This window comes from Streptomyces sp. NPDC046712, from assembly GCF_040645695.1.
In the GTDB taxonomy this organism is placed as follows: domain Bacteria; phylum Actinomycetota; class Actinomycetes; order Streptomycetales; family Streptomycetaceae; genus Streptomyces.
In genome coordinates this window covers 235,805-278,564 of the sequence record NZ_JBEYYW010000008.1, presented here as the reverse complement: position 1 = coordinate 278,564, position 42,760 = coordinate 235,805, and the positions used below count along the sequence as shown (strand labels likewise).

The window sequence follows — 42,760 nt, the reverse complement described above, 5'->3', positions numbered from 1 at the left end:
GCGCAAGCTCCTCGACGTGTCCCGACTGACCGGACTCGGCTGGAAGCCGGCCGTCGCGCTGTCCGACGGCATCGCCGCCACCTACGCCTGGTGGCGGGAACAGAACTGACGTCATGCGGCCGGCCCGTCAGTACGCTCCGCGGCCGTCGACGACGGCGCGGAACGTACGGGCCATGACATCGACATCACTGGTGAACGACCAGTTGTCCACATAGTGCAGATCGAGCTCCACCGTCTCGTCCCACGACAGGTCCGAACGGCCGCTGATCTGCCACAACCCCGTCATCCCGGGACGGACGGCGAGCCGGCGCAGCTCCACGTCCCCGTACCGCGCCACCTCCTCCGGCAGCGGTGGACGCGGCCCGACCAGGGACATCGAACCGAGCAACACATTGATCAGCTGCGGCAGTTCGTCCAGTGAGGTGCGGCGCAGCAGCCGGCCCACCCGGGTCACCCGCGGATCGCGGCGCATCTTGAACATCAGCCCGTCGTGCTCGTTGGCCTGCGACAGCTCCGCCTTGCGGGCATCGGCGTCGAGGTACATCGTGCGGAACTTCCACATCACGAACGGGGTCCGCCCCTGCCCGATCCGCTCCTGCTTGTAGAACACCGGCCCGGGCGAGGTGAGCCGGACCGCGGCACCTATCGCGAGGAAGACCGGTGACAGGGCGAGCAGACCGAGGGCCGCTCCGGCCCGGTCCATGACGGACTTCAGGACCTGCTGCACACCGCTGCGCACCGGCGGCGCGACCCTGAGCAGCGCCATGCCGGCCGCCGACGTGGTCTCCAGGCGCTTCACGGCGAACTCCACCAGGCCCGGAGCCAGAGCCAGTTCGGTACCGGCGTCGTGCAGCCCCCAGGAGAGCCGCCGCAGCCGTTCACCCGCCATCCGGGGGCAGGCCGCGACGAGGACGACATCGGCCTCCAGCTCACGGGCGGCGGCCAGGACGGGGGTGGTGTCCCCGTCGGCGGCCTTCGGCGTCAGGACACCGAGCCTGGCCGCCACCGGGGCTCCGGTGCGGACCGGACCGTCCCCGATCGCGACGACGCCGACCACCACGTACGGGTGCTCGGTGCGTCCGGCGAGGTGCTCGGCGACATCGCCGGCGGCCGTGGGTTCGCCGAGGACGAGCACCCGGGTGACCACCTGGGCCTCGCGACGGGCCGCCACCAGGTGTTGCCACGTCAGTTTCGAGCAGGTCAGGGTGAGCACGGGAGCCGGAATGAGCGCCGCGAGGCAGAGCAGCGCCGGATGGTGCAGATCGGCTGCGGCGCGCAGCACGGCGAGCACCCCGAGGAGGATCAGCCAGTCGTGCAGCACGGGCAGACTGCCTCGGGACTCGCCGAGTTCCCGCCGCGCGTATCTTCTCCGCAAGGCACGGACCCCGACCCAGGACAGTGCCGCGACCAGGGCGCTGAGACGGGCGTACGGCTGACGCTCGACCCCCAGGACCAGCGCCGTCGGAAGCCCCACGCCGAGGATGTCGACCGTCAGCGCGACGGCCGGGTACCAGCGCGCCTTGGCGCGCGGCTGCGGCGGTTTCGCCGCGGAACCGGCTTCTGTTCCGGCGGAGTTGGTCTCAGTTGTTCGGGCATGCCACATGTACCCCCCAGGCACGTGTCGACGTTCGTCACCCCGTTCGTCGACCCCCTGATCGATGAACAAGCGTCGCAACGCCGGAACAGTACGACAAACACCCGCACGTCCGCTGGTGTTCACGCGAACGACCTCAGAAGGTGACGGCCCATTCATCGCGCCCCATCGGGCCGGTGTGGTCACGGCCGGTCGCATGATACGTCCGCGCAACCGGAGTTGGCGCACGTGAGGCCATGGGTCGAAGGGACGGGAACGTGCCGGAGAGGTCCGAGGTCACCATGGGGGAGGAGCCCCGGTTGTGTCCGAAAGCACACCGCCCCGCACACCAAGTCAGGCCCCGGCGCGGCCGCTTGCCGGACCGTGAACAATCCGACGAGCTGTCGGCCGCGATGCGGAACCACCCCCTGGCCGACGACGTCGCCGGTCACCGCACCGACCGGCTCGGAAGCGGTACGCGAGAGGGCTCCGCGGCCCGTTCGCCACGCGTCCGAGGGTGGTTGTTCCGCCGCCCGCGATCGGTTGTACTACAGCCAGTCCGCGGGCCCGCGGCAGCTCCGACCGACCGTGAGGACAGCCATGGCGGACACGCCACCAGCCCGCACCCATCGGGCACCGGGCCGCCGCAGACTGCTCCCGGGACTCGCTCTGGGCGTGCTGCTCCTCGGCACCGTGGCCGGCATCGGAACGGCCGGAGCGCTCCGCGCCGACACCCCCGCCGAGCCGGCCTCGGCGCCCCCGGCCGCGTACAGCACGGCCCTCCCCTTCGACCTGCCCCCGACCCGAGAACTGCGCCGCTCGGGCAAACTCGTCTTTGCCCACTACTTCACCCCGTACCCGCTCTCCCTGGACAACGAGCCCGCGGACCGCGACTACTACAGCCGCAACTACCTTTCCCCGGACGGCGAGAAGGGCAAGCACCGCGCCTACGGAGGGCTGCTGCGCGACCGGCCGCTGCCCACCGCGCCCGAGCGCGGAAACTGGGAACTGGCCCATCTGCGCCAGGAGATCCGTACCGCACGGGACGCCGGACTCGACGGCTTCACGCTCGACCTCCTCTCCGAGAGCGGACGCAACCGGGACCGTGCCGAGCTGCTGCTGCGGGCCGCCCAGGAGGAGGATCCGGGCTTCCGGATCCAGCTCATGCCCGACATGACCTCGCTGAGCACCACCCCCGCCTCCCTCGCCGACACGCTCGCGCGGCTGGCCCGCCACCCCGCGGCCCACCGCCTGCCCGACGGCCGACTCGTCGTCTCCCCCTTCAAGGCCGAGGAGAAGAACCCCGACTGGTGGCGGACGATGATGCGCGAGCTGGAGACCCGGCACGGCATCCGCACCGCGCTCGTCCCCCTCTTCCTCGACTTCGCACCGGAGCACGAGCGGTACGCGGCCATCAGCCACGGCTTCTCCGAGTGGGGCGCCCGCAGCGCCAACCGGCAGGACGGAGCCGGCGCCGCCGCCGACCGCGCCCACCGGCTCGGCAAGATCTGGATGCAGCCGGTCTCCGTGCAGGACGCCCGCCCCAACCAGGGCGTGTACGACGAGGCCGGCAACACCGAGACCCTGCGCGCGAGCTGGGGAGCCGCCCTCGCCTCCGACGCCGACTGGGTCCAGCTCACCACCTGGAACGACTACTCCGAAGGCACCCACTTCGCGCCCTCGCTGCACAACGGCTACGCCTACCTGGACCTCTCCTCCTACTACCTGACCCGGTTCAAGACCGGCGCCTGGCCGAGGATCGTCCGCGACACGCTGTATCTGACCTCACGCGTCCAGTTCGTCGACGACACGCCGCCCGCCGCGCGCCAGCCGAAGGCGATAGAGCCCCGCAGGGGTACGGCGACGCCCCGGGACACCGTGGAGGTGCTCTCCTTCCTCACCGCGCCCGCCCAGGTGCGCACCACGACCGGCTCCGCCGACGGCGTGCACCAGGCACCGGCCGGGGTGCACGCGCAGCTCCTTCCGCTGCGCACCGGACACAGCTCCGCGACCGCCGTGCGGGCCGGGAAGACCACGACGACCGTCACCAGCCGGTACCCGGTGCGTCGGCCGGTCGACAGACAGGACCTGCAGTACTACGCGGTGACCAGCGGCCGCAGCCAGCGCTGAGGCCGCCGGGACAGCCCCTGGTTGTCAGTGGCGGGCCCTACGGTTTCGGGTATGACGACGAACCGGGGGACCTTCGAGGCTGCCACGGGGGACGGGCCACCGCTGCCCGAGGGGGAGGTGGAGCAGCGGTCCCGGGAGGTGCGGGCCGCCTTCGAAGGGCTGCTCCAGATCAGGCGGCTGACCAACCGGCAGGGCGGTGACCCGCGGGAGGTGCCCGCGGAGTGGGAGCGTAGACAGCCGGTCCGGGCGGTGGCCCTCGCCCTGGAGGCGGCGCGGACGAAGCCCTCGGCGGTGGACGCCACGGGCGCCCGGGTGGCGACCGGCTACCGGGTCACGGCCGGCGAGCGGCCCGGTACCGCGGTCGTGGAGTGGGTGGGGCCGCCCGGCGGCGGGGCCGCGCAGGAGGAGGAGTCCGCACTCGCCGCCTGCGTGCCCGCCCTGGAGCGGCTCGGCTGGGAGGCGCTGCTGTACCGGGGGCCGCGCCGCAGACGGTTCCTGGAGGTCGAGCCGATGGCTCGCTGAAGGGTTCGGGGCTCGGTGCTCGGGTTCGGGTCCCGGTTCGGGCCCAGGCCGGGTTCGGGCTCAGGCGATGGACGCGGAGACGATCGCCGAGACCGCGATGTTGCACGAGGCCGTCACCCAGACCGCCGGATGCGGCTGGGGGTCGACGAGGGTGGCCCCCAGCTTGCCGGGCGTGACCAGGTCCACGACCAGGAAGGCCACGGCCATCATCACGAGGCCCAGCAGGCCGAACGCGGCCGTGGAGGCAAGGCCCTTGCCGAAGTCGTCGTAGGTCGTCCAGATCGAGGTGAAGACGATCCCCCCGATGCCGAGCAGGGCGGAGCTCAGCAGGGTCGCGGCGTTCCGGTTGCGCTCCTCCCAGATCTGTCGGCCGAGCTTCCCCGGCGTCAGCAGGTCCACCAGGACGATGCCGAGGATCAGCAGCACCACGCCGAGTGCGCCGTAGGCGGTGGCCCGGCCGAGGCCGTTGACGATGTCGCTCATGGGTTGCCGGCTCCGAGAAGAGAGGGATCGTGAATGATCGCGGTCAAGGACCGGCAAAATGTAGCGCATGCGTCGAGGGCCCCGGCCGGGCGGCCGGGGCCCTGCACCCTGACCCGAGTGGAGCAGTAACGCTGAGGCCCCGGCCCCCGCGGCGGTGAGAGTGGAAGGTGTCCGACCTTCGGCCCTGCCCCAGGAGACCAGATGACCACCCTGAACCGACGCGATCTCGGGCTGCTCGTGCTCCGGGTCGGCACCGGCGCCGTCCTCGCCGCGCACGGCACCCAGAAGCTCTTCGGCTGGTTCGGCGGCGGTGGCCTGGAAGGCACCACGCACGCGATGGAGGCCATGGGCTTCTCACCGCCCCGAGAGAGCGCGATCGCCGCAGGGCTCGGCGAAGCCGGCGGCGGCGCCATGCTCGCCCTCGGCCTGGCCACCCCGGCCGCCGGCGCCGCCGCGGCCGGAGCCATGGCGGGCGCGGTCGCCGTCCACCTGCCCGCGGGCTTCTTCGCCGCCGCCGGCGGCTACGAGTACCCGGCCTTCCTCGGCTTCACGGCGGCCGCCATCGGTGTCGCCGGCGCCGGCCGCTACTCCCTCGACCACGCCACCGGACACGTCGTCGACCGGCCCTGGGTCGTGGCCACGGCCTTCGTCGTCAGCGCGCTGGCCGCGGCCGCCGTGGTCGGCCGCCGCGCACAGGCCCAGGACGACACACCCGAGCCGGCCGAGCCCGAGGCATAGCCCGGGGCCCCGGCGGCCCGGGCCGCGGCGGCGTCAGCCACCCACCGGCGCGACGGTCCCGAGCTCCGGAAGGACGAGCGCGCCCCGCCGTGAGAGCGGGGCGCACGGGGAACGTGGCAGTGCGGCGTCCGGTGTCAGCCCGTCTGCGCGGCCGAGGCGAGCGCGCGGATGGTGGCCAGGTCGGCGTACAGGTTGTTGCCGGGGCACTCGGTCGGGTAGCCGTCGCGGTGGCCCGAGATGCGGTTCAGCGTGACCTTCTGGCCCTTCTTGAACTTGCCGTTGTCGGCAGCCGCGGCGAGTTCGACGGTGCCGGCCGCGTCGTAGCCGTACAGACCGAGCTTCCAGGCGGCGACCCCGGCCACCGCGTCGAGCACGGGCTGCGAGGTGATCGCGTCGTTGTAGTTGCCGAGGACGGCGACGCCGGTGGTGTCCGTGTTGAAGCCGTAGGTCTGCGCGCCGAGGACCGGCCTGTCGATGCCGCCCGCGCGGCCCTCGAAGACGGTGCCGCACTTGTCGACGAGGAACTGGTAGCCGATGTCGTTCCAGCCCTGACCCTGCACGTGGTACAGGAAGATCGCGCGGATGATGTCCGGGGACTGCTCGCAGGTGTAGTCGTTGGTGCCGGCCGTGTGGTGGGCGAACACCACCTTCGTGTCGGTGGTGTACGTCGCCGGGTCCCTGACCAGCGACTCGTCGGCGCCCCAGCCCGAGCGCGGGGTCACGACGGGCTGCGGAGCCGTGCTCGTCGTGCTCGCGGCCGCTGCCGCGGTGACGGTGGCGTACGACGTGTCGGAGGCCGGGGCGGTCTCCGGGTTGACCAGCTCCACCCGCAGCCCGGCCGGCAGCTTCGACAGCTTGCCGTGCTGCCCGGTCACCCTGACCTGGACACCGTTGGACGGCCCGGTCCACAGCGGCTGGGTTCCGGCGCGCACCTCGCCCGCCTCGGTGGCGGCCCCCACCTCGGGCGTACGTATGTCGAGTTCGAGCTCGCGCCAGCCGGACCAGACACCGGTGACGCTGTCACGGGTACGGACCTGCGCCGTGCCGCCGAGCTCGGCGCGCGGGTCGGCCCAGGTGACGCCGAGCATGCTGAACGGTTCAGTGCCCCGGGCCGACAGCGCGCGCTGGGCGGGGTCGGAGCCGTGCAGCGCGATGCTCCGCACTCCGTCGGGGAGCTGCGCCGCCGGCGTCGCCGGGGAGGTGAGACCGAGGGTCGCGAGGGCGACGGCGGTGGTCGCCACGACCCGGGTCGTACGACGGAAGTGGTGCGGGTTCACTGGGCTCCTTCAGGTGCTGCGGACGCTTCGGGGGTGGGGAGTTCACTGCTGCACGTGGTTCGGCCGAAAGCGCCGGTGGCGGTGGCACGTTGGACGTGCTTGCCACGCACGGCCAGGGTGCAGCTGGCCGTGCCGCCCTTCTCGCCGAGGGTCACGTTGACGATCGGGGAGGCGCCGAGCGGAACGCTCACGGTCTTCCGCCACGGCAGACCGACGTTCGTGACGACGTTCGCCTTGTCGCCGTCGGCCCCTCGGTAGGAGATGTCGGCCGCGCCCTCGCCGAGCACCTCGTAGGTCACTTCGGCGGTGGGCGACGTGGCCCCCCGCTTGTCCGCCGGCTCGTCGTCGGAGTCGAGGACTCCGTACGTGACGAACGCGCCGCACGCGAGCAGCAGAGCCGCGGCGACGGCGATGCCGCCGCGGTCGATGCGGCGGTCGTCCGCGGTCGCGGAAACCTCTGTGGCGTCCGGGATCTCGGACTCGTCCGGTCCTGCCGGTTCTTCGGTCGTCGGCATGGCCGCGCTTTCTGTCGATGTGAATGCGCCTGGGTTATACACCATCGGATTCGACTGATGCCAGGTGGTGGAGAAGTCGGGCAATGCGCCCCCAATCGCCATCGACCCGGTCCGCGAAATGCCCTGATTGCGATATCGGTTGACGGACCATCAACTCCGTGTTGAAGAATCCTCCCGCCGTGATCGGCGCGCCTCTGGCGAGGTCGCTTTCCCTATGCGGGAGGTGGCCTGTTTTGGCATGCCTTGAGGTGCTCCGGTCGAGGTCAGGTCCATCGCGACCGGCGAGAAGTGCCCGCGCCGGCGCGACGGTGCGCCCTTTTCGCCCAGGGCGGGAGGGGTGCCGAAGAAGGGAATGGCGTGAAATACAGATATGGGCGGGCGATAGCCTGCCTCGTGGTTTCGGCGATAGCCGGGACCATGCTGCCACAAGTCGCTTATGCCGCACCTGTTTCGAGTGATGGCGGCGAGGGTATCGTCGATGCCTTCGCGGGCTGGCTCTCGGAGGACGAGGGCGATTCAGGCGGCCCGGAGGCGCCGTCGACCGGCGGCACTCCGGTGCTGCCGAGCCGGGAGAAGCTCCCGCCGGGCAAGCCGGCCGCGAAGGCGAAGCGCGTTGCGGAACTGACGGGCAGCCGCACGGCGAATGCCCGGTACTGGAAGCTGTCCGACGGCCGGGTGCAGGCCGAGGTGTCGGCCGTGCCGACCGGGTATCGGGCGGGGGCGTCGTGGAAGGACATCGACCCGGCGGTCACTCCGACCGCCACCAAGGGCTTCGAGTTCGCCAACACAACGAACGCTGCACGTAGTTGGTTCGGTTCGGATGCGCGGAAGTTGTTGCGGTTCGAGTCGGCGGACGGGCATGCGGTCACGTTGGGTCTGGAGGGTGCGGGCAAGCTCGCCCCGGTGGCCAAGGGTGACACCGTCACGTACAAGGACGCGGTCCGTGGTGCGGATCTGTCCTACCAGGTCGGTCCGGGCCGGGTGAAGGAGAACATCGTCCTGGCCGAGCGCCCGGACGGCCCCGTGTCCTTCACCTTCACCCTGGACGCGGGCGGGCTGACGCCGAAGTCGGGCAAGGACGGCTCGGTCCTCTTCTACGGGGAAGCCGCGGACCCGGTCCTGGTCATCCCGGCGGCGTTCATGACGGACGCGAAGAAGGACGCCCAGTCGCCGTACGGCCACGCCTACAGCGACAAGGTCAGCCAGCAGCTCTCCCGTGACGGCAAGGGCTGGAAGCTGACCGTCACGCCCGACGCCGAGTGGCTTGCCGCACCCGAGCGCCAGTACCCCGTGACGGTCGACCCGACGATCGCCATCGCGCCGACGCCGACGACGGCGCAGGACGTGATGATCTCCTCGGACGGCCCGGGGACGAACTACAACGACAACTGGCGGCTTTCGGTCGGCAACACCAGCACCGGCGCCTCCCGCGCCCTGCTGCGGTTCCCGCTGACGGGCGTACCGGCCGGCACCAAGCTGGACTCGGCCGATCTGAAGCTGTACTACGACCAGACCCACACCACGGGTGACACCGAGGTCCAGCTGGAGGCGCACCGCGCCACACAGGCGTGGACCGAGGAGCAGGCGACGTGGAACAGCGCCAACACGATCACCGGCGAGCTCTCGGGCACGGCGGTCGTGGTGGACGACGGGGACGCCGGGCGGACGGCCGCCGTCGGCGCCTGGCCGGCGTCGGGGAACACCGCGTACACGCAGTACGCGGTCAACCAGGACTACCTGTACAACAAGGACTCGGTCGCGGGTGACACGTACACCTGGCAGCCGAGCCTCCCGGAGGACGGCACGTACCAGGTCGAGACGCACTACGTCCCGGCCTCGGACCGCGCCACCAACGCCCCGTACACCGTCACCTACGACGGCGGGACGAAGGTGTACACGGTCAACCAGCAGGCCGGCACGGCCGGCGTGTGGAAGACGCTCGGCTCGCATCCGTTCAAGGCGGGTACGCTGGGCAAGATCGTCCTCGGAGACGGTCCGGCGTCGACCAGCACGTCGGTGATCGCCGACGCGGTCCGCTTCACCAAGGGCGGAGTGGTCACCAAGCAGCCGGGCGAGCTGAACACCTGGCACACCTTCCCGGTGACCAAGACCGTCCAGCAGTGGATCGACGGCACCTACACCAACAACGGCTTCGTCATCAAGGCCGGCGACGAGAGCGCGACCGGCCCCAAGGGCGGACCGCGCTACGAGGGCAGCGAGTTCGGTTACGGCGGCGAGACCGCCAACTACCCGCGCCTGGTGCTGACCTTCGGCCGTCAGGGCGTGGACCTCGCGGCCCCGACGACGATCCACGACACGGGCGCGGAGCTCAGCTGGTCCGCCTACCAGGACCAGGACCCGATCAACACCGGCGACGACATCGTCGAGTACCAGGTCCACCGCTCCATCAACCAGACCTTCACTCCGTCCGCCACCACGCTGGTCTCGCCCGTCGCGTCCACCGTGACGTCGTTCACGGACACCACGGGCGTGCCGACCAAGGCGGACGACCCCGATCCGTTCGGCCGCGCGTACTACTACATGGTCGCGGTCAAGACGAAGGACGGGCAGGTCGTCGGCGCTCCGACGCAGCTGGTACGGCTGCCGAAGGCCGGCCGTACGACGAAGGTGTTCACCGCGTCGCAGGACACCACCCTGTCCTCGGCCCGCACCACGCTCACGCACGACACCATCGACGACGGCGGCCCGAAGAACTGGCTGTCGGTCGGCAACAACTCCGCGACCTACGGCGACACCCGCGCCCTGCTGAAGTTCCCGGCCCTCGGCATCCCCGCCACGGCCCGGGTCCTGGACGCGAACGTGCGGCTGTGGAGCACGCAGACCGCGCAGGACACCACGGGGGCCGTCTACGAACTGCGGCCGCTGACGCGTGACTTCGACGAGGCCACCGCCACGTGGGTCAAGGCGAACGCGAGCACCAACTGGACCACCGCGGGCGGCGACTTCGGCGCCGTGACGGCCGACACGGGGGCGAAGACCAACGACCCGGCCCGGCACGACTGGAACGTCACCTCGCTCGCCCAGTCCTGGGTGACCACCCCGGCCTCCCAGCGGGGCGTGGTCCTCAAAATGGCGGATGAGGCCGCCTCGCAGGAGCGGACCCTGTTCCTGTCCTCCGAGGGCACCGAGCCGAGGCTCCAGCCCAGGATCGTGGTCACGTACATCGACTCCACCACCGAGTCGACGTACTACGCGCCGCAGACCCCGGCGCGGATGACCCCGAACACCGACTACACCGTCGACTTCACCCTCACCAACACCACCGCGTCGACGTGGAACGCCGCCGACCAGGTCCTCACCTACAAGTGGGCCCTGCCGGACGGCACCGACGTCACCAACGGCGGCAACCAGATCCAGACGGCCCTGCCCGGCAACGTGGCCCCCGGTGGCTCCGTGAGCCTGCAGGCGCAGGTGAAGACCCCGATCAACTCCGACTCGGGCAACAAGCGCACCGACTACGTCCTGACCTGGGACGTCTACAACAAGACGGCCGGCACGTGGGCCTCGGGCACCGCGGGCATCCCCGGCCTGAAGCAGAACGTGGCGGTGGAGGACCCCACCTCCAACCAGCTCGGCATGGAGAAGTTCTACTCCTACACGGGCAAGAACACCGGCGCCGGCTCGACCGTCATGAACAACCTGGCGTCCGGTAACAGCGTCTGGCAGTACAACGCCTTCACCAACCCGGGCCGCGGCGTCACCACCTTCGCCCGGTTCGCCTACAACAGCCAGGACACCTCGGACACGGTCTCCGGCCACGGCTGGTCCTTCCAGGCCTCCGGCCCGATCCGGCTCGGCGCGCCTCTGGAGTTCCACCCGAAGCCGAACCCGTCCGAGATCAAGCTCCCGGACGGCGACGGTACGACCCACGTCTTCCGCAAGCAGCCCGACGGCACCTGGAAGGCCCCCGCGGGCGTCCACTACAAGGTGACGGCGAAGCCGGGTCTGGACTGCACGCCGCTGAAGGACCCGACCCCGGACGCCTGGACGCTGACGCGTCCGGACGGGACGCGGTTCCTGTTCGGCTGCGACGGCTACATGACGTCGATGGTCGACAAGAACGGGAACACGCAGACGTACACGTACGAGGAGCGGAAGTCCAACAACAAGCCGACCAAGTTCCTCAAGTACATCACCGACCCGTCCGGTCGGCAGACGCTCACCGTCGAGTACTACTCCAAGGCGGACACGAGCAACCCGAAGATCATCGACCACATCAAGTCGATGACGGAGATCTCGGGCCGCAAGCTCACCTTCGAGTACTCCGACAAGGGGCTGCTCACCAAGCTGACGGACGGCGCGGGCTCGGCCCAGCCGAAGGTCTTCGGCTTCGAGTACGACGCCACCCAGGGCAACAAGAACGTCAAGCTGGTCAAGGCCACCGACCCGCGCGGCAACGCCACGCAGCTCGCGTACAACTACCCGCAGACCGGGGACGACCCGAAGTACCACTGGTGGACCAAGACGATCACCGACCGTCTCCAGGGCGCCACGGGCTTCGCCTATTCCGTGAACGCCGGGAACGCCAAGTTCATCGACACCAGGGTCACGGACGCGGAGAACCACGCCACGGACTTCGTGACGGACGACTTCGGCCGTGCGGTCCAGTCGACGAACGCCAAGGCACAGACCACGAAGATGTCGTGGGACGCGGACAACAACGTCACGTACCTCGAAGAGGCCAACGGTGCCAAGACCGCGTACTGCTACGACCAGAAGACGGGCTACCCGCTCTGGAAGCGCGACGCGGAGAACAACAAGAGCGGCATCCCGCCGCCCTCGGACTGCGCACCGGGCGTCTACCCGGCCAACTCGTCGCGGTACACGTACCAGACGCGCGCGGACGGCTACTCGGCCGACATGTTCACCAAGACCTCCCCGGAGGGCCGGAAGTGGCAGTTCGGCTACGACACCTTCGGCAACCTCACCACGGTCACCGACCCCAAGGGCGTCGCCACCACGTCCGTCGCCGGTGACTACACCACGACGTACCAGTACGACGCCTACGGTCAGCTGACCAAGGCGACCGACGCCAACGGCAACCCGACCACCAACAGCGACTTCGGGCCCACCGGCTACCCGGCGAAGATCACCGACGCTCTGGACAAGTCCACGACGTACGTGTACGACGAGCGCGGCAAGGTCAGGGAGGTCACCGACGCCCTGGGCAAGAAGACCACGCAGACGTACGACACGTTCGGACGCCCGCTGGTCAAGACCGTGCCCAAGGACCAGGCCGCAGGCGTCCTCATCACGACGCCGGCGCCGGAGTACGACGCCAACGACAACATCACGAAGTCGACGGCTCCCAATGCCGCCGTGTCGACCGCGGTCTACGACCAGACCGACCAGGTCGTCTCGGCCACGGCGCCGCAGAACAACAGCACCGCGCCGCGCAGCACGACGTACACCTACGACAAGGTCGGCAACCTCAAGACGACGACCGAGCCCAAGGGCACGGCCACCACGGCGGACGCCACCGACTACGTCACCACCAACACCTACGACGAGATCTACCAGCTGACGTCGGCCGTCGACGCCGCCCAGCACAAGATCTCGTACGTGTACGACAACGTCGGCAACGTCACCACGGTCATCGACGCGAAGAAGAACGCCACCGCCGACACCACCGACTACACGACCAAGACCGACTACGACCTCAACCACCGTCCGGTCAAGTCCACGGACGCGGCGGGCAAGTTCACCGCGCAGACGTACGACAAGGACAGCCTGACCGTCACCACGACGGACAAGGAGAACAACACCACCACCGTCGTCTACGACGAGCGAGGCAAGAAGAGCGAGATCAAGGCGCCCTACGACGGCACCAAGACGCGCTCGACGAAGTACGAGTACGACCAGGTCGGCAACGTCACCAAGGTGATCATGCCGCGCGGCACGGCCACCGCCGGCGCCGACGACTTCACCTCGCGCACCGAGTACGACAAGCTCAACCGGCCGGTCAAGCAGTACCAGCCCTACGACCCGGCCGACGGCCGGTACAACGACCCGAACGTGTACACGCGCACGGACTACGACGCCGTGGGCCGGGTCGCGAAGACCTCGCTGCCGCCGTCCGAGGGCGAGACCGTCCGCAACGACACCGTCAACGAGTACTTCGACAACGGCTGGGTGAAGAAGTCCACCGACCCGTGGTCGATCGTCACCGCGTACGAATACAACGAGCTCGGCAAGCAGGCCACGCGGACCACTTCCGCCGCCGACGGCTCGGCCAACCGCACCATGACGTGGTCGTACTACCCCGACGGCTCGCTCAAGTCCCGTGCGGACGACGGCGTCCCGGTCGGCCAGGCGGTCGTTCTCGTCGACAACTCCGACACCCAGCACACCTCTTACACCGGGGCCTGGACCAAGGGAGACTCCACCGGCCAGCAGGGCTACGACCATCACACCCACGCCGCCGGTGCCGGTACCGACGCGTACACGTGGACGCTGAACATTCCCAGGGACGGCAGCTACACGGCGTACGTGAAGTACCCGCGGGTGACCGGCGCCGCCACGACGGCGAAGTACACGCTCAGCCATGGCACCACGACCGAGCCGGCCGTCACCAAGGACCAGAACGCGAGCACCGGAACCTGGGTCAGCCTGGGCGCCTACACCCTCAAGCAGGGCGAGGACACCAAGCTCAAGCTGGACCAGAGCAGCACCGGCGTCGTCGTCGCCGACGGCGTCAAGCTGGTCCGCAACAATGCCGGCGAGACGGACACGGAGAAGCAGAACTTCGCCTACTCCTACGACCTCAACGGCAATCTGACCACGATCGACGACACCTCGTCGAACGCGAAGATCGACGCCTACACCGTCGACTACACCGGCCTCAACCAGGTCGCGAAGGTCACCGAGGCGCTCGCCGGTCAGGCCAAGAAGGTCACGTCGTACACGTACGACGCGAACGGTCAGGCGGACACCGTCAGCCATCCCGACCAGTACTCCAAGTACACCTACGACCTCAGGGAACTGGTCAAGACCGTCTCGGTCGGCAAGAGCGCCACGGACGCCGACCCGAAGGTCACCTTGTACACGTACACGGACCGCGGTCTCAAGCTGAAGGAGACCAAGGGCAACGGCAACACCGTCGACTACGCGTACTACGTCGACGGGACGCTGAGGACGAGCGCGGAGAAGAAGCCCAACGGCACTCTCGTCTCCTCGCACACCTACGCCTACGACCCGAACGGGAACAAGGCGCAGGACGTGGCGAAGAAGATGAACGCCGACAACCACGCGGCGTACCTCGACTCCACCACCGAATACACCTACGACCCCGTCGACCGCCTCGCCAAGTCGGTCAAGACCGGCAACGGCGCGGGCACCGAGACGTACGTCCACGACGACAATGCCAACGTCATCAGCCAGACGACGGCGAAGAACGTCACCACTTCGTACGAGTACGACCGCAACCGGCTGCTGAAGGCCACCACCGCCGGCTCGACAGCCTCCTACAACTATGACCCGTTCGGTCGTCAGGAGTCCGTCACCAGTGGCGGCAAGGTGATCGAGCGGAGCGTGTACGACGGCTTCGACCACGTCGTGGAGTCCCAGAAGACGGACGACACCGGCGCCCTGAAGTCGACGAAGTACACCTTCGATCCGCTGGAGCGCACCGCGACGAAGACCGCGGACGGCAAGACGACCGACTTCGCGTACCTGGGGCTCTCCCACGAGGTCCTGGACGAGAAGGTGGCCGGCGCGCTCACCAAGTCGTACCAGTACAGCCCGTCGGGCGAGCGCCTGTCGCAGGTCAAGCACAACACCGACGGCACGGCCGAGGACGGCTACTACGGCTACAACAGCCGCAGCGACGTCGAGACCGTGACCGACAAGAACGGCGACTCGAAGGCCACGTACGGCTACACCGCCTACGGCAAGGACGACGAGTCCGAGTTCACCGGCATCGACAAGCCCGATGCGGGTGACCCCACCAAGGAGGCCTACAACCCCTACCGCTTCAACGCGAAGCGCTGGGACGCCAAGTCGGGCACGTACGACATGGGCTTCCGGGACTACAACCCGGGTCTCAACCGCTTCACCTCCCGGGACATGTACACCGGCGCCCTCGCCGACATGAGTCTCGGGGCGGACCCCTACACGGGCAACCGCTACGCCTTCACCGGCGGAAATCCCGTCAGCCGCGTCGAGCTCGACGGGCACGACTGGCTGGACCCCATCAAGAACATCCTCTCGGGCGCCACGAAGGTGGCGACGAAGGCGCCGAGGGTTCCCTTCCTGGCAATCGAGGTCTTCCTCAACGGCATCGGGTGGAACACGCCCACGGCGTCCAACGGCTACGAGTCGGACCCCGGTGAGAAGCCGGACTACAACAAGGGTCTGCTCCTCAAGCCGGACTCGAAGAAGGAATGGCAGCCGGCCGACACGCTCTACCCGTTCACCCGGCAGGACTGCGCCAAGGGCAAGAGCATGACGTACTACATGCCGCTCGACAAGCAGGGCCGGGCTCAGGGCGCCTTCGCCTGCCTCACCGCCGGCGGGTTCAACTACACGGACAAGGAGGGCAACAACGTCCTGAACGGGCCGGGCACGGAGATCATGGGCAGCAGTGCGCCGTGGCCGCCGTCGACGCCCGGATTCTGGGAGAACGCTCCCCCGGGATTCCGCCTCGGGAACATCCCCACGATGAACCGCGGACATCTGCTGGCGCGTCAGCTCGGCGGCAGCGGCACCGATCGCCGAAACCTGGTGCCGTTGTACCGTGCCGCCAACTCTCCTGAAATGTCCACGCAGGAGCAGAAGATCGCGGATGCCATTGCCGCGGGGAATACGGTCTTCTACTCGTCGGTTCCCGTCTACGAGAACGAAAGCAATCCGATTCCTCTCGGTGTTACCATGACTGCCTATACCTCGACAGGGGTTCAGATTGTCAACCAGACGATTCTGAACACGCCTTGACGGGATATGTAGTCGGTTCGTAGTCGCGCAGAGGGGTGCACATGGAGTGGGTCGAACGCCTGGTGGCGGTGACCGGTTGGAACGCCGAAGCCGGCGAACCCGACTGGACCGACGCCGAAGGAACCTTGGGCACCCCTCTGCCGGCCGATTTCAAGGAACTGCGCCGACGCTTCGCCCCGTGGGGCGCCTTCAGTGACCATATTCTGGTACTGCGGGCGCAGGGGGACCAGGAGTCGGTGCTCGCCAATCACCAGACCTTGCTGAGGTCCGTGCGCGGCAATCCGGAAAATCGTCGGATCTTCGAACCGTATGGGCTCCTCGGCGCGAATGAGGAGAACAAGGGGACGGGCCTCCTCCAGTGGGGGTACTCCTTCATCGAGGAGGAGTACTACTGGCTGGCCGACGAGGCGCAGGATCCGTCGTCGTGGCCCGTCGTGGCGCGAGTGGATCCGCTGGAGCCGTTCCAGCGTTTCGACATGACCGCGTCGGAATTCCTTTACCGTGTACTCACGGAGGCCGATTTCTCGGTGTTCAGTGTCGCGGGGACGATCCCGACACCCTATTTCCGGGAGTTCTGAGTCGCGGGTCCCCAGGGGCCGGACTCCGACAGGACGGCCCGCCGGTTTCGACCGGCGGGCCGTCTGCGTCGTGTGAAGAGGAGACGGAGCCACACATGAACCATCTCGACGTCGTCCGACTGCTCGGCCTCGACGCACCGAAACGACCGGAGGACGACGCGTACGGCCGGGTCGTCCCCGAGGACTTCGAGCTCCTGGTCCAGGCAGTGCCGGCGGGAGTCTTCGCGGGCTCCGTGCTGCTCGAACGGCCCGGCAGCCTCCCCGTGCGCTCCCTGGAGGAGTTCACCCGCCCCACCTCGCTGCGCATCGGGGACATGGAGCTGTCGCTGCGCAGCCGCGAGCAGCGGCTGTGGCTGCCTCTTCACCCGGAGCCCGGCGGTATGGTCCCGTGGGGCCGCACCGCCACCGACGGCGTGCTGCTGTGGGACGCCACCGCCGCCGACACTGCGGACTGGACGACCGTCGTCACGGACGACGATTTCCAGCTGTGGCTCGACCTTCCCTTCTCCGCCTCGGAGTTCATCGCGCGGGCGCTGCTCGGACGTGCCGAGGGGATGCCCGCGTTCGAGACCATCGAGGAATACGAAGCGGGTTCCTTCTGGAGCGTCGCCGACGACATGCCAGCGACGGCCACGGTGCTGTCGAACCCGGACGTCGGCGCAGTGGAGGAGCTCGTCACCCGGATCCGGAACATCGGTGTTCCGGGCATCCGGCAGTACGCACGGGAGCTCGTCGACCGTGCCGTGGAGCGGGCGAGGGAGTCGACCCTCGTGTTCCCGGAGGACTACCTGACGGTCATGCGGGAGTTCCCCGGCGGCGTGATCGCCGGGATGCGGGTGCTCCCCGTCGCAAGGGCCGGCTGGCTGACCGAGGACACCGTGTTCCTGCAGTGGGGCGAACTGGACGGCAGGGCGTTCGGCTGGCTCGCCCTGACGGGCGACCCGCAGGAGTGGCGCGTCGGCTACGTCGAGCCGGGCGGCACGTCCCTCACGCATCTGCATGACCAGACCTTCTCCTCGTTCCTGCGCCGCCGGCTGCGGGGAGACAACTCACTGTTCTGACGGGCGTGTACGTGGAGTGGGCTGCCTGCCTGGTCACCGGTCGTCGACTCAGCCGACCCTCAAGGCCGCGAGGAAGTCCAGTCTCGTCTCGAGCCGGGCCAGGTCCCGGCCCGTGAGCTGCTCGATGCGGGCGATGCGATGACGCAACGAGTTGACGTGCAGATGGAGTTGGGCGGCGCATGCGGTCCAGGACGCGTCGCACTCGAGGAACTTCTCCAGCGTGGACAGCAGGTCGGTCTGGTGGCGGCTGTCGTGATCGCGCAGGGGGCCGAGCAGACGGGCGGCGAAGGCGCGCCGGGTCTCGGCCGGGATGAGGGGCAGCAGCGACAGGATGTGCGAGGTGAGGTCGTCGGGGCCGCGCACGGTCACTCGTTCCGGACCCTCGGCGGCGACCCGCAGCGCGGTGCGGGCCTCGCCGAGCGCTCGTCGTGCGTTCCCGGGTGCGCCGACCGGAGAGCTGACGCCGATCGACACGCTGTCCGTCGGGCCGAGCCAGCGCCCGAGTGCCGCGGCGAGCCTCCGCTGCAGGGCAGCGGCGTCGAGGGCCGGGTCGGGGAGCGCGTCCGTGGGCTCGGGCACCAGGACGAAAAGCACGGCCTGTTCGCCGTCGACGGTGGCGGCGATGTCTTCCGGCGACACCGGCACCGGGCCGTCCGGTTGGATCAGGGCCTCCTCCAGGAGTACGCGCAGGGCCGAGGCAGGGATGGGGTGGGCTCCGTGCCACTCGCCCCTGGCAACCACGAACTGGCAGCGTTGCCAGGTGTACTTCTGGCTGACGACGGCCTGCGCGGTGCTGCTCAGCCGGACGGGGATCTCGTCGGGTGGGACGCGGCTGTGCAGCAGGTCGAGGAGTTGCCGGGCCAGGTCGTTCAGCGCCAGCTTCGCCCGGTTGTGCGCGGACCGCGCGTCGGCGGCCAGTTCGACGATCCGGTCGAGGAGTTCCCCGTCTGCCGCAGGCCGGTTCGACGTGTCGGCCTCCACGACGAGCACCCAGTCGCCCAGCTCGGCGGCGTCCCCCGTCGCGCTCGACGGCGTCGACGACGCCGACGGTGTCGACGGGGCTGTGGCGTCGCGTACCGGCATGAGTGAGTAGTGCCGCTCCCCGAGCGTGACCCGATGGGGAGCGGCCTCGCCCGAGCGGCGTGCGGCGAGATACCGCCCGGCCAGTGCCGCCGCCGTCTTGGCCCGCAGGGGAGGGCGAGCCCCGGCGATCTGGCGCCCGGTCGGGGACAGGACGCGCACGTCGAGGCCGAGGCTGTGCTCCAGGAGTTCCAGTACGGAGTCCGGGGCACCCGGGTCGGTGAGGAGGCGTCGATGGCGTTCGACCATGGCGGCGAGGCCGCCGACCTGCCGGCTGTGCAGACGACGCAGGACGTGTTCGGTGATCGTCGTGAACGATATGTCTGGTGTTACGGCGACGAGTGGAAGGCCGTGGCGTCGGCAGGCGCGCACGAGGTCGTCCGGGACGAGTCCGTGTTCGGCTTCGCCGGCGGCGAGGACCGTGACACCCGCTCGGGCGAGGACGCGTACGAACGACTCGGCGTCTCCGTCCTCCTGCCACCAGGCAAGCCCGGTGAGGACGAGTTCGCCGCCGGAGAGGAAGCGACCGGGGTCGGCCAGGTCGGTGGTCAGGACGGCGCGAACGTCTCGATCCGGAGCGCTGTCGTCGGCGTCCTGGCCCACGAGCAGGAACAGCCCCAGTTCGTCCAAGAGTTCACGTAGCCGCATGATCGCCACTCTCTCACGTCCTCACCCGCTCACGCTGCTTCCTTGACGTGTATCGCCGCAGTTCACAGGCGTGATGCGGTGGAAAAGCACCGTGGTCCACAGGCGGCGGGGAGGCCGTTTCTGGGGGATCGGTGACTGCCTCGCCCCCTTGATCGCTGGGTCTACTTCTCCGTGTCCGGCCGACAGCGTGTGAACGCGTCGGTCGAGGGGCTTCGGGCCCTGGCTCGACATGAACCTGATACGAAGAAGAGAGACGCTCATGGACTTCCTTCGCCCTGCCGGTTGGGAGGAGGCGCTCGCTGCCAAGGCAGCGCACCCCGCGGCGGTGCCGATCGCGGGTGGCACCGATGTGATGGTCGAGATCAATTTCGACCACCGCCGTCCCGAGTACCTCCTGGACCTGAACCGGATCACCGAGCTCCAGGAGTGGTACGTCGGGGAAGAGACCGTCCAACTGGGCGCGTCCGTTCCGTACACCCGGATCATGGAGAACCTGCGGGCCGAGCTGCCGGGTCTGGCGCTCGCCTCGCACACCGTGGCCTCTCCGCAGATCCGCAACCGCGGTGGTGTAGGCGGCAACCTCGGTACCGCCTCGCCGGCCGGAGACGCGCACCCCGCGCTGCTCGCGGCGGGCGCCGAGGTCGAGGTCGAGTCGGTGCGCGGCAACCGCCGCATCCCGATCGACGAGTTCTACACGGGCGTGAAGCGGAATGCCCTCGAGCCGGACGAGCTCATCAAGACCGTCCACATCAAGAAGGCGGACGGCCCGCAGCAGTACTCCAAGGTCGGTACGCGCAACGCGATGGTCATCGCGGTCTGCGCCTTCGGCCTGGCGCTCCACCCGGAGACCCGCACGGTCCGCACCGGTATCGGTTCGGCCGCGCCGACGCCGATCCGGGCCGGGGCCGCCGAGGACTTTCTCAACGCCGCGCTCGAAGAAGGCGGTTTCTGGGAGAGCGGCAAGATCATCACCCCGTCGATCGCGAAGCAGTTCGCGGACCTGTGCTCGGGCGCGGCGAACCCGATCGACGACGTTCGTGGCACCGCGAGCTACCGGAGGCACGCTGTCGGCATCATGGCCCGCCGGCAGCTCGGCTGGACCTGGGAGCGGTACCGCGGCGGCAACGGCCGCACGCTTGAGGGAGCTGCATGACCATGCGCGTCAATTTCACGGTCAACGGTCGTCCGCAGGAAGCCGACGACGTCTGGGAGGGCGAGTCCCTCCTCTACATCCTGCGCGAGCGCCTCGGGCTTCCAGGCTCCAAGAACGCCTGCGAGCAGGGTGAGTGCGGTTCCTGCACCGTCCGTCTCGACGGGGTCCCGGTCTGTTCCTGCCTGGTCGCCGCCGGGCAGGTCGAGGGCCGCGAGGTCGTCACGGTCGAGGGCCTTGCCGCCTATGACGAGGAGCGTGCCGCGTACGGGGGTCGCGGCACCGACTCTGCGGGCGATGAGGGCGGCACCTTCCCGCGTGCGGCGCTCTCGCCGATCCAGCAGGCGTTCATCGATGCCGGCGCCGTCCAGTGCGGTTTCTGCACCCCGGGTCTGCTGATCGCCGCCGACGAGCTCCTCGAGGTCAACAGCGAGCCGTCCGACGCGGACATCCGCGAGGCGCTCTCCGGCAATCTCTGCCGCTGCACCGGTTACGAAAAGATTCTGGACGCGGTCCGCCTGGCCGCGGCCCGTCAGGAACGTCAAGGACTCCAGGAAGACGAGGTCTGACCATGGCCGGCACCACCACCGGTATCCCCACCAACGTCACCCAGGGTTCGCGGACGAAGGGCGGCATCGGCGAGTCGACGCTGCGCCCCGACGGCACCCTGAAGGTCACCGGCGAGTTCGCCTACTCCTCGGACATGTGGCACGAGGACATGCTGTGGGGTCAGATCCTGCGGTCCACGGTCGCGCACGCCGAGATCGTCTCCATCGACACCTCCGAGGCCCTGGCCACGTCGGGCGTCTACGCGGTGATGACGTACGACGACCTGCCGGCCGCGATGAAGTACTACGGCATGGAGTTCCAGGACACTCCCGTCCTGGCCCACGGCAAGGTCCGGCACCACGGCGAGCCGGTCGCCCTCGTGGCCGCCGACCACCCGGAGACCGCGCGCCGCGCCGCCGCGAAGATCAAGGTCGAGTACCGGGAACTGCCCGTCGTCACCGACGAGGCGTCGGCGCTCGCCCCGGAAGCGCTCCTGGTCCACGAGAACCGGGACGACCACCACTCCGGTCACGTCCCGCACCCGAACATCGTGCACCGCCAGCCGATCATCCGCGGCAACGTGGAAGAGGCCCGCAAGCGGGCCGACGTGATCGTTTCGGGGGAGTACACCTTCGGCATGCAGGACCAGGCCTTCCTCGGCCCGGAGTCGGGCCTTGCCGTCCCCGCGGAGGACGGCGGTGTCGACCTGTACTGCGCCACCCAGTGGCTGCACTCGGACCTCAAGCAGATCGCCCCGGTCCTCGGCCTGCCCGAGGAGAAGGTGCGCATGACGCTGTCCGGCGTCGGCGGCGCGTTCGGCGGTCGCGAGGACATCTCGATGCAGATCCACGCCTGCCTCCTGGCGCTGCGCACCGGCAAGCCGGTGAAGATCGTCTACAACCGCTTCGAGTCCTTCTTCGGGCACGTCCACCGCCACCCGGCGAAGCTCTGGTACGAGCACGGCGCCACCAAGGACGGCAAGATCACGCACATGAAGTGCCGGATCGTGCTCGACGGCGGCGCCTACGCTTCGTCCACGGCCTCGGTCGTCGGCAACGCCGCGTCCCTCTCGGTCGGCCCGTACGTCATCGACGACGTCGAGATCGAGGCGATCGGCCTCTACACCAACAACCCGCCCTGTGGCGCGATGCGCGGCTTCGGCGCCGTCCAGGCGTGTTTCGCCTACGAGGCGCAGATGGACAAGCTCGCGGCGAAGCTGGGCATGGACCCCGTGGAGTTCCGGCAGCTGAACGCCATGGAGCAGGGCACCATCATGCCGACCGGCCAGCCGGTCGAGTCGCCCGCGCCGGTCGCCGAACTGCTGCGCCGGATCAAGGCCCGCCCGATGCCGCCGGAGCGCCAGTGGGAGAGCTCCGAGGGCGCCGACGTCCGTGCGCTGCCGGGCGGGCTCTCCAACACCACGCACGGCGAGGGCGTCGTCCGTGGCGTCGGCTACGCCGTCGGCATCAAGAACGTCGGCTTCTCCGAGGGCTTCGACGACTACTCCACCGCCAAGGTGCGCATCGAGGTCATCAACGGTGAGCCCGTCGCGATGGTCCACACCGCCATGGCGGAGGTCGGGCAGGGCGGTGTCACCATTCACGCCCAGATCGCGCGCACGGAGCTGGGTGTCACCCAGGTGACCATCCACCCGGCCGACACGCAGGTCGGTTCGGCCGGTTCGACCTCCGCGGGCCGTCAGACGTACATGACCGGCGGAGCCATCAAGAACTCCTGCGAAATCGTCCGCGAGAAGGTCCTGGAGATCGGCCGGCGCAAGTTCGGCTCGTACCACCCGGCGTGGGCGACGGCCGAACTGCTTCTGGAGGGCGGCAAGGTCGTCACCGACGGAGGCGAGGTCCTCTCCACCCTCGTGGACGTCCTGGAGGACGAGGTCGTGGAGGTCGAGGAGGAGTGGCGGCACCGTCCCACCGAGCCCTTCGACCTGGTCACCGGCCAGGGCAACGGCCACGTGCAGTACTCCATCGCCGCGCACCGTGCGGTGGTGGAGGTGGACACCGAGCTCGGCCTGGTCAAGGTCATCGAACTGGCCTGTGCCCAGGACGTCGGCAAGGCGCTCAACCCGCTCTCCGTCGTCGGCCAGATCCAGGGTGGTACCACCCAGGGCCTGGGCGTCGCGGTGATGGAGGAGATCATCGTCGACCCGAAGACCGCGAAGGTCCGCAACCCCTCCTTCACGGACTATCTGCTCCCGACCATCCTCGACACCCCGACCATCCCGGTCGACTACCTCGAGCTGGCCGACCCGGACGCGCCGTACGGCGTCCGCGGCATCGGTGAGGCCCCGACCCTGTCGTCCACCCCGGCCGTCCTCGCGGCGATCCGGAACGCGACGGGTCTGGAGCTCAACAAGACGCCGGTCCGCCCCGAGCACCTCACCGGCACCCTGTAGAACACATCCGCCCGACCGGAACACATCCGCCCGACCGGAACAGATCCGCCCGACGGCTCGAGCCGTCGGGCGGATCCTTCTACTGTCGGTCGGGCTCGCGGCCCGGGCGCTCAGAACGGGCTGGGCACCTGGGTCCAGATGACCACCACGAGCACCAGCTGGAGGGCGCACAGCACACGCGCGGTCTTCCAGCGGAACGCCACCGCCGCCGCCCCGACGACGAACAGCGTCGACAGGAGCAGGCAGAAGAAGGCGCCGGCCGCGGTGTCGCGGTCGCTGGTCGGCGTGTTCTCGACGCCCACGGCCGGAAGGCTCAAGGCCATCATGAACACCGCGACGACGAACAGCGCCGCCGCCAGGATCCCGCGGACCCAGAGGACGACCGGCTTCTGGTTCTCAGCTATCACTTTCGTTCCGTCCTGCTTTGGCAGCCTCTGTGCGGGGGCGCCGGGTCGTCGCCCGGCACCCCCGCGAAGCCGGGACTCTAGCCGATCAGGCCCGACAGCATGGATTGGTTGCCGACGATCCGACCGCCGTATGCCTGCGAGTCGGGATCGGTCGCCCAGTACTTGGGACCGCCCTTGTACCAGGCCCCGACGTCCTGCATGTTCTTCTGGGTGAACTCGGAGGCCCCTGTCCCCGGAGCGATGGTGTCCCTGCCCACGGACAGATACCTGGCGGTCAGGAAGAGGTTCTGGACGTTGTCCTGGAGCGAACCCTTGATCTCGCTGCGCTGGTATCCGCTGAGGTTCTCCGGATCGTAGCCGAGCAGGTCCGCCGCGAGGGTGATCTGCATGCTGACGTTTCCGTACGAGGCGGTGTCGCCGTCCAGGATCTCACCGCCGACGTCGAAGAACGGCGGGTCTCCGGAGACCTCGTTGTAGGCCACACCGGCCAGCAGGGTGGCCGGGATGTCGTACTTCTCCGCGGCCGCGATGATGGTGTCACCGTACGCCGCGACGAAGTCGCTCTTGTGCTGCGCCTGGTCCTCCTCGACCCCTCCGAAGATGTGGTTCCAGATCTGGGCTCCCGCGTCCCAGTTGCTCCAGACGTCGAGGTCCTTCTCCGAACCGTAGTCGTCGGACAGCCCCATCAGCAGCAGGTGCTCGACGGTGAGCTCCTTGGTGGACGTGGAGCAGGCCGGGGGGCAGCCGGCGCCGATGGTGACCAGCGAGCCGTCCGGGGACGGCGTCGAGGGGCTCGTGTCCTTCGCCTCGACGTCCCAGCCGCCGCCGCTGTTCATGGTGCAGGTGTAGCCGGACTCGTTGCACTCGATCGGACGGTGCCCGTCGAGTTCCACCATCGACACCGGGTTGCCGCCGGTGAAGGCGTACCGGTTGCTGGTGTACGGGTCCGAACCCAGGCCCATGTCGGCCAGGGCGCCGTTGTACATGTCCCGGGTGGTGAAGCGGTTGAGACCCGGGTTGTAGTTGCGGAAGCCCATGTCGTACGTGCCGGACTGGGCGTCCCAGCGCTTGGAGTTGAAGCGGTAGGCGTTGTACGCCTCCTTGGTGGGGTCTCCGGCCTCGGGCTTGTCGATGCCGGTGAACTCGGACTCGTCGTCCTTGCCGTAGGCGGTGTAGCCGTAGGTCGCCTCGGTGTCACCGGTGGTGCCGGTGACGGTCTCGACGTCCGTGTGGCCGTTGTAGCTGTAGAAGCCGTCCTCGGTCGTCCCGTCGGTGTTGTGCTTGACCTGGGACAGACGCTCGCCCCACGGGCTGTACTGGTACGACTTCGTCAGCTCGCCCGCGACCTCTTCGTTCAGCACCTCGCCGGACAGGCCGAGGTAGGTGAAGTCCGTGGTCTTGCCGTCGGCCGTCTTGGACGTGGTGCGGTCCAGCGGGTCGAAGGTGTACTTCGTCGACTTCAGGGCGCCGGTGTCGTCCATCTTCTGGGACTCCACGACGTGGTCGAAGCCGTCGTAGACGGTCCGCTCGATGACCTGGCCGTCGCCGGTGACGGACTCCTGACGACCGTACGGGTCGTAGTTGTAGCTGGCCGTGTTCCCGGCCGACGTCGCGGTCAGCAGCCGGTTCCGGTCGTAGTTGAACGTGGTCGACACGTCCTTGACCGTCTGGCTGATGACGTTGGCGTTGGCGTCGTGGACGTAGGTGTCCGTGCTCGCGCCGTTGCCCGACTTCACCGACTTGGAGAGCCGGTTCACGGGGTCGTAGCTGAAGTCCGTGGTGGACTCGAGGTACGCCGCGTTGTTGTCGGCGTTCATCTTCTTCGCGATGTCCTGCGCCTTGTTGCCGTTGGCGTCGTAGGCGTAGGTGTGCGAGGTGACGAGGGTGCCGTTCGGCTTCTTCTCCGTCGAGGTCTGGAGGGAAGCGTTGTGGTAGTAGGTGTAGTCGACGGTGTTCCCGTTGGCCTTGGTCTCCCTCAGCTTCTGGGCGCGGTCGGTGTACGTGTACGAGCTGACCTTCGGTGACGTGTCCGTCGCCGACTTGCCCACCGACACCGTCTTGACCAGGTCACGCAGGTCGTAGGTGTACTTCGCGAACTGGTCGGGGTGCGAGACCGTGTCCTGCAGGCCGTTCGCGTCGTAGGTGAAGCTGGTGGACTTCTTCTCCTGCCCGGCCAGCGCCTCGGTCACCTTCTGGACCTGGTTGAGGCCCGTGTACGCGACCGTGTAGGCGTCGACCTTCGCGCCGGCGGACGTGTCGTCGATCGACGTCAGGTTGCCGTTGGCGTCGTAGGAGTAGACGAAGTTCCGCTTCTCCGCGTCGACGGGCTCGCCCGTCGTGTCACGGACCAGCTTGACACCGTCGGCGACGACCTTGCCGCCGCTGTTCTGGAACAGCTGCAGCTTGGCGCCGTTGCCCTGCTTGAAGGAGTACGAGCCCAGCGACACCCACGTGCCGGTGGACGCGTTCTGGTCCTTCGTCACGTCAGCGGTGCCGGTGCCGTGGGTCACGGTGTACTTGGCCGCGGTCGCCGCGCCCGTCACCGCCGGGTACTTCACGTACGCGGTGTACGTGCCGTCCTTCGGGATGTTGAGCGTCCAGGTGAACGCGTCGGTGCCCGTACCGGCCGCGTGGGTGCGGTGGTCGTAGCCCTGCTGCCCGGTGGTGTTCCCGTGGGCCCACGTTCCGGTGGCGGAGATGTTCTGGCTGTCGCTGTTGTCGGCCAGGACCACGTCCTTGCCCACCGGCACACCGTCGTCCGTACGGGACTTCAGCGAACCGTCGGGGTAGTACGTCCAGCCCATGGTGCGTTCGGACGAACCGCCCGCGGAGAGCAGGGTGCGGCTGGTCTGCTGCCCCAGGTCGTTGTACTCGTACTTCGTGGTGATGTCCCACGGGTCCGTGGACGACCGCGCCCAGCCGTTGTCGAAGTAGCTGTACGTGGTGTCGTTGCGGACCGTCTGGCCGTCGGACGGCGGCAGCGAGGACTTCGCCACCCGGCCCACGGCGTCGTAGGAGGTCTCGGTGTAGACGTTCGGGTCGTTGTAGCGGGCGTCCGCCGGGTCGTAGGGCTGGAACTTCTTGACCGGACGGTTCATCGCGTCGTACTCGGTGCGCGCGGCGAAGTCGTCGGCGTTGGCCGTCGCCGTACCGCGCGGGGTGACCACCTTGGTCGTGTTTCCGACCTGGTCGTACTCGTACTTCGTGGTCCGGTACGTGATCGAGGACGTGCCCGTGTACGGGACCTTGACCTCGGTCTGCTTGGCCCGCTCGTCGTACGTGAGGTACGTGGTCCTGTTCTCGGCGTCCGTCGCCTCGACGACCAGGCCGTCCTTGTCGTACTTCTTGGACACGGACTTGCCAGCGGCGTCGGTGGACGTCGTGACCCGGTGGTTCAGGTCGTACGCCGTCTTGCCGGTGTAGTCGTCCGGGTCGGCGGTCGCGTTCTTCTTCGGATCGACGACCGTGGTGACGTTTCCGACGTTGTCGTAGACGTAACTGATCGTGTCACCGGCCGAGTTGACCACGGAGGTGAGCTGATAGATCGAGTCGTAGTGGTTGGTGGTGGTGAACGAACCGGCCGCCGCGCCCGCGAGGTTGCCCTTGGGCTCGGTCGTCGACTTCAGATGGCCGACCTTGTCGTAGACGTAGGTCGACTTCCGCGGCGCGGTGCCGTTGTTCGCCGGAGCCGTGGCCTCCTTGAGCTGGTCCGCGGCGTCGTACACGGCGGTCGAGACCGCGCCGTTGGGCGACGTCGACCTAGTGACGTTGTCATTGGCGTCGTAGTCCGGCGCCGGCGTCGTGATCAGCACGCCCGCCGCCTGGTCCTTCGGCACCTTGGAGACCAGCGGGCGACCGAACGTGTCGTACGTCTGCGTGGTCTTCTTGCCCAGGGCGTCGGTGACCTCGGTGACCTGACCGCGCTCGTCGTAGACGAACGCCGTCGACTTGTTCAGCGCGTCCGTGATCGTCGCCGGGTAACCGGTCGGGCTGAACTCGCTGTTGGTGGTCGGGTTGCCGTTGGCGTCGGTCGCCTTGGTCAGCTGACCGTAGGCGTTGTACTCGTACTTCGTGGTGTAGTCACCGGCCGTGCCGGTCGTCGCCACGCCCTTCGGGTCGGTGACCGTGGTGAGATTGCCGAAGGTGTCGTAACCGAACTGCCACTTCCGGCCCTCCGGGGAGGTCTTGGTGAACAGGTCGGCAGAGAAGCCGTCGGCACGCGTCTGGTAGGCGTACCGGACGGAGTTCGCCGGGTACGTGTTCGGCGCGCACTCGCTCTGCGCGGGGATGCCGCTCTTGTTGTTCTCCGCGTCACGCTGCCAGAGCGGGAAACCCGTCTTCTGGTCGTAGCAGTACGCGGTCTTGGCGCCGTTGGCCTCCTCCAGGTACGTGACGTTGTTGTCCGCGTCCCACGACATCTTCGTGGACTGCGACTTCGCGTTCGTGGTCTGCACCGGGCGGCCGAAGTCGTCCGTCACATAAACGGTGGAGTGGTTCTCGGCGTCCTTCACCGTGGTGTCGGTGAACTTCGTGTTCGCCGCGTCGACCGCGTACGTGAACCCGGTGGCACCCTGCAGACGGTCGGTGATCGTCTTGGTCCACCAGTGGTACTTCGGGTCGTCCCCGGCCTGCGGGTAGTTGTACGCGAGCTGCGTGGCGTTGCCGCGCGGGTCGGTGGCCTTGACCAGCTTGACGTTCTTGTTGCCCTGGGTGGCGTCGTACTCGAAGCCGAAGACCTTCGGCTGGGCCGAGCCCGCGCCGTCCGTGAGCTTCGTCAGCAGGCCCTTGTCGGAGTACTCGAAGGTGAGCTTGCGGCCCGAGATCTCGGTCATCGACTTGACGTGGTCGATGATCTTCGGGTTGCTGGTCTCACCCTTGGAGTAGTACTCGACGGTCAGCGACTGCCGGCCTGCCGGGTCGGTGATGTATTTGAGGAACTTGGTCGGCTTGTTGTTGGACTTCCGCTCCTCGTACGTGTACGTCTGCGTGTTCCCGTTCTTGTCGACCATCGACGTCATGTAGCCGTCGCAGCCGAACAGGAACCGCGTCCCGTCCGGACGCGTCAGCGTCCAGGCGTCCGGGGTCGGGTCCTTCAGCGGCGTGCAGTCCAGACCCGGCTTCGCCGTGACCTTGTAGTGGACACCGGCCGGCGCCTTCCACGTGCCGTCGCCCTGCTTGCTGAAGACGTGCGTCGTTCCGTCGCCGTCCGGGAGCTTGATCTCCGTCGGGTTCGGCTTCGGGTGGAACTCCAGGGGCGCGCCCAGCCGCGTGGGGCCGGAGAGCTGTGCCGACCAGCCGTGGCCGAGGACGGTGTCCGAGGTGTCGAGCGAGTTGTACGCGAACCGGCCGAAGGTGTTGATGCCGCGGCCGGGGTTGGTGAACGCGTTGTACTGCCAGACGCTGTTGCCCGACGCGGTGTTGTTCATGAGCGTCGAGCCGGCGCCGGTGTTCTTGCCCGTGTAGGAGTAGAACTTCTCCAGTCCGAGCTGGTTGGAGGTCGGATCCTCCACCGCGACGTTCTGCGCCAGGCCAGGGATTCCGGCCGTGCCCGAGGCCCAGGTACCGGCCGTCTTGTTGTAGACGTCCCAGGTCAGGACGTAGTCGGTGCGCTTGTTCCCCGAGTCGGAATTGATCGGGGTCTTCACCTGCGCCTGCAGACTGACGCTGTCGCCCGGTGCGACATCGTTCGGCAGGACGGTCTCGATCTGGTTGCCGCCGTTGGTGACGTCGGTCCCGTCCGGCAGGGCCCACTTGTAGGTGAGGACCTGCTCGGAGGCCTTCCAGACGGAGGCGGTTGTGTTGGTGAGGCTGAAGTCCACCGTGTAGGTGGTGTTCGGGGTCATCCGCGCCGGGGTCTGCGGCGCGTAGTACGTCGACTCGGTGGTGGAGTCGATGTACGTGACCACGATCTTCGGGTGGAGCCGGGCCTCGGACGCCTCGGTGGAGAGGAACAGCGTCCGCTCCTGCGAGGCGGCCTCGTTCGCCGTCTTGATGAGGACACCCTGCTGGGAGGCCGGGGTCGTCACCCAGGACTGGGCCAGGGAGGTGACGTTCCAGTCGTGCCGGGCCGGGTCGTTGGACATGGCGCCGACGGTCGCGGCCACGGTGGAGCCGTGGTCGCCGCCCGCGGTGGTCCAGTTGGTGCTCGCGTTCGCCTTGACCCACGTGGCGGTGGCCTCGTCGAAGTCACGCGCCAGCGGGCGGAGTTCGTAGCTTGCACCCGACGCGGAGAAGGTCGTCTGGGTTCCCCACATCCGCACATTGGCGTCGAGGACGCGCGCGGTCGCGGGGATGCCGAGCGGCGGGAACTTCAGCAGCGTGCGGGTCTTGCCGTACGTCGCGGAGTTGTTGCCGACGGTCACCCAGTTCTGCGGCAGGCCGTCGGTGACGGTGTCGTGCGGCAGGGTCGACTCGGTCGAGGACAGGGTGGTGTCCTGCGCGGCCTCGATGACCTTCGTGGTCCGGCCGGCCTTCGGCAGCCGCACCAGCTGGGTCGGGGCCGGGACGAGCTGCCCGTCCTTCGTCTTGACCGCGACCATGTAGTAGTAGGCGCGTCCGAACGGATCGGGGTCGTCGGCCTTGGTCGGCGCCGCTGTCGTGTCCGTGAACGCCGTCGTCCCGGAGGCGACCGGCGAGACCAGCGTCGACGCCGACGGGGTGAAGGTCTGGCTGATCGAACGGTGGACCTGGTACTCGACGAGGTCGTCGCTCGTGGCGACCGGGTCCTGGTCCTGGTAGGCGGACCAGTTCAGCTCCGCGCCCGTGTCGTGGATCGTCGTCGGGGCCGCGAGGTCCACGCCCTGACGGCCGAAGGTCAGCACCAGCTTGGGGTAGTTGACCGTCTCACCGCCGTACCCGAACTCGGACGCCTCGTAGCGCGGTCCGCCCTTGGGGGCGCCGGCGGCCTCGTTGACGGCCTTGATCACGAAGCCGTTGTTGGCGTTCGTGCCGTCCAGCCAGCCCTGCACGGTGTCCTTGACCGAGAAGGAGTGCCACTTGTTGTAGGTGGCGTACGGCATGGAGACCGTGCCGGCCTTGGTGAGCCGGACCGCGTCGGCGATCACCGCCGTGCTCGTGGAGGCGGGGCCGTCACCGAGGACGACCTTGCCGGCCGTGCCCGCCTTGAACGGGTGGGCGCCGAGCGGCTTCCAGATGCCGCCGGTGCCGGTCTTCTGGTCGACGGTGTACGCCTTGGTCCCGCCGTCGTAGGTGACGGTGTACGGGACGGCCGTGGAGCGGTCGTCGGCCGGGATCACATGGGCGTCGACCTGGTAGGTGCCGTCCTCCGGCAGCTTCGGCTGGTAGGTGTACGTGTCACCCGCGACCGAGTCCTTGTTGTAGAGGTAGTCCTGGTTGACCGCGTACTGCGTGAACGCCGCATTGCCGGAGGCAGGCCATGAACCGACCGCCGCAGTCCGGCCCGCGTCGCCGTCGTCGACGACGGTCGAGGAGCCGGACAGCTCACCGACCAGTCCGTTGGCGCTGTTCCAGGTCGCCGACTCGTCCCACGGCTGGGTCGCGCGGTAGGCGCCCAGGGTCACCGGGGCGCCGTTGGCGACACCCGTGTGGGTCTGGTCGTAGTACAGCTGGAGCCGGGCGTCGTCGAGCTTCGTGCCGGCGGGGACGCCGGACAGACCGAACTTGATCAGCGAGCGCGCGGCCGCACCGGACGCGTCGAGACCGGCGGAGAGCCGCCAGTCGGCGAAGTTGGTGCTGCCCGCCGAGGACAGGATCATCGTGTCCAGGGCGGCGTTGGGGGTGGGAGCGATGGCGATCGTCGGGTCGACCGTCACGGGGTACTGGCGCTCGGGTGCGGCAAGCCACTTGGCGTCGGGCGTGACGGTCAGCTTCCAGCCCTTGCCGTCACGGGAGAGCTGCTGGCTGACCTTGTCGCTGTAGGCGTGGCCGTACGGCGACTGGGCGTCCTTCTTCGCGTCCGTCATGAACGCCGCCGGGATGACCAGGACCGGGTCCTTGGCCTCACCGTAGAAGAGGACCGAGCCGTCCTTGCCCGACTTCGGCGTCAGTCCACCGGCGTCCAGGGTGAAGGTGAAGGACACGGGGCCGTCCGGGCGCTCGGCCAGGACGATGTTCTCCTTCACCCGGCCCGGACCGACCTGGTAGGACAGATCCGCACCACGGACCGCGTCCTTGTACGTGACGGTGTCACCCTTGGCCACCGGGGCGAGCTTGCCCGCACCCTCCAGACCCAACGTGACCGCATGCCCGTCCGCCGACTCGAACCGCAACAGCTGCCGCGCGTCCGAACCGAACCAACTCCGAGCGGCGTTCGTCGTGTTGGCGAACTCGAAGCCCTTGCGGTCCGACGCCGTGACGCCGAGATCGACGTCCTTCCAGGACTTCCCCGACCGGTACGCCGTCGGCGCGGCCGAGACCTCGGCCTGCACACGTCCGTCGGACAGCTGCCAGTACCGCGCGTTCGCCGTCCGCCGGCCGGTCAGCTCGCCGACCCGCTTCGGCTGCGCCGCGGCCTTGCCCTGCGGCAGCTTGTCCCGGCTCGGCAGGACCGCGGTCCCGCCGGTCCGCGGAGTCTCGGGCCTGTTCCCGTCCTCGGCGGAATCCGAGAACCAGCCGTCGAAGACGCTGCTTATGCCCTCGCCGTCATCATTCGGAACTGATGCCGCATAAGCGACGTGTGGCAGCATGGTGCTCGCCAAAGCGGACACCGCGAGGCAGGAGACGAATCTCCCGTATCTCACTTTCAAGCCCATCCCTCTCATTGGCCCTCCGTCCCGGGTGCGGGAAAGCGGGCACGCCGATGCGGCCGGCGGGAAACGCTTACGTTCCCGCTCGGCTCTCGCGGGCGGGATTATTGGTCACAGAGGTGATGGCCTGTCAACTGGGACGACATATCGGTCCGGTTGTGCGCGAAACCCGGAGGGTTACGCACCCATTCGTCCACTCGTTCGCCCGCTCACGACGGCATGGTGTATAACCCGCCCGGTTCCCAACTCGCCTCATTGGAGACGGATATGAGCAGGAGAAAGAACATGTCGGTGCGCGCGAAGGTGAGTGCGGCCCTGACCTCGATCGCAGCCTGTGCGGGACTGCTGGCCACGGCCACGCCGGCACATGCCGCCGAGTACAAGGTCACGGACAACTGTGACGTTCCGTGGATCAACTGCTCCGAGGGCGATCTCTGGCTGCTCTACAACTCCAAGGAGTACGCCATCAGGGACGGCTACTACGTCACCAGTTGGTCCACGTTCTACGGGAACGTTCACGACTACTGGGGAACGAGCCAGTACCAGGGATCGACCCTGACGACGTACCGCTACGTTTTCAACGGAAACGGCGCCGGCGCGTGGGAGTACATGAAGAACAACGCGGCCTCGGTGGAGAATTGCTCCTACTCCGACAACTATCGCGTGTACTACAACTCGGGCTACGGCGGTACCTCGCAGTACTTCGCCCACAACGAGCCCTGGGGCGACTGCAATCTCACCAACCTGATATCGGCGCTCAAGAACGAAAACGCATCGCAGCACTTCGCCTGAGCCACCGCATTCGCAGATTGGAAATCATCATCATGAACTGGAACAAGCGCACGGGCCTTGCTGCTGCGGCCATGGCGGCGGCGACCGCCTTGATCACCGGATGCGGCGCGGGGACCGCGACCGAGGCCGGCGGTACCACGCCGGTGGCGGACGACAAGCCGATGGTGGACAAGGCGAATTGGCCCAAGGCCACTCCGGAGCGGGGACTGGCCAAGGGCCTCTCCCTGCCGCTGGAGGAGTACATGCAGACCTACCAGGACACCGTGACCCTGGACCAGGCGTCGCGGAAGCTCCAGGAGAAGTGCATGGCCGAGTACGGCTTCTCCATCGAGCTGCCGCTGGCCGGTACGACTCCGCCGCCGAACGACAACGACGCCAATATGGAGCGCAGATACGGACTCACCGACCGGCAGGCCGCCGCGCAATACGGATACGGCCTTCCGGAGGCGCTGACCAAGCAGGTCCGGCAGAAGATGCCCGAGCTGACCGACGAAGCGGTCCAGGTGCTCACCGGGCACACCAAGCCCGCCGCACCGGCCACGCCCGGTGCGGTCCGGGCCGTCGAACCCGCCGCCGAGTCCTACCAGGGCAAGAAGATCCACAAGGGCGGCTGTCATGGCTGGGCGAAGGACAAGCTGAAGCGGCCCGCGACCGATGACCTGGCATTCGTCTCCGAACTGAACGGAAACAGCTTCACGGAATCCATGGCGACCCCGGCCGTGAAGCAGGCCCTGGCCGCATGGTCGCAGTGCATGAAGACCGAGGGCTACACAGCCGCCACCCCGTTCGAGGCGACGGACATCGCACCGCACGCGGAAGGCGGTCCTGCGTCGCAGGAGGAGATCGCGGTCGCCCTTGCGGAGATCGACTGCAAGGAGAAGACGGATCTCGTCAAGGTGTGGTTCACCGAGGAATCGAAGATCCAGAAGGCGCAGATCGCCGAGCACCGGACGAAGCTGAACGGCACCCGCACCCGGAACAGCGAAGCGGTGGCCGCGGCCGACGCGTCGCTGGCCGGCTGACACCGGGAGCACGGCGCACCCGAGCCCGCGCGAGCCGATCACGCTCGCGCGGGGCGGGGTGCGCCGACGTCAGCCGTGCGACACCTCATGTCTTCAACGCTCCGGCACTGCGCGCCGTCCGGGCGGCCGACCGATTGGCGGATCGTCTCAACTCGACATCCGGTTAGATCGGTTGACGCAAGGGCGTAAGCCGTCCTCACCCGAGGAGCGGGATCTCGCCACGTGCCACGAGCCACGCACATGTCGGAGTCAGGGAAGCGAGCACACCCATGAACGTCAGCACACACATCGAGGCCGTCTACGCGGAGGTCCGCCGGCGCAACCCGGGGGAGGCGGAGTTCCACCAGGCGGCGGCCGAGGTGCTGGACTCCCTCGCACCCGCGCTCGAGCGGCATCCCGAGTACGCCGAGACCGGGATCCTGGAGCGGCTGTGCGAGCCCGAGCGACAGCTGATGTTCCGGGTGCCCTGGGTCGACGACAGCGGTGCCGTACGGGTCAACCGGGGTTTCCGGGTGGAGTTCAACAGCGCGCTGGGCCCGTACAAGGGCGGTCTGCGCTTCCACCCGAGCGTGAACCTCGGCATCGTGAAGTTCCTCGGGTTCGAGCAGATCTTCAAGAACGCGCTGACCGGGATGGGCATCGGCGGCGGCAAGGGCGGCGCGGACTTCGACCCCAAGGGCCGCTCGGACGGCGAGATCATGCGGTTCTGCCAGTCCTTCATGACCGAGCTGTACCGCCACCTGGGCGAGCACACCGACGTTCCCGCCGGAGACATCGGCGTGGGCGCGCGGGAGATCGGCTACCTCTTCGGCCAGTACAAGCGGATCACCAACCGCTACGAGTCCGGCGTCCTCACCGGCAAGCCGGTGGGCTGGGGTGGCTCGCACGCCCGCACCGAGGCCACGGGCTACGGCGCCGTGTACTTCGCGGAGGAGATGCTCGCCACCCGGGGCGAAGGCTTCGACGGGCGCCGCGTGGTGGTCTCCGGATCCGGGAACGTGGCCGTGTACGCCGTGGAGAAGGTCCATGCCCTGGGCGGCCGCGTGGTGGCGTGCAGCGACTCCTCCGGCTACCTGGTCGACGAGGACGGCATCGACCTCGACCTGCTGAAGGACATCAAGGAGGTACGCCGCGCCCGGATCTCCGCATACGTGGAGGCGAAGCCGACCGCGCGCTTCTCGGCCCGGGGCACGGTGTACGACGTCCCGTGCGACGTCGCCGTGCCCTGTGCGACCCAGAACGAGGTGCGCCGTGAGGACGCCGTGGCCCTGGTGAAGAACGGGGTCCGGGCCGTCGCCGAGGGGGCGAACATGCCGTGCACGCCGGAGGCGGTGGCGGTGTTCCGGGAGGCCGGGGTCCTCTTCGGTCCCGGCAAGGCGGCCAACGCGGGCGGCGTGGCCACCTCGGCGCTGGAGATGCAGCAGAACGCGGCCCGCGACAGCTGGACCTTCGAGCAGACCGAGGCCCGGCTCGCCACGGTCATGCGCGCCGTCCACGCGGAGTGCCGCGCCACCGCCGAGACGTACGGCGGCAACGCGGACGACTACGTGCTCGGCGCCAATGTGGCGGGGTTCCTGCGAGTGGCAGAGGCGATGACGGCACAGGGAGTCGTCTGACGTCCTGAGAGGGGGCGGTCCGGGGCCGGTCGTGGGGCTGCGGCAGGGGACACGGGCCGGTGGGGATCCGGGGGACGGGGCGGCGGACCATGCCGGGCGTAGGCGTGGTTCCGGGCGCGCAGTGTGATCGTTCGGTACGCTGAGTGACGAAAATGACTACGCTGTGTCACTCAGCGGAACGATCCACCCCCTCTCCCCACTGGACAACGGAGACCCACGGTGATCGAACGGATCTGGCTCCACCCACCTCTCGCCTTCGCCCGGCTGGGCCCGTCCCCCACCCCGTGCGGCAATTACCACTACGGCGAAAGCGACCTGTCGCCCAGGGGCACGGGCAAAACCACCGTGGTACCCGCGCCCACCCTCGACGTCGCCGACGACGGCACCCTGACCGAGCGGCAGCCCGATCCCGGGGAGCGGGTCCGGTTCAAGGACGTCAACGGATTCCGGCCCATCTGTCCCTTCTTCGAACTGCGCGGCACCTGGACATCGGCCGACGGACAGCGTCACTCGGACGAGCCGATCACCGTCGACGTCCTCGCCGAGTTCGGCATCGATCCGGCCCAGGTCACGTGGACGGTGACGGTCGCCAATCTCAAGGCGCACCAGTGCACCGGCTCGCCCGGCGACCGGATCGAGGCCGCCGTCGAGCTGCGGGGCGACCAGCATCTGCGGCAACCGCTGCAGGGGCGGTCGCCCGAGGGGGTGGACCGGCCCCTTGTACCGCCGGGGCGGAGCGTGCCGCTCGGCTCCGTCCAGCTGCCCCGTCCGGACCGTGGGTTCCCCCAGTTGCGACTGCGCTTCACGCCCGGCACGGGGGCGGTGTACGGCCCGACCAACCTGCTCGATCGCACCAGCCGGTACCTCCTGCCCGAAGACCGGTTGTTCCTGGCACCGGACGCGGCCTGGTGCGAGTTCACCCTCTCCGGCGCCACCGACGCGCGGACCTTCCCCGGTGGGCTCTTCGCCGGATCGACGCCCGAGGACGGCGGAGTCAGCCTCGGCCTGGTCGACGACGTGTGCGACGGTCTGGTCGCCGTCTCACTCGGCGGCCTGACCGCCCGCGCGCGGATCGTCGTCACTCCGCCGGACTTCGCGCCCGATCGCCGGCCCTTCACCTCCCTCGCCGACGGGCTGGCGGACCGGGTCCAGCGGGAGGAGGTGAGCGACCCCGCGTACATCGCCGAGAACCCTGACCTGACGGCGCTGGAGGTGCGCGACCTGTTCGAACGGGTTCTGGAGGCCATGGACGCGGTCAACGTGGACGCCCAGAACGACCGAGCGACCCTGGAGAACGTACGCAGGGCCCGGCGCCTGGGCCTGCCCGAGAACGAGGCCCGGGCACGGACCTTCGGTCCGCCGGACCCCCTGCCGGGGGTGAACCTCCCCCTCACCGAGCGCGGCCGTCGGCGGCACCGCCGGTTCGTGGCGCTGGAGTTCCTGGAAGACCTGTTCCGGGAACGGCCCGAACTCCTCCGGCAGATCATCAGGACGCCCGTGGAAGAGCAGCGGTGGCACGACCGTCGCATGCCGGTCGCGGTGCGCGGCTCCGACGCCTACCCCATGCACCTCACGCGCCGTCAGTACAACCTGCTGGCGGGCTGGGTCGGTTCGCTGCGGGAGACCGTGGAGGAGGGCACATGAGCGTCCTGTTGCAGATCGGACGCCGCCCACCGGACCCGGAACCGGATGCCGAGCCGGCGTCCGGCCCGCGCGGCCTCGGCGCCGAGACCCGGGTCTTCCGCAGCGCCCACGGCACGCACCTGTTCCTCGCCGACGGCAGCCGGATCTACGACCTGCCGGAAGCCACCGCCGCCCGGCTGGAGCGCTGGGCGGCCACGGCACACACACGGGCGGAGGACACCTCCCTCGCCGCCGACCTGGGTCTTCCGCTGTGGGGCGCCGCCCCCGGAGTGCCCGCCCCGCGCATCGACGGCACCCCGGCCGAGGTGCCGCCCCTGTCCTCGCTGTCGCTCAACGTCATGCAGGCGTGCAACCTCAGCTGCGGTCACTGCTACGCCGACGAGGGCCGCTTCGGCGGCTCCGCCCGGGCCATGTCCCGCGAGACCGCCTTCGCCGCCGTGGACCGGCTGCTCGCGGAGGCCGCACCCGGAGCCGGGGTCGTGGTCGGCTTCATGGGCGGCGAACCCCTGCTCGCCCGGGACCTGGTCCACGACGTGGTCCGGTACGCGGTCCGGGCCGGCGAGGACAGCGGGCACGCGGTCCGCTTCGCCCTCACCACCAATCTGACCACCGTCCGGCCCGCGGACGCCGAACTCTTCGCCGCCCACCCCTTCACCGTGGCCGTCAGCCTGGACGGCGACCGCGCCGGGCACGATGCGCTGCGCCGGGCACCGGGCGGCGGCAGCGCCTACGACCGACTGCGTGAGGGACTGGCCGTGCTGGCCCGGCACGGACGGCCCCGGCACCTGTCGGCGCGGGTCAGCGTGACGCCGTACACGGGGCGTCTGCCGGACATCCTGGAGCACGGGATCGGCCTCGGCTTCGACGAGGTGGGCTTCGCGGCAGTCGTGAGCGCGCCGGATCCGGCGTACGAGATCGACACCGCGGCCTTCAGCGGCTTCCTCGAAGGAATGGTCGCATGCGGTGAGAAGGCGCTGCACGAGCTGTCGGCGGGGCGTCCCTACCCGTTCGGGAACTTCCAGACCGCCATGTACGAACTCCACACGGGGGGCCACCGTCCCTACCCGTGCGGCGCCGGCGCCGGCTATCTCAGCGCCTCCGCCGAAGGCGGCCTCTACGCCTGCCACCGCCTGGTCGACGACCCGGACTTCGCCATGGGCTCGCTGACCGACGGACCCGACCGGGCCGCCCGCGAACGGCACCTGGTCGCCCGGCACGTGGACCGGGCCGAGCCGTGCCGCTCCTGCTGGGCGCGCTACCTGTGCGGCGGCGGCTGCTACCACGAGGTCAGCCGGCGCGGCCGGCCCGGCTGCGACTACATCCGCGGCTGGCTCGACTTCTGCCTGCGCGCCTACGTCGAACTCACGCAGGCGGCCCCGGAGTTCTTCGCGCTGCCGCCCGCATCCGACCTGCCGAGCGACCCGGCCGCCCTCGCCCGCTGACCTGAAGGAGCCGACCATGAACCAACCGACCCCCGGGAACGCCGGCCCCACCAAGCCCGAGGGGAAGATCTTCCCCCGCAACCTCACCGCCCGCGCGGCGCACGTGGTGGCCGGCAACCCGTCCGGCTCCCGCCCCGAGAGCGGTGTCGACAACTGCTTCCCCGGGCTGGAGTTCGACCAGCGCAACCTCGACAAGGCATTCTTCCGCGGGCTCCGCTTCGACTTCCACCACGACACCGGATCCCGCCTGCTCGCCGTCAAGGGCGGGGTCGCCGAGGAACAGGGCATCTCCGACGCCGACCTGGGGGACCTCGCGGGGGACGACGAACAGCGGCTGCACCTGTGGGCCGTGTGCGGGCGTACCACCGTGGACCAGGCAGAGGACGAGGCGCCTGTCTTCCACGCGGTGGACCTGGACGGCCCGGGGATGTGGCGCCTGGTCCACGACCTCCTGCCGGGGACGATCTCCATCGTCATCGGCCGGGGCTCCGGACTGCGGTCACCCGGCGCCTTCTGGGTACCCGGCGGCCTCAACCGCTGGCGGACACGAGGCGAGAGCGGGGTGCAGCGCGACGACGCCGGCGTGCTGGAAGTGGCCATCCTGACCGCCGAGCGGGCCGACTACCTGGACCAGGACGGAGTCATCGAACCGGACGTGTACGAGCCCGGTGACCTGACCCGCAGCCTGTGCGCGCCCTGGCAGTACGACTTCCGGGAGTGCGGCTGCTACTACTGGGCCGCCTCCAAGCCCGACATCTCCGCCACCTCCGGCGGCGAGTACCGCAACCTCAACTTCCAGCGCCGCGACCGCACCACCGTGCCGCCCGCCCCGGACCTGACCAGCATCCTGGAGCGCGGGCCCCTCGAGCTCGACCACCCCGAACTGATCATGAACTGGAACGTGCTCCCCGTCGTCGTCAACGGACGCGAGGACGACGCCCTGGGCGTGCCCGCCCCGCTCGACCTTCCCCTGATGGAGCCACAGGACGTCATCAAGAAGCTGACCCACCTCGCCACCGTCGAGCACGCGCTGTGCCTCGAATACCTCTACGCCCACTACTCCCTCGACGCCCCGATGATCCTGCCCGCCGACACCCCCGAGGACGTCCCGGTCCGGCGCGTCTTCGCGGCCGCGCAGGAGATCTTCGGAGTGGCCGAGGACGAGATGCGCCATCTGAGGTGGGTCAACGAGATCCTCGGCGTGCTGGGCCGGCCGCTCCAACTCGACCGGCCGGACGACGACTTCGTCATCCAGGAGCAGACCGGTCACACGTTCCGACTGGAACGGCTCACACCCGAGCAGCTGGAGTGGTTCATCGCGGTCGAGAAACCGAGCGCACAGATCGACCCCGACGGCATCGATGGCATGTACGTGCGGCTGCACCACACGGTCATGAAGAACCCGGACGCCTTCCCCCAGGCCGAACGGCTGGCCCACCTGATCAAGCTCATCATCGACGAGGGCGACGACCACTACCACCGGTTCACGGCGATCCGCGGACATCTGGCCGGTCTGGACCCGGACAGCTACCTGCGCCGACTGGCACCCCCGAGCACTACGCTGGACAAGGAACTGCTCCGCCTCGCGGACCTCAACTACGCCATGGTGCTGGGCGCGTTGCGCGCGACGCTGGAGGCGGGCGACAGTGCGGGCGGACTCCTGAGGGCACAAGCGGTGCGGTCCATGCAGAACCTCCACGAACTCAACCATCGGCTCGCCGCACGCGGAGTGGCACCCCGGTTCGCCGCGCCTTCCCGCGAGCTGTCGGACGGGCAGGCTGCCCGGGGCGCCGCGCGGGCCGTCAGCGAGGTCGTGCGGTCCATCCGTGCACTCGCGGACGGCAGCCTCCGGGAGGAGATGGATCGTCAGGAGGAGGGGGCGCGCGCGTTGGTCGCCGCGTGCAGCCTGCAGTGACTTCCCTGGCGTTCCAGGCGCCCGCGGGGCCCACCGCCTCCGCAACCGTCGAGATCGCCGGCTCGGGGCTGGCCGAACTGACCTGCGCGTGGTTGCTGGTCGCCCGTGGCCACCAGGTTCGCCTCCGGCCGCCCGAGCCGGCGGCGGGCCCTCGCCCGCTGCTGCTCAACCAGCCGACGCTTGACCTGCTGCACTCCCTCTGGGGCCGTTGGCCGCTGGCGGACTGCCATCGCCTGACACACCGCCAGGTGTGCTGGGGGCCCGGCGACGGCGCGATCGGCCGGCGCCTGCCCCAGCCGGCCACCGTCGTGGACGGCGCCCGCCTCACCGAACGCCTGCTCGACCGCCTGGTCACCCGGCACCCCGACATCCTCTCCGAGACGGACGGTCCACCACGGTGGACCGTCACGGCCGCCGGGCCGTCCGCTCACTGGACGGCCGGGCGGCGCCACCTCTTGGCCGGGGAGGCTCCGCTGACGCCGGGCACGGACGAGACCACCGCTCGGCTCGTCTGCACCGAACTGGCCTGGTTGCACCTCACCCCGCTGGGCAGTGGGCGCGCCCTGCTCCAGGCCATGATCCCGGGTCCGGCCACCCGCCCGACGGAGCTGCTGGCGACGCTGCTCGCGGGCTCGGCCCTGGCCCCCGCTCTGCGGCACGCCCCCCGGAGCGCCGTCGCCCTTCCCGCCGGCCCGCGCCTGCACCGCACCCCGGCGGTGCCCGGCCGGATCCTGGTGGGTGCCGGCGCGATCCGCTACGACCCGCTCAGCGGCACCGGAACGGCCCAGGCCCTCCGTACCGCCATCCTCGCCGCGGCCTCCATCCACGCCATGGCCGACGGGGCACCGCAGGAACCCCTGTGCACCCACTACACAACCCGCCTGCGCAGGGCCTTCCACGCCCATCTCGCCACCTGCGCCCAGCTCTATCCGCAGGCCTTCGCCTCGCCCTCGTGGCAGCACGAGATCGACGCCTGCCGGTGGCGGGATCCGCTGCTCCAGGGAGACGACGGGGATCGCTGACCAGGAAGATCCAAGGAAGGCGGACAGCAGGTCGCCCCGGCCGTCGACGGAGAATGCAGCACCTTTTCGCCCCTTCGGAGCTACCCCTCCACGCTGAGCTCCCATATGCACTATCCCAAGTGGCGTGCGGACAAGCGGCGGCTGACGGTGAGGCATGTCGCTGCGTTTGAAGAGCCGACAGTGGGTCAGCCGGCGCAGCAGACGAAAGGAAGCCATCGATGCGCTCTGCCCGCATTCTTTTCGCCGCAACAGCCGCCGCCGCCAGCCTGGCGATCACCGCACCCGGCGCGTACGCGATCACCGCAGGGGACTGGGACAAGGACGGTTCCAGCAAGAGCTGGGAGCGTGACCACGGCAAGCCGAAGGGTGGCGTGCACACCGGCTCCGGTGCGCTGTCGCTCGTGGACGGGGACGACTGGTCGAAGGACGACCACGGCAAGAAGCACCACAAGCCGAAGGGTGGCGTGCACACCGGCTCCGGTGCTCTGTCTCTCGTCGGCGAGGA

Annotated in this window: 23 protein-coding genes and 3 pseudogenes; 18 read left to right on the top strand and 8 right to left on the bottom strand. The window is 69.1% G+C overall.

Annotation, left to right across the window (positions count from 1 at the left end):
• A pseudogene (locus ABZ939_RS13970) lies at positions 1 to 109 on the top strand (GDP-L-fucose synthase); the annotation flags it as partial.
• 18 nt (positions 110 to 127) lie between these two features.
• Here the strand turns inward: ABZ939_RS13970 and ABZ939_RS13965 are convergent.
• Positions 128 to 1,603 carry a sugar transferase gene (locus tag ABZ939_RS13965; RefSeq protein ID WP_361853212.1) on the bottom strand — a complete coding sequence of 492 codons (1,476 nt, stop codon included), beginning with the start codon at positions 1,601 to 1,603 and terminating at the stop codon, positions 128 to 130.
• Between the two features lie 570 nt (positions 1,604 to 2,173).
• Here ABZ939_RS13965 and ABZ939_RS13960 point away from each other — a divergent pair.
• Both ABZ939_RS13960 and ABZ939_RS13955 read left to right on the top strand, forming a co-directional pair.
• On the top strand, positions 2,174 to 3,703 hold the full coding sequence (locus tag ABZ939_RS13960; protein WP_361853209.1) for a glycoside hydrolase family 71 protein: 1,530 nt from the start codon (positions 2,174 to 2,176) through the stop codon (positions 3,701 to 3,703).
• A gap of 51 nt (positions 3,704 to 3,754) precedes the next feature.
• Positions 3,755 to 4,225, top strand: a complete 471-nt coding sequence (locus ABZ939_RS13955) for a hypothetical protein (protein ID WP_361853206.1) — start codon at positions 3,755 to 3,757, stop codon at positions 4,223 to 4,225.
• 60 nt (positions 4,226 to 4,285) lie between these two features.
• Here ABZ939_RS13955 and ABZ939_RS13950 read toward each other — a convergent pair whose 3' ends face one another.
• Entirely contained in the window at positions 4,286 to 4,708 is a 423-nt protein-coding gene (locus ABZ939_RS13950) for a DUF350 domain-containing protein (protein WP_352189376.1), read from the bottom strand.
• A gap of 201 nt (positions 4,709 to 4,909) precedes the next feature.
• Between ABZ939_RS13950 and ABZ939_RS13945 the strand changes: the two genes are divergently transcribed.
• Complete coding sequence (locus tag ABZ939_RS13945; protein ID WP_361853203.1) at positions 4,910 to 5,446, top strand: DoxX family membrane protein; 537 nt, start codon at positions 4,910 to 4,912, stop codon at positions 5,444 to 5,446.
• Between the two features lie 134 nt (positions 5,447 to 5,580).
• On the opposite strand, the gene ABZ939_RS13940 is transcribed toward ABZ939_RS13945, so the two are convergent.
• The gene (locus ABZ939_RS13940) at positions 5,581 to 6,723 is read right to left on the bottom strand and encodes an N-acetylmuramoyl-L-alanine amidase (protein WP_361853200.1); all 1,143 of its coding nucleotides are present in this window, start codon (positions 6,721 to 6,723) and stop codon (positions 5,581 to 5,583) included.
• Positions 6,720 to 7,238: a hypothetical protein gene (locus tag ABZ939_RS13935; protein ID WP_361853197.1), complete on the bottom strand. Its 519-nt coding sequence runs from the start codon at positions 7,236 to 7,238 to the stop codon at positions 6,720 to 6,722. Before ABZ939_RS13935 ends, ABZ939_RS13940 begins: the two co-directional genes overlap by 4 nt.
• A gap of 417 nt (positions 7,239 to 7,655) precedes the next feature.
• On the opposite strand from ABZ939_RS13935, the gene ABZ939_RS13930 reads away from it, so the two are divergent.
• The 3 genes from ABZ939_RS13930 (at position 7,656) to ABZ939_RS13920 (ending at position 17,829) form a co-directional block, all read left to right on the top strand.
• Complete coding sequence (locus ABZ939_RS13930; RefSeq protein WP_361853194.1) at positions 7,656 to 16,190, top strand: DNRLRE domain-containing protein; 8,535 nt, start codon at positions 7,656 to 7,658, stop codon at positions 16,188 to 16,190.
• A 41-nt stretch (positions 16,191 to 16,231) separates the two neighbouring features.
• Complete coding sequence (locus ABZ939_RS13925; RefSeq protein ID WP_361853191.1) at positions 16,232 to 16,768, top strand: hypothetical protein; 537 nt, start codon at positions 16,232 to 16,234, stop codon at positions 16,766 to 16,768.
• Positions 16,769 to 16,863: 95 nt separating this feature from the next.
• Positions 16,864 to 17,829 carry a hypothetical protein gene (locus ABZ939_RS13920; RefSeq protein WP_361853188.1) on the top strand — a complete coding sequence of 322 codons (966 nt, stop codon included), beginning with the start codon at positions 16,864 to 16,866 and terminating at the stop codon, positions 17,827 to 17,829.
• A 48-nt stretch (positions 17,830 to 17,877) separates the two neighbouring features.
• Here the strand turns inward: ABZ939_RS13920 and ABZ939_RS13915 are convergent, their stop codons facing one another.
• Together ABZ939_RS13915 and ABZ939_RS13910 are read right to left on the bottom strand one after the other, a co-directional pair.
• Complete coding sequence (locus ABZ939_RS13915; RefSeq protein ID WP_361853251.1) at positions 17,878 to 19,158, bottom strand: helix-turn-helix domain-containing protein; 1,281 nt, start codon at positions 19,156 to 19,158, stop codon at positions 17,878 to 17,880.
• A 90-nt stretch (positions 19,159 to 19,248) separates the two neighbouring features.
• A pseudogene (locus tag ABZ939_RS13910) lies at positions 19,249 to 19,557 on the bottom strand (PucR family transcriptional regulator ligand-binding domain-containing protein); the annotation flags it as partial.
• 259 nt (positions 19,558 to 19,816) lie between these two features.
• Here ABZ939_RS13910 and ABZ939_RS13905 point away from each other — a divergent pair.
• The 3 genes from ABZ939_RS13905 to ABZ939_RS13895 are packed head-to-tail and all read left to right on the top strand — an operon-like array spanning position 19,817 to position 23,669.
• A complete protein-coding gene (locus ABZ939_RS13905) occupies positions 19,817 to 20,710 on the top strand; it encodes an FAD binding domain-containing protein (protein WP_361853185.1) in 894 nt (297 codons plus the stop codon).
• 2 nt (positions 20,711 to 20,712) lie between these two features.
• Positions 20,713 to 21,276, top strand: coding sequence for a (2Fe-2S)-binding protein (locus ABZ939_RS13900; protein WP_361853182.1), 564 nt, complete (start codon positions 20,713 to 20,715; stop codon positions 21,274 to 21,276).
• A gap of 2 nt (positions 21,277 to 21,278) precedes the next feature.
• Complete coding sequence (locus tag ABZ939_RS13895; RefSeq protein ID WP_361853179.1) at positions 21,279 to 23,669, top strand: molybdopterin cofactor-binding domain-containing protein; 2,391 nt, start codon at positions 21,279 to 21,281, stop codon at positions 23,667 to 23,669.
• A gap of 110 nt (positions 23,670 to 23,779) precedes the next feature.
• On the opposite strand, the gene ABZ939_RS13890 is transcribed toward ABZ939_RS13895, so the two are convergent.
• Positions 23,780 to 24,076 (bottom strand): hypothetical protein, encoded by a 297-nt coding sequence (locus tag ABZ939_RS13890; RefSeq protein ID WP_361853176.1) that lies wholly within the window; start codon positions 24,074 to 24,076, stop codon positions 23,780 to 23,782.
• A 77-nt stretch (positions 24,077 to 24,153) separates the two neighbouring features.
• A complete protein-coding gene (locus ABZ939_RS13885) occupies positions 24,154 to 32,742 on the bottom strand; it encodes a DNRLRE domain-containing protein (protein ID WP_361853173.1) in 8,589 nt (2,862 codons plus the stop codon).
• A 327-nt stretch (positions 32,743 to 33,069) separates the two neighbouring features.
• On the opposite strand from ABZ939_RS13885, the gene ABZ939_RS13880 reads away from it, so the two are divergent.
• The 8 genes and pseudogenes from ABZ939_RS13880 to ABZ939_RS13845 all read left to right on the top strand — a co-directional run.
• Entirely contained in the window at positions 33,070 to 33,594 is a 525-nt protein-coding gene (locus tag ABZ939_RS13880; RefSeq protein WP_361853170.1) for a hypothetical protein, read from the top strand.
• A gap of 32 nt (positions 33,595 to 33,626) precedes the next feature.
• Positions 33,627 to 34,616 carry a hypothetical protein gene (locus tag ABZ939_RS13875; protein ID WP_361853167.1) on the top strand — a complete coding sequence of 330 codons (990 nt, stop codon included), beginning with the start codon at positions 33,627 to 33,629 and terminating at the stop codon, positions 34,614 to 34,616.
• 269 nt (positions 34,617 to 34,885) lie between these two features.
• Complete coding sequence (gene gdhA, locus ABZ939_RS13870) at positions 34,886 to 36,232, top strand: NADP-specific glutamate dehydrogenase (RefSeq protein ID WP_361853164.1); 1,347 nt, start codon at positions 34,886 to 34,888, stop codon at positions 36,230 to 36,232.
• 219 nt (positions 36,233 to 36,451) lie between these two features.
• Complete coding sequence (locus ABZ939_RS13865; RefSeq protein WP_361853162.1) at positions 36,452 to 37,876, top strand: hypothetical protein; 1,425 nt, start codon at positions 36,452 to 36,454, stop codon at positions 37,874 to 37,876.
• Positions 37,873 to 39,318, top strand: a complete 1,446-nt coding sequence (locus ABZ939_RS13860; protein WP_361853159.1) for a radical SAM protein — start codon at positions 37,873 to 37,875, stop codon at positions 39,316 to 39,318. Before ABZ939_RS13865 ends, ABZ939_RS13860 begins: the two co-directional genes overlap by 4 nt.
• 16 nt (positions 39,319 to 39,334) lie before the next feature.
• Positions 39,335 to 41,233, top strand: a complete 1,899-nt coding sequence (locus ABZ939_RS13855; RefSeq protein ID WP_361853156.1) for a ferritin-like domain-containing protein — start codon at positions 39,335 to 39,337, stop codon at positions 41,231 to 41,233.
• Positions 41,230 to 42,255: a hypothetical protein gene (locus ABZ939_RS13850; RefSeq protein ID WP_361853153.1), complete on the top strand. Its 1,026-nt coding sequence runs from the start codon at positions 41,230 to 41,232 to the stop codon at positions 42,253 to 42,255. Before ABZ939_RS13855 ends, ABZ939_RS13850 begins: the two co-directional genes overlap by 4 nt.
• A gap of 218 nt (positions 42,256 to 42,473) precedes the next feature.
• Positions 42,474 to 42,760: pseudogene (locus ABZ939_RS13845) on the top strand (hypothetical protein); the annotation flags it as partial.

Coding starts and splice junctions, on each gene's coding strand:
- ABZ939_RS13930 (WP_361853194.1), top strand. CDS start 7,656: ATGCTGCCACAAGTCGCTTATGCCGCACCTGTTTCGAGTGATGGCGGC.
- ABZ939_RS13925 (WP_361853191.1), top strand. CDS start 16,232: ATGGAGTGGGTCGAACGCCTGGTGGCGGTGACCGGTTGGAACGCCGAA.
- ABZ939_RS13955 (WP_361853206.1), top strand. CDS start 3,755: ATGACGACGAACCGGGGGACCTTCGAGGCTGCCACGGGGGACGGGCCA.
- ABZ939_RS13860 (WP_361853159.1), top strand. CDS start 37,873: ATGAGCGTCCTGTTGCAGATCGGACGCCGCCCACCGGACCCGGAACCG.
- ABZ939_RS13855 (WP_361853156.1), top strand. CDS start 39,335: ATGAACCAACCGACCCCCGGGAACGCCGGCCCCACCAAGCCCGAGGGG.
- ABZ939_RS13885 (WP_361853173.1), bottom strand. CDS start 32,742: ATGCTGCCACACGTCGCTTATGCGGCATCAGTTCCGAATGATGACGGC.
- ABZ939_RS13895 (WP_361853179.1), top strand. CDS start 21,279: ATGGCCGGCACCACCACCGGTATCCCCACCAACGTCACCCAGGGTTCG.
- ABZ939_RS13875 (WP_361853167.1), top strand. CDS start 33,627: ATGAACTGGAACAAGCGCACGGGCCTTGCTGCTGCGGCCATGGCGGCG.
- ABZ939_RS13965 (WP_361853212.1), bottom strand. CDS start 1,603: ATGTGGCATGCCCGAACAACTGAGACCAACTCCGCCGGAACAGAAGCC.
- ABZ939_RS13935 (WP_361853197.1), bottom strand. CDS start 7,238: ATGCCGACGACCGAAGAACCGGCAGGACCGGACGAGTCCGAGATCCCG.
- ABZ939_RS13905 (WP_361853185.1), top strand. CDS start 19,817: ATGGACTTCCTTCGCCCTGCCGGTTGGGAGGAGGCGCTCGCTGCCAAG.
- ABZ939_RS13915 (WP_361853251.1), bottom strand. CDS start 19,158: ATGGTCGAACGCCATCGACGCCTCCTCACCGACCCGGGTGCCCCGGAC.
- ABZ939_RS13880 (WP_361853170.1), top strand. CDS start 33,070: ATGAGCAGGAGAAAGAACATGTCGGTGCGCGCGAAGGTGAGTGCGGCC.
- ABZ939_RS13920 (WP_361853188.1), top strand. CDS start 16,864: ATGAACCATCTCGACGTCGTCCGACTGCTCGGCCTCGACGCACCGAAA.
- ABZ939_RS13960 (WP_361853209.1), top strand. CDS start 2,174: ATGGCGGACACGCCACCAGCCCGCACCCATCGGGCACCGGGCCGCCGC.
- ABZ939_RS13900 (WP_361853182.1), top strand. CDS start 20,713: ATGCGCGTCAATTTCACGGTCAACGGTCGTCCGCAGGAAGCCGACGAC.
- gdhA (WP_361853164.1), top strand. CDS start 34,886: ATGAACGTCAGCACACACATCGAGGCCGTCTACGCGGAGGTCCGCCGG.
- ABZ939_RS13950 (WP_352189376.1), bottom strand. CDS start 4,708: ATGAGCGACATCGTCAACGGCCTCGGCCGGGCCACCGCCTACGGCGCA.
- ABZ939_RS13945 (WP_361853203.1), top strand. CDS start 4,910: ATGACCACCCTGAACCGACGCGATCTCGGGCTGCTCGTGCTCCGGGTC.